45 protein-coding genes (1 of these 45 cut by a window edge) are annotated in these 43,798 nt (G+C 73.1%); 27 read left to right on the forward strand and 18 right to left on the reverse strand.

Going from position 1 to position 43,798, the window contains the following annotated elements:
- The 4 genes in view from AB0B76_RS09360 to AB0B76_RS09375 are tightly spaced (at most 23 nt apart) and all read left to right on the forward strand, a layout consistent with a single transcriptional unit that may run on beyond the window.
- Window positions 1-70: the end of a sugar ABC transporter permease gene (locus tag AB0B76_RS09360; RefSeq protein ID WP_360372024.1), read on the forward strand. The gene continues 818 nt to the left of window position 1, outside the view; 70 of the gene's 888 nt are visible here — the last part of the coding sequence; its start codon lies off the left edge, out of view; the stop codon is at window positions 68-70.
- Window positions 60-884 carry a carbohydrate ABC transporter permease gene (locus AB0B76_RS09365; RefSeq protein ID WP_360372027.1) on the forward strand — a complete coding sequence of 275 codons (825 nt, stop codon included), beginning with the start codon at window positions 60-62 and terminating at the stop codon, window positions 882-884. The genes AB0B76_RS09360 and AB0B76_RS09365 overlap by 11 nt, the downstream gene beginning before the upstream one ends.
- A 7-nt stretch (window positions 885-891) precedes the next feature.
- Entirely contained in the window at window positions 892-1,854 is a 963-nt protein-coding gene (locus AB0B76_RS09370; protein ID WP_360372030.1) for an acetylxylan esterase, read from the forward strand.
- A 23-nt stretch (window positions 1,855-1,877) separates the two neighbouring features.
- Window positions 1,878-2,462, forward strand: coding sequence for a hypothetical protein (locus tag AB0B76_RS09375; protein ID WP_360372033.1), 585 nt, complete (start codon window positions 1,878-1,880; stop codon window positions 2,460-2,462).
- A 58-nt stretch (window positions 2,463-2,520) separates the two neighbouring features.
- Here AB0B76_RS09375 and AB0B76_RS09380 read toward each other — a convergent pair whose 3' ends face one another.
- Complete coding sequence (locus tag AB0B76_RS09380) at window positions 2,521-3,405, reverse strand: hypothetical protein (RefSeq protein ID WP_360372036.1); 885 nt, start codon at window positions 3,403-3,405, stop codon at window positions 2,521-2,523.
- Window positions 3,406-3,554: 149 nt separating this feature from the next.
- Here AB0B76_RS09380 and AB0B76_RS09385 point away from each other — a divergent pair, with 149 nt between their 5' ends.
- Entirely contained in the window at window positions 3,555-5,207 is a 1,653-nt protein-coding gene (locus AB0B76_RS09385) for a beta-1,3-glucanase family protein (protein ID WP_360372039.1), read from the forward strand.
- 161 nt (window positions 5,208-5,368) lie between these two features.
- Here the strand turns inward: AB0B76_RS09385 and AB0B76_RS09390 are convergent, their stop codons facing one another.
- The 5 genes from AB0B76_RS09390 to AB0B76_RS09410 are packed head-to-tail and all read right to left on the reverse strand — an operon-like array spanning window position 5,369 to window position 10,606.
- Complete coding sequence (locus AB0B76_RS09390; RefSeq protein ID WP_360372042.1) at window positions 5,369-6,502, reverse strand: serpin family protein; 1,134 nt, start codon at window positions 6,500-6,502, stop codon at window positions 5,369-5,371.
- A 19-nt stretch (window positions 6,503-6,521) separates the two neighbouring features.
- Entirely contained in the window at window positions 6,522-7,556 is a 1,035-nt protein-coding gene (locus tag AB0B76_RS09395; protein WP_360372045.1) for a LacI family DNA-binding transcriptional regulator, read from the reverse strand.
- 31 nt (window positions 7,557-7,587) lie between these two features.
- Entirely contained in the window at window positions 7,588-8,418 is an 831-nt protein-coding gene (locus AB0B76_RS09400; RefSeq protein WP_360372048.1) for a carbohydrate ABC transporter permease, read from the reverse strand.
- Entirely contained in the window at window positions 8,415-9,308 is an 894-nt protein-coding gene (locus AB0B76_RS09405; RefSeq protein WP_360372051.1) for a sugar ABC transporter permease, read from the reverse strand. The genes AB0B76_RS09400 and AB0B76_RS09405 overlap by 4 nt, the downstream gene beginning before the upstream one ends.
- Window positions 9,305-10,606: an extracellular solute-binding protein gene (locus tag AB0B76_RS09410; RefSeq protein ID WP_360372054.1), complete on the reverse strand. Its 1,302-nt coding sequence runs from the start codon at window positions 10,604-10,606 to the stop codon at window positions 9,305-9,307. The genes AB0B76_RS09405 and AB0B76_RS09410 overlap by 4 nt, the downstream gene beginning before the upstream one ends.
- Window positions 10,607-10,742: 136 nt before the next feature.
- Here AB0B76_RS09410 and AB0B76_RS09415 point away from each other — a divergent pair, with 136 nt between their 5' ends.
- From AB0B76_RS09415 to AB0B76_RS09425, 3 genes are all read left to right on the forward strand, one after another.
- Window positions 10,743-12,686 carry a beta-galactosidase gene (locus AB0B76_RS09415; RefSeq protein WP_360372057.1) on the forward strand — a complete coding sequence of 648 codons (1,944 nt, stop codon included), beginning with the start codon at window positions 10,743-10,745 and terminating at the stop codon, window positions 12,684-12,686.
- Window positions 12,683-13,240, forward strand: a complete 558-nt coding sequence (locus tag AB0B76_RS09420) for a DeoR/GlpR family DNA-binding transcription regulator (protein WP_360372060.1) — start codon at window positions 12,683-12,685, stop codon at window positions 13,238-13,240. Before AB0B76_RS09415 ends, AB0B76_RS09420 begins: the two co-directional genes overlap by 4 nt.
- A gap of 191 nt (window positions 13,241-13,431) precedes the next feature.
- Window positions 13,432-13,608 (forward strand): hypothetical protein, encoded by a 177-nt coding sequence (locus tag AB0B76_RS09425; protein ID WP_360372063.1) that lies wholly within the window; start codon window positions 13,432-13,434, stop codon window positions 13,606-13,608.
- 182 nt (window positions 13,609-13,790) lie between these two features.
- Here the strand turns inward: AB0B76_RS09425 and AB0B76_RS09430 are convergent, their stop codons facing one another.
- Together AB0B76_RS09430 and AB0B76_RS09435 are read right to left on the reverse strand one after the other, a co-directional pair.
- Entirely contained in the window at window positions 13,791-14,876 is a 1,086-nt protein-coding gene (locus tag AB0B76_RS09430; RefSeq protein ID WP_360372723.1) for a glycosyl hydrolase 53 family protein, read from the reverse strand.
- 154 nt (window positions 14,877-15,030) lie between these two features.
- Window positions 15,031-15,882 carry a tetratricopeptide repeat protein gene (locus tag AB0B76_RS09435; protein WP_360372066.1) on the reverse strand — a complete coding sequence of 284 codons (852 nt, stop codon included), beginning with the start codon at window positions 15,880-15,882 and terminating at the stop codon, window positions 15,031-15,033.
- 39 nt (window positions 15,883-15,921) lie between these two features.
- Here AB0B76_RS09435 and ligA point away from each other — a divergent pair, with 39 nt between their 5' ends.
- Window positions 15,922-17,976 carry an NAD-dependent DNA ligase LigA gene (ligA, locus tag AB0B76_RS09440; RefSeq protein WP_360372069.1) on the forward strand — a complete coding sequence of 685 codons (2,055 nt, stop codon included), beginning with the start codon at window positions 15,922-15,924 and terminating at the stop codon, window positions 17,974-17,976.
- Between the two features lie 908 nt (window positions 17,977-18,884).
- A complete protein-coding gene (locus AB0B76_RS09445; RefSeq protein ID WP_360372726.1) occupies window positions 18,885-19,274 on the forward strand; it encodes a VOC family protein in 390 nt (129 codons plus the stop codon).
- Window positions 19,275-19,729: 455 nt separating this feature from the next.
- Here AB0B76_RS09445 and AB0B76_RS09450 read toward each other — a convergent pair whose 3' ends face one another.
- On the reverse strand, window positions 19,730-21,676 hold the full coding sequence (locus AB0B76_RS09450) for a DUF6541 family protein (RefSeq protein WP_360372072.1): 1,947 nt from the start codon (window positions 21,674-21,676) through the stop codon (window positions 19,730-19,732).
- Window positions 21,677-21,860: 184 nt separating this feature from the next.
- Between AB0B76_RS09450 and AB0B76_RS09455 the strand changes: the two genes are divergently transcribed.
- Both AB0B76_RS09455 and AB0B76_RS09460 read left to right on the forward strand, forming a co-directional pair.
- Window positions 21,861-22,520, forward strand: a complete 660-nt coding sequence (locus AB0B76_RS09455) for a methyltransferase (RefSeq protein WP_360372729.1) — start codon at window positions 21,861-21,863, stop codon at window positions 22,518-22,520.
- Window positions 22,521-22,998: 478 nt separating this feature from the next.
- Window positions 22,999-23,748, forward strand: coding sequence for a hypothetical protein (locus AB0B76_RS09460; protein WP_360372075.1), 750 nt, complete (start codon window positions 22,999-23,001; stop codon window positions 23,746-23,748).
- A 281-nt stretch (window positions 23,749-24,029) separates the two neighbouring features.
- Here AB0B76_RS09460 and AB0B76_RS09465 read toward each other — a convergent pair whose 3' ends face one another.
- Window positions 24,030-24,914, reverse strand: a complete 885-nt coding sequence (locus tag AB0B76_RS09465; RefSeq protein WP_360372078.1) for a diacylglycerol kinase family protein — start codon at window positions 24,912-24,914, stop codon at window positions 24,030-24,032.
- 47 nt (window positions 24,915-24,961) lie between these two features.
- On the reverse strand, window positions 24,962-25,993 hold the full coding sequence (locus AB0B76_RS09470; RefSeq protein WP_360372081.1) for an LLM class flavin-dependent oxidoreductase: 1,032 nt from the start codon (window positions 25,991-25,993) through the stop codon (window positions 24,962-24,964).
- Window positions 25,994-26,074: 81 nt separating this feature from the next.
- On the opposite strand from AB0B76_RS09470, the gene AB0B76_RS09475 reads away from it, so the two are divergent.
- The 3 genes from AB0B76_RS09475 (at window position 26,075) to AB0B76_RS09485 (ending at window position 27,832) form a co-directional block, all read left to right on the forward strand.
- A complete protein-coding gene (locus AB0B76_RS09475; protein ID WP_360372084.1) occupies window positions 26,075-26,221 on the forward strand; it encodes a hypothetical protein in 147 nt (48 codons plus the stop codon).
- Window positions 26,222-26,334: 113 nt separating this feature from the next.
- The gene (locus AB0B76_RS09480; RefSeq protein ID WP_360372088.1) at window positions 26,335-27,105 is read left to right on the forward strand and encodes a class I SAM-dependent methyltransferase; all 771 of its coding nucleotides are present in this window, start codon (window positions 26,335-26,337) and stop codon (window positions 27,103-27,105) included.
- A gap of 19 nt (window positions 27,106-27,124) precedes the next feature.
- The gene (locus AB0B76_RS09485) at window positions 27,125-27,832 is read left to right on the forward strand and encodes a DUF6082 family protein (protein WP_360372091.1); all 708 of its coding nucleotides are present in this window, start codon (window positions 27,125-27,127) and stop codon (window positions 27,830-27,832) included.
- Window positions 27,833-27,902: 70 nt separating this feature from the next.
- Here AB0B76_RS09485 and AB0B76_RS09490 read toward each other — a convergent pair whose 3' ends face one another.
- A complete protein-coding gene (locus AB0B76_RS09490) occupies window positions 27,903-28,154 on the reverse strand; it encodes a hypothetical protein (protein ID WP_360372094.1) in 252 nt (83 codons plus the stop codon).
- A 269-nt stretch (window positions 28,155-28,423) separates the two neighbouring features.
- On the opposite strand from AB0B76_RS09490, the gene AB0B76_RS09495 reads away from it, so the two are divergent.
- From AB0B76_RS09495 to AB0B76_RS09505, 3 genes are read left to right on the forward strand one after another with little or no spacing between them, the layout of a single operon-like run.
- Entirely contained in the window at window positions 28,424-29,251 is an 828-nt protein-coding gene (locus AB0B76_RS09495) for a hypothetical protein (protein WP_360372097.1), read from the forward strand.
- Window positions 29,241-31,604 carry an ABC transporter ATP-binding protein gene (locus AB0B76_RS09500; protein ID WP_360372100.1) on the forward strand — a complete coding sequence of 788 codons (2,364 nt, stop codon included), beginning with the start codon at window positions 29,241-29,243 and terminating at the stop codon, window positions 31,602-31,604. The genes AB0B76_RS09495 and AB0B76_RS09500 overlap by 11 nt, the downstream gene beginning before the upstream one ends.
- A complete protein-coding gene (locus AB0B76_RS09505; RefSeq protein ID WP_360372103.1) occupies window positions 31,598-32,599 on the forward strand; it encodes an ABC transporter transmembrane domain-containing protein in 1,002 nt (333 codons plus the stop codon). The genes AB0B76_RS09500 and AB0B76_RS09505 overlap by 7 nt, the downstream gene beginning before the upstream one ends.
- An 88-nt stretch (window positions 32,600-32,687) precedes the next feature.
- On the opposite strand, the gene AB0B76_RS09510 is transcribed toward AB0B76_RS09505, so the two are convergent.
- Window positions 32,688-33,059 (reverse strand): helix-turn-helix domain-containing protein, encoded by a 372-nt coding sequence (locus tag AB0B76_RS09510; protein ID WP_360372106.1) that lies wholly within the window; start codon window positions 33,057-33,059, stop codon window positions 32,688-32,690.
- A 74-nt stretch (window positions 33,060-33,133) separates the two neighbouring features.
- On the opposite strand from AB0B76_RS09510, the gene AB0B76_RS09515 reads away from it, so the two are divergent.
- The 4 genes from AB0B76_RS09515 (at window position 33,134) to AB0B76_RS09530 (ending at window position 37,059) form a co-directional block, all read left to right on the forward strand.
- A complete protein-coding gene (locus tag AB0B76_RS09515) occupies window positions 33,134-33,925 on the forward strand; it encodes an NAD(P)H-binding protein (protein ID WP_360372109.1) in 792 nt (263 codons plus the stop codon).
- Between the two features lie 147 nt (window positions 33,926-34,072).
- The gene (locus AB0B76_RS09520; RefSeq protein WP_360372111.1) at window positions 34,073-34,735 is read left to right on the forward strand and encodes a zinc ribbon domain-containing protein; all 663 of its coding nucleotides are present in this window, start codon (window positions 34,073-34,075) and stop codon (window positions 34,733-34,735) included.
- 1 nt (window position 34,736) lies between these two features.
- Window positions 34,737-36,152 carry a hypothetical protein gene (locus AB0B76_RS09525; RefSeq protein ID WP_360372114.1) on the forward strand — a complete coding sequence of 472 codons (1,416 nt, stop codon included), beginning with the start codon at window positions 34,737-34,739 and terminating at the stop codon, window positions 36,150-36,152.
- Between the two features lie 52 nt (window positions 36,153-36,204).
- Window positions 36,205-37,059 (forward strand): alpha/beta hydrolase, encoded by an 855-nt coding sequence (locus tag AB0B76_RS09530; RefSeq protein WP_360372117.1) that lies wholly within the window; start codon window positions 36,205-36,207, stop codon window positions 37,057-37,059.
- Here the strand turns inward: AB0B76_RS09530 and AB0B76_RS09535 are convergent.
- The 4 genes from AB0B76_RS09535 to AB0B76_RS09550 form a co-directional block, all read right to left on the reverse strand.
- Window positions 37,056-37,445 carry a DUF4240 domain-containing protein gene (locus AB0B76_RS09535; protein ID WP_360372119.1) on the reverse strand — a complete coding sequence of 130 codons (390 nt, stop codon included), beginning with the start codon at window positions 37,443-37,445 and terminating at the stop codon, window positions 37,056-37,058. The two genes, AB0B76_RS09530 and AB0B76_RS09535, sit on opposite strands and share 4 nt — an antisense overlap.
- Before the next feature lie 11 nt (window positions 37,446-37,456).
- The gene (locus tag AB0B76_RS09540) at window positions 37,457-38,062 is read right to left on the reverse strand and encodes a hypothetical protein (protein WP_360372122.1); all 606 of its coding nucleotides are present in this window, start codon (window positions 38,060-38,062) and stop codon (window positions 37,457-37,459) included.
- An 11-nt stretch (window positions 38,063-38,073) separates the two neighbouring features.
- Window positions 38,074-38,475 carry an HIT family protein gene (locus tag AB0B76_RS09545; RefSeq protein ID WP_360372125.1) on the reverse strand — a complete coding sequence of 134 codons (402 nt, stop codon included), beginning with the start codon at window positions 38,473-38,475 and terminating at the stop codon, window positions 38,074-38,076.
- 107 nt (window positions 38,476-38,582) lie between these two features.
- Window positions 38,583-39,020 (reverse strand): hypothetical protein, encoded by a 438-nt coding sequence (locus AB0B76_RS09550; RefSeq protein ID WP_360372128.1) that lies wholly within the window; start codon window positions 39,018-39,020, stop codon window positions 38,583-38,585.
- A gap of 19 nt (window positions 39,021-39,039) precedes the next feature.
- Between AB0B76_RS09550 and AB0B76_RS09555 the strand changes: the two genes are divergently transcribed.
- The 3 genes from AB0B76_RS09555 to AB0B76_RS09565 are packed head-to-tail and all read left to right on the forward strand — an operon-like array spanning window position 39,040 to window position 41,211.
- Window positions 39,040-40,302: an alpha-hydroxy-acid oxidizing protein gene (locus AB0B76_RS09555; RefSeq protein WP_360372131.1), complete on the forward strand. Its 1,263-nt coding sequence runs from the start codon at window positions 39,040-39,042 to the stop codon at window positions 40,300-40,302.
- 15 nt (window positions 40,303-40,317) lie between these two features.
- Complete coding sequence (locus tag AB0B76_RS09560; RefSeq protein ID WP_360372134.1) at window positions 40,318-40,863, forward strand: DUF4232 domain-containing protein; 546 nt, start codon at window positions 40,318-40,320, stop codon at window positions 40,861-40,863.
- 12 nt (window positions 40,864-40,875) lie between these two features.
- A complete protein-coding gene (locus AB0B76_RS09565; RefSeq protein WP_360372137.1) occupies window positions 40,876-41,211 on the forward strand; it encodes a hypothetical protein in 336 nt (111 codons plus the stop codon).
- A 458-nt stretch (window positions 41,212-41,669) separates the two neighbouring features.
- On the opposite strand, the gene AB0B76_RS09570 is transcribed toward AB0B76_RS09565, so the two are convergent.
- A complete protein-coding gene (locus tag AB0B76_RS09570; RefSeq protein WP_360372140.1) occupies window positions 41,670-42,263 on the reverse strand; it encodes a TetR/AcrR family transcriptional regulator in 594 nt (197 codons plus the stop codon).
- 137 nt (window positions 42,264-42,400) lie between these two features.
- Here AB0B76_RS09570 and AB0B76_RS09575 point away from each other — a divergent pair, with 137 nt between their 5' ends.
- Together AB0B76_RS09575 and AB0B76_RS09580 are read left to right on the forward strand one after the other, a co-directional pair.
- Window positions 42,401-43,177: an alpha/beta fold hydrolase gene (locus AB0B76_RS09575; RefSeq protein ID WP_360372143.1), complete on the forward strand. Its 777-nt coding sequence runs from the start codon at window positions 42,401-42,403 to the stop codon at window positions 43,175-43,177.
- The coding region (locus AB0B76_RS09580; RefSeq protein WP_360372146.1) for a YbfB/YjiJ family MFS transporter at window positions 43,174-43,798 on the forward strand (625 nt) is incomplete at its 3' end. The genes AB0B76_RS09575 and AB0B76_RS09580, both read left to right, overlap by 4 nt.

The following is a 43,798-nucleotide window of genomic DNA, read 5'->3' on the forward strand; positions in this document are numbered from 1 at the left end:
CGCCATCGTCCTGGTCCTGACCACCGTGCAGTGGCAAATGCGCAAGCGATGGGTGTTCCATGAGTCGTAAGACTTTTCTTTACGGGCTGCTGTGCGTCCTGGCCATCCCGTTCGTGTTCCCGACGTGGTGGATGGCGACGTCGTCGGTGAAGCCGGTGAGCGAGGTCTTCAAGTTCCCGCCCTCGCTCATCCCGTCCAGCGTCGACTTCTCCGCCTACAAGCAGGTGTTCGAGGCGCAGCCGTTCGCGCAGCAGTACCTCAACAGCATGTACATCGCCGTCGTGTGCACCATCGGCACGCTGGCGGTGTCGTCGCTGGCCGGCTACGCGTTCGCCCGCATCCGCTTCCGCGGCCAGAACGCGCTGTTCCTGTTCGTGCTCACCGGCCTGCTCGTGCCCAGCGAGGTGACGATCGTGCCGCTGTTCCAGATGTTCCAGCGCTGGAACATGATCGACACCCACTGGCCGCTCATCCTCGTGCCCATCTTCGGCGCGCCGAGCGTGCTCGCAACCTTCATCATGCGGCAGTTCTTCATCGCGCTGCCGCCCGAGCTCGAGGAGGCCGGGCGCATCGACGGCCTGGGCCGGTTCGGCCTGTTCCGCCGGGTCGCCCTGCCGCTGTCGCGCCCGGCCCTCGGGGCGGTCGCGATCTTCACCTTCCTGCACAGCTGGAACCTGTATCTTGAACCGATCGTGTTCCTGTCCACCCCCTCGAAGTTCACGCTGCCGCAGGCGCTCACCCAGTTCGTCGACGCCTACGGCGGGCCGGCGTGGAACGTGCAGCTGTCGGCGGCGACGCTGACCGCGATTCCGGTCCTCGTCGTGTTCGTCATCGCCCAGCGCCAGTTCATCGAGGGGCTCGCCCACACGGGACTGAAAGGCTGACGACGCCGTGCCGCTGTCCGACCTCACGCACGAGGAGTGCCTCGCCTACCGCAGCACGGCCGTGGAGCCGGCCGGCTTCGACGAGTTCTGGGCGGGGGTGCACGCCGACACCGGGCCGGCCTCGTTCGAGCCCATCTCGACGAGCCTCAAGACGCTGCGGGTGTACGACGTGAGCTTCCCCGGCTACGAGGGTCAGCCGGTCCGGGGCTGGTTCGTCGTGCCCGCCGGGGCCGGCGGGCCGCTGCCGTGCGTGGTGGAGTTCCCGGGGTACAACGGCGGCCGCGGGCTGCCCGAGGACTGCCTGCTCTACGCCTCGGCCGGCTACGCCCACCTGTTCATCGACGTGCGGGGGCAGGGCAGCGGCTGGCGGCGCGGCGACACCGGCGACGTCGAGCCGGTCGGCTCCGGGCCACAGCACCCGGGGTACATGACGCGGGGCATTCTCGACCCGGCCAAGCACTTCTACCGCCGGGTCATCACCGACGCGGTGCGGGCCGTGCACGCGGCCCGCAGCTTCGAGCTCGTCGACCCGGCCCGGGTCGCGGTCACCGGGATCAGCCAGGGCGGCGGGCTCACCCTCGCCGTCGCCGGGCTCGTCCCGGACCTCGCCGCGGCCGCGGCCGACGTGCCGTTCCTGTGCGACATGCGCCGCGGCGCCGAGCGGGCCGCGACCGGCCCCTACCTGGAGGTCGCCGGCTACCTGAAGGTCCACCGCGACCGCGTCGACACCGTGTTCGACACCCTCGGGCACTTCGACGGCGTCAACTTCGCCAAGCGCGCGACGGCCCCGATCCTGTTCAGCGCCGCGATGATGGACACGACCTGCCCGCCGTCGACGGTCTACGGCGCCTACCACAACTACGCCGGCCCGAAGCAGATCGAGGTGTACCACTTCAACGGCCACGAGGGCGGCGAGACCGTCCAGCACGCGGCCCGGCTGCGCTTCCTCGCCGGGATCCTGCGTCCGTAGATCTTGATGGGTACCATGCCCCGGTGACCAGCGGGGAGAACAACGGTCCGCGGCGCGTGCCCGGGCACATCATCGGCTCCATCATCGCCACCGGCTTCGGCACCGGCTTCATCGCCGGCAACTGCGGCAAGCTCGACGACCCGTGGCCGCAGGTGCTGCGCGTCGGCGCCGCCCTGGCCGCCGCCGCGCTCATCATCGCCGTGCTGCGCCCCCGCGGGGCGGCGCCGGCGGGCGGGCCCCGGCCGGACCGGGCGGGGCGGTTCATGGGCCGCGGGTACTGGATCGTCGTGGCGATCGAGGTGCTCGCGCTCTTCGGCGGCCTGGCCGTCATCAACGCCGTGCTGCACCGCTTCGAGGTCTCCGTGGCGTGGGTCGCGCTCGTGGTCGGCCTGCACTTCTACGGCCTCGGGTACGTCTGGAGCGCCCCGATGTACCACTGGCTCGCCACCGCCATGACGGTCCTCGCGGCGGCCGGGTTCGTCGTCTTCCTGGCCGGCGGCGGGGAGGCGGGCGTCGGGCTCGTCTCCGGCGTCGGCTCGGGCATCGCGCTGTACGGCGCGGTGCTGTGGGGCCTGACCCGGGGACGGTTGCGGGCCGGGCGCCCGTAGCACCCGCCCGCCCCTCGCCGCCGCCGGAGACGGGGACCTTGACCTGTTCAGGTCTCTTTCAGCAGCTCACGTCGATGTCGAGGACGGCGACCGTCCGCGGGCCGGTGAACACGACGGTGCCGACCTCCGGGCCCTCCTCCTGGTTGTCCCAGTCGACGGGGAGGAAGCCGGTGCCGTGCACGGTCCCGGGTTCCGCGCGCTCGAGGAGGACGTCGAGAAGGTCGTGGCACAGGTGGGCCGCGATGTGGTGCTCGGGCAGCGCCGGGTACCCGCCCTCGCCGTTCCAGTCGGCGCCGAGGTCGTTGAGGCCGCCCCGGGCCACGTTGAGCAGGGCGGTGCGGATGTCGCTCGGGGAGTACACCCGGAAATCCGGCGCTTGGTCGTCGGCCTCCTCCCGGGTGCGCGCCCACCAGGCGCCCGGGCCCGCGTCGACGTCGCGGGGGCCGAGGAAGGCGCGGAAGGTCACCGGGTCGTTGTTGTTGAGCCAGAGCTGGTTGCTCAGCAGCGTCATCAGGCTGGGCAGCCGGCTGCCATCGGGCGGCGGCGCCACGGCGGGCGCGGGCGCGATCGTCAGCCGCAGCGTGCGGTCCTTCCAGTCGTGCACGAGCAGGACGAGGTCGTCGGCGGGGACGTGGCGCAGCTGCACGTATTGGCTGCCGAGCTCGCCGGCGAGGTACTCGCGCAGGGCGCGGCCGCGCGCGTCGGGGGCCGGCAGCCACTCGGCGAGCAGGGCGGCCACGTCCGGCACCGGGTCGCCGTCGAGGGCGTCGGCCGCGGCGAAGGAGGCGCGCCAGCCGGGCGCGGCGTCCGGGGACCAGGCGGCGAGCAGCCAGACGGCGGCGAGCACCACCGCCTGGGGGTCGGTCGGCAGGGGCCCGGCGCCGAGCGGGCCGGGCAGCGGATGCGGGTGCCAGGGGTCGGTGTAGCTGGTGAAACGGTCCACGGGGAGATCGAACCACACGGGCCGGGCCTCCATTGACAACAATCTTTACCGATCGATATGGTGAGAGCGCTCTCAAGACGCCATCCCGCCCTCGGTACCGTCGTCGTGAGAGCGCTCTCTCATGCCCGTCCGTAACGGAGGACACCGCCATGCTCCTCAGACGACGACTGCTCGGGCTGCTCGGCACGCTGGCCCTGGCCGGATCGGCCGCGGCCGTCGCGGCCGCGCCGGCCGCCCATGCCGTCGGCCCGAACCTGCTGCCCGTCACCGTCTCCAACACCACCGGCCGCGGCGACGCGGTCTACCTCTACGTGCTCGGCGTGCAGCTCAGCAGCGGCCGCCTCGGCTACGTCAACTCGGCCGGCACGTTCACGGCGTGGAGCGGCGGGCAGATCCCGCCCTCGCCCGCCCCGGACGTCTCGATCGCCGGCCCCGGCAACGGCGGCTCGACCACACTGCAGTTCCCGCGCGGCTTCTCCGGGCGGGTGTACTTCTCCCTGGGCGAGAAGCTGAAGTTCTTCCTGACCCCGGACGGGCTGGTGCAGCCCGCGCCCTGGGCGTCCGGCGACCCGAACCAGAACATCCTGTTCGACTGGAGCGAGTTCACGTACAACGACGCCGGCCTGTGGATCAACAGCTCGCAGGTCGACATGTTCGCGGTGCCGCACGCGGTCACGGTCACCGGCGCGAGCGGCGCCACCCAGCGCACCGGCGACCTGGTCAACGACGGCCGCAACGCGGTCATCAACCAGATCAAGGCGCAGTCGGGCTGGGCCAACACCGTGTACACGCGCTCGGACGGCACGGTGCTGCGCGTGCTGTCGCCGGGCAAGGCGGCCGGGGCCGGGCTGCTCAGCCCCACGCTCATGGACTCGTACATCACGTCGGCCTGGAACGCGTACACGTCCAAGACGCTCACCGTGGTGCCGTTCGCCGACCAGCCGAACACGAAGTACTTCGGCCGTACGTCGGGCAGCACCATGACGTTCACGAACACCTCGGGCGCGGTGGTGACCTCGTTCAACCGTCCCAGCAGCGCCGACGTCTGGGGCTGCGCGGGCAACCTGCCGGCCCCGAACGACCAGGTCGTCGGCCCGATCTCGCGCACGCTGTGCGCGGCGCTGAACCGGGGCACGCTCGGCACGGTCGACACCCAGCCGGACCTCAACGCGGCCGGCTTCTACAAGAACAACCCGACGAACCAGTACGCGCGCATCATCCACGCGAACATGGCCGACGGGCGGGCGTACGCGTTCCCGTTCGACGACGTCGGGCACTTCGAGTCGCTCGTCACCGACTCCGACCCGCGCGCGGCCTCGATCATCCTGAGCCCGTTCGGGGCCGGCGGTGGCGGCGGCGGTCCGATCTCGTCCACCACCTGGTACAGCACGGTGAACAAGACCAGCGGCAAGTGCGTCGACGCCCGCTCGTCGGGCACCGCGAACGGCACCGCGATCCAGCAGTACACCTGCAACAACACCTATGCGCAGCAGTACCTGTTCCAGCCGACGAGCGGCGGCTACGTGCGCGTGAACAACCGCAACAACTCGGCCCAGGTGCTCGACGTCGACGGCGTCTCCACCGCGGACGGGGCGGTCGTACACCTGTGGGCGTACGGGGGCGGCACCAACCAGCAGTGGCTGCCGGTCTCCGAGGGCGGCGGGTACTACCACTTCGTCAGCCGCAACAGCGGCAAGTGCCTGGACGTGCCGAGCGCCTCGACGGCGGACAGCGTGCAGTTGCAGCAGTGGACGTGCAACGGCACGGGCGCCCAGTCGTTCCGGCTGACCGCCCAGTCCTGACGATCGGAGGATGAGCCCCGGGCCGGAACGGTCCCGGGGCTCATCCCTGCAACGGCTCGGGTCGGGCGACCGTGCCGTTCCCAGGTATGAGGCCGGGCTGGGAATGTCCCGGGCATCCTGGGATCCGCCCAAGTCGTGGAACGGCTCAGTCGTGGAACGGCTCAGTCCTGGAACCGCTCGGGCTCGGTGACCCAGCCGGCCACGAGGACCAGGCCGGTCGCACGGTGCACGGCGACGAACCCGAACGGCCGGTCGAACACGACGCTGACGACCTGCCGGCGGTGGGTGCGCTCGGGGAAGAAGGCCCCGGCGAGGCGCAAGGCGAACGCGGTGACCGCGGAGGCCTCGAACCCGGTGGCCCCGAACTCGGCGACCGCGTCCTGCCGGGCCTGCGACACGGCCAGCGGCACGGGGCTGACCCCGGGAAAGTGCCCGGTGCTGGAGTCGGTGGCGGCGCGCAGCCCGAAGACGCCGGCCCGCTCGAGCAGGTCGTGCGACCCGCCGACCCGGAACCGCACGGTGCTCACGTCCAGCTCCGGCACGTCATCGGTGGCGTCCACCTCGCGCACGGCAACCCCGGGCGCAGCCCGCGCAGGGTCGAAGGCGGCCGCGTCCGTCGTTGTGAGCGCGTTGATCGCCGCCGGTAGTACCGCCGCCGGCGGTTGGTCCGTCTCGCCCAGGGCCAGCACGACGTCCACGTCCTCGGCGCCCGCGACGGTCAGCAGCGTGACCGCTCCCGCCGGGGTGTCCGCGACCCGCAGCGCGCGCAGCGCCCCGGCCCCGCGCGTGCGGCGGTTCAGGCCGGCCAGGGCGCGCCCGGCCCAGGGGCCGGACCCGGGCCGCTGCACGCCGTCGTCGAACGGCTCGGCCCAGGCCGTACGGACCGACAGCGCGCTGGCCAGCACCATGAGGGTGTCCTCGCCGACCCGGACGGGCAGGGCCGGGACCGCGCCGGCGGTCTGCTCCGCGGCCCACGCGTCGAGCAGCGGCTGGTCGGCCGCGGGGTCGCCGGTGAGCGCGCCGCGCCGGGCGGGTGGGACGGCGGCGGTGAACTCGGGGGTCAGCGGCACCTCGGCGCGCGACCAGACCGCGGTCGCCATCCGGGTGGTGGGCGAGTCCGGCAGGCCCAGCGGCTCGGGCGCGACGGCCAGGAGCTCCTCGCCGGCCGGACCGGCGGCGAAGGGGGCGAGCAGCGCCAGGAGCACGTACACGCCGGCGCCGGACAGCACGGTGCCGTTGTCGTCCACTGTGGACGCCCAGCGGGCGGTGAGGGCGTTGGCGTTCGCGGTCGTCATGCCCGCAGCCTACGGCGGCTCACGCCGACTCGCGCACCACCAGCTCGGTCGGGATGATCACCGCGGCCGGGCTGTCGCCCTCGACCTGGCTCAGCAGCAGGCGCACCATCTCGGCGCCGATGCGCGGGTACGACTGGCGGATCGTGGTCAGCGGCGGCTGCGTGTTCGTCGCGATCTGGCTGTCGTCGAACCCGCCGACGGCCACGTCGGCCGGGACCCGCAGGCCCGCCCGGTGCAGCGCGTTCAGCGCGCCCGCGGCCATCAGGTCGGAGGCCACGAACACGGCGTCGAGGTCGGGGTTGTCGGCGATCAGCCGCAGCATGGCCGCCTCGCCGCCGGCGCGGGTGTAGTCGCCGTGCGCGATGAGCCCGGGGGCCTCCGTGCTGTCCAGGGCCAGGGCCTCGCGGTAGCCGGCCAGCCGCTCCACGCCGCCGGAGGTGTCCAGCGGGCCGGTGATGGTCGCGATGCGGCGGCGGCCGGTCGAGCGCAGGTACGTCACCATCTGCCGGGCCCCGTCGCGGTCGTCGGCGGCCACGTAGGCGGCCTGGCGCTCGTAGCCCAGCGGCTTGCCGCAGACCACGACGGGCAGGCCGCGGGCGAGCAGCTCGGGGATGAGCGGGTTGCCGCTGTGCGTGGAGACGAGCAGCGCGCCGTCGACGTGGCCTCCGGTGAGGTACCGCCCAAGGCGCTTGCGGTCTTCGAGGCTGCTCGCCAGGGTCAGCAGCAGGGTGATGTCGTGCTTGGCCAGGGCCTGGGTGCAGCTGTGCAGCAGCACGTTGAAGTTCGGGTCCTCGAAGAGGCGCTCCTGCGGCTCGGACAGGATGAACGCCACCGACTGGGAGCGCTGGGTCACCAGGCTCCGCGCGTGCTGGTTGACGACGTAGCCGGTCTTGCGCACGGCGCGCTCGACCGCCTCCTGGGCGGCGTCGCTGACGTCGCGGCCGCCGTTGAGGACCCGGGACACCGTGCCCCGGCTCACCCCGGCCGCCGCCGCCACGTCGTTGATCGTGGGGCGGCGGGCGGGGCGACGTCGGGTCTCGCGAGGTTCTGGCACGCCGCCATTCTGCAACACCGGCGCGGCCCGCTCAGCCCTTCACGGCGCCGGACAGCAGGTCAACGCGCCAGTACCGTTGCAAAGTGAGAAATAGCAGGACCAACGGCGTGATGGACAGTAGTGCGCCGGTCACTACGAGCGTGTACAGCACCGGTGTGGTGTTGCCCTGCTTCAACATGGTGTATAGGCCGACCGTGACCGGGAACCGGTCGTCGGACGTCAGCATGATGAACGGCAGCAGGAAGTTGTTCCAGATGGCCACGAACTGGAAGAGGAACACGGTCACCAGCCCGGGGACCATGGACGGCACGGCGACGCTGGCGAAGATGCGCAGGTCCCCGGCCCCGTCGGTGCGGGCCGCCTCGACCAGCGAGTCCGGCACGGCCGCGGCGGCGTAGATGCGCGCGAGGTAGATGCCGTACGGGCTGAGGATGCTCGGCAGCAGCACGGACCAGTACGTGTCGGTCAGGTGCAGGCTCGCCAGCAGCAGGTACTGCGGGATCGCCAGCACCACCGCGGGCACCAGCACCCCGGCGAGCAGCACGTTGAAGACCGTGTCACGGCCCGGGAACCGGTACTTCGCGAGCGTGTACCCGCTGATCGCCGACACGGCCGTCGACAGCAGCGCCCCCACTCCGGCGTAGAGCGCCGTGTTGAGGATCCACTGCCAATAGATGCCGCCCTGGTACCGCGAAAGGTCGCCGATGTTGTCCAGCAGCGCGGTGCCGGGGGCGAGCGTGAACGTGCGGAACAGCTCGCCGTTGGTCTTCGTCGACGCGGTCACCACCCACACGATCGGCAGCAGGCAGTACAGCGCGCCCAGCACCAGCACGAACGAGGGCAGTACCGCGAACCGCCTCATGACTCCGCCCCGAAGGCCCGGCGCTGCACGAGGCGCAGGAAGCCGAACGACAGCACGAGCGTGGCCGCGGCGACGACGACCGAGGCGGCCGCGGCGGTGTGGATGTCGTCGCGCGCGAACGCGTCCTGGTAGATCTTCATGAGCGGGGTCCAGTTCGACGGGAGCGCGTTGGTCAGCGGGCGCAGGGTGGTCGGCTCGCTGTACACCTGCACGGTCGCGATGAGCGAGAACACCGACGTCATGATCAGCGCCGGGGTCAGCATCGGGATCTTGATCTTCCGGGCGATCTGCCACTCGGTGGCGCCGTCGATGCGGGCCGCCTCGTAGAGCTCGGTCGGCACGGCCCGCAGCGCCGTGAACAGCACGATCATGTTGAACCCGGTGCCGCCCCACAGCGCGATGTTGGCGACGGAGAAGTAGATGCTGGTCGGGCCGAGCAGGTCGACGGGGTGCTGGCCGGCCCGGGTGAGCAGGTACTGGCCCGGGCCGACCGACGGCAGGTACATGAAGCCCCACATCAGGCTCGCGATCACCGCCGGCACCGCGTACGGCATGAAGATCGCCACCCGCGAGAACCGCCGGGCCCGGGCCCGGGGCAGGTCCAGGAGCAGCGCGAAGAGCAGGGCCAGGCCGAGCATCGTCGGCACGAGCAGGCAGCCGTAGATGAGGACCCGCACGGCACTGTGCCAGAACTCCCCGTCGGCGAATACGGCGCGGTAGTTGGCGAGCCCGGCCCATGACTCCACCCGGGCGGCCGCGCCGAGGCCCAGGCCCCTCACCTGGACCCGGCGCAGCGAGAGGTACCCCGTGTAGCCGATCGGCACCACCATGAACAGCACGAACAGCACGATGGCGGGCGACAGGAACGCGTACGGGACCCGGTGTCTCATCCGACCTTGAAGCCGTTCTTCTTCAGGTCGTCCACGGTGGACTGCTGCATCGCCGTGAGCGCTCCCGGGAACGGCGTCTTGTCGGTGATGGCCTTGCCGAAGGCGTCCTTGTAGGTGGCGTACGTGACGTTCACGTTCGGCCCCCAGGTGACCCCGGCGGCCGTGCCGGCGATGGTCTGCGCGAGCGTGTAGAACTCGGGCTGGTTGCTGAAGAACGCCGGCGGCTTGGCCAGCGCGCCGCCCGACTGCGCGGCGGTGGCGGCGGGGTAGATGCCGCCCTCGGTGATGAGCCCGGTGACCGCGGCGGTGTCGGTGTTGAGCCAGATCGCGAACTCGGCCGCCTCCTTCTGGTGCTTGCTCTTGGCCGCGACCGCGGTCGAGGAGCCGCCCCAGCTGCCGGTCTTGTGCTCGCCGGCGCTCCACTGCGGCAGCTCGGCGATGGCCCACTTGCCCGCCGTGTCGGGAGCGTTCCCGGACAGCACGCCGGGGCCCCAGACGGCGCTGGGCCAGGCGATGAGCGTGCCGTCGTTGAGCGCCTTGTTCCACTCGGGGGTGTACATCGGCTGCTTGTCGATGTCACCGGAGGCGACCAGGCCGCCCCAGAAGTCGGCGACCTTCTTGGTGGCCGAGTCGTCGACGTGGACGCTCCAGGTGTCGCCGGAGATGCCGAACCACTTCGCGCCGGCCTGCTGGGCGAGGCCGGCGAACCAGCCCGGGTCGCCGGAGGAGAACGTGGTGAGGTACCGCTTCGGGTCCTTCTGCCGCACCTGCTTCGCGGTCTGCGCGAACTCGTCCCAGGTGGTCGGCACCTTGAGCCCGAGCTGGGCGAAGACGTCCTGGCGGTAGTAGAGCATCATCGGGCCCGAGTCCTGCGGGATCGCGTAGACGGCGTCCGTGCCCAGCGTGATCGTGCTCCACACGCCCGGGGCGAACTTCGACTTGGCGTCGCCGGTGTACTTCGAGATGTCGCCGGCCGCGCTGTTGCTCACGAGGGTCGGCAGGGCCTGGTACTCGGCCTGGAAGAGGTCCGGCGGGTTGCCGGCCTTGTTGGCGGTGAGGACCTTGGTGACCTCCTCGTCGCCCTGCGCCTGCTTGCTGACGGTCACATGGATGTCGGGGTGGGCCGTGTTCCACTGGTTCACGACCTTGTCGATGCCCGGTACCCAGGACCAGAAGGTCAGCTCGACCTTGCCGCCGGATGCCGATGAGTCGTCGTCCGAGCCGGAGCAGCCGGCCGCGGCGAGCAGCAGCGAACCGGCCGCCGCGGTCGCGAGAAGAGCGCGCGTCGTGCGCTTCATGAGGGTCTCCAACAGTGGGGGTGTATGACTGGGAGCGTTCACAGTTTTGGCCCGGCAAAGCACGGTGTCAAGGGATCGGTTCTGCGCTAGAGTGCGTCTTCGGAGTCTGGGAACGTTCACGGTCAGGAGCACGGCTATGGGGGATTGGCGGCTGGACGGCCTCGCCTACGGCGGGGACTACGCCCCCGAGCAGTGGCCCGAGGAGGTATGGGCCGAGGACGTCGCCCTCATGCGCGAGGCCGGCGTCAACCTGGTCAGCGTCGGCATCTTCAGCTGGGCGCTGCTCGAGCCGGCGCCGGGGGAGTACACCTTCGGCTGGCTCGACCGGGTCCTCGACCTGCTCCACGACGCCGGCATCCGCGTCGACCTCGGCACGCCGACCGCCGCCCCGCCACCCTGGTTCGCCAAGCGCCACCCCGGCGCCCGGCTCGTCGACCGGGCCGGGCACACGCTCGGCCAGGGCGGGCGGCAGAGCTTCTGCCCGAGCTCGCCGCAGTACGCCGCGGCCGCCGCCGGCATCGCCGAGCAGCTCGGCCGCCGCTACGGCGACCACCCGGCCCTCGTGCTGTGGCACGTGCACAACGAGTTCGCCGGGGTCAACGCGCACTGCTACTGCGACACCTGCGCCGAGGCGTTCCGGGTCTGGCTGCGCGAGCGCCACGGCGACCTGGGCACGCTCAACGCCGCCTGGGGCACCGCCTTCTGGGGCCAGCGCTACGGCGAGTGGGACGAGATCGAGCCGCCGCGGCTCGCCCCCACCGCCGTCAACCCGGCCCAGCAGCTGGACTACCTGCGCTTCTGCTCCGACACCCACCTGGCCAACTACCGGCGCGAGCGCGACATGCTGCGCTCGCACTCGGCGGCGGTACCGATCACGACCAACTTCATGATCGCCAACTGCAAGTGGGTCGACTACTGGAAGTGGGCCGGCGAGGTCGACATCGTGGCCAACGACCACTACCTCGCCTCCGAGCGCCACGACCGCCACGTCGAGCTCGCGATGTGCGCCGACCTCACCCGCAGCCTCGCCGGGGGCGCGCCCTGGCTGCTCATGGAGCACTCCACGAGCGCGGTGAACTGGCAGCCGCGCAACATCGCCAAACGCCCCGGCGAGCTGGCCCGCAACAGCCTCGCCCACGTGGCCCGCGGCGCCGACGGCGTCATGTTCTTCCAGTGGCGGGCCTCGCGCTTCGGGGCCGAGAAGTTCCACTCGGCGATGCTGCCGCAGGCCGGCACCGGCACCCGGATCTGGCGCGAGGTCACCGAGCTGGGCACCCGGCTGGCCGGCCTCGGCGGGCTGCGCGGCACCCGGGTCGCGGCCGACGTCGCGGTGGTCTGGGACTGGGAGGCGTGGTGGGCGCTGGAGCTGGAGTGGCGCCCGTCGGTCGACGTGACGTTCCGGGAACGGGTCGAGGCGTACTACGCCCGGCTGTGGGAGGCGCACCTCACCGCCGACTTCGTGCACCCGGAGGCGGACCTCGGGCGCTACCCGCTCGTCGTGGTGCCGTCGCTGTACCTCACCACCGCCGCGGCCGCCAAGAACCTCGACGCGTACGTGTCGGGCGGCGGCACGCTCGTGGTGTCGTACTTCTCCGGCGTGGTGGACGCCAACGACACCGTGCCCGACGGGCCGTACCCGGGCTCGCTGCGCGAAGTGCTCGGCGTGACGGTGGAGGAGTTCCTGCCGCTGCGCGCGGGCGAACGGGTGCTGCTCTCCGACGGCTCGGCCGCGGATGTCTGGGCGGAGGACGTACAACTGGCGGGGGCTTCTCCGGTTCTTTCCTATGTGGACGGACCGGCGCCGGGCGGCCCGGCGGTCACCCGGCACGAGCGGGGCGCCGGCGTCGCGTGGTACGTCTCGACCCGCCTTGCCGACGCCGACCTCGGCCGGCTGCTGGAGCGGGTGTACGCCGACGCGGGGCTGGGCGCGCGGCCCGCGGTACCGTCCACAGTGGAGCTGGTACACCGGCCGCCCCATCTGTTCGCCATCAACCACGGCGCCGAGGCGGCCGAGGTCCGCGGGGTGGCCGTGCCCGCCGGGGAGGTGGCGGTGATTCGTGTGGAGGGGGCCGGACCGTGATCATCGAGATGCGCCGGGCCGAGATCCTGGCCGCGGCCCGGCAGCGCGGCGGGGTCGGGCTGCGCGAGCTGAGCCGGCGCTTCCACGTCTCCATCCCCACCATCCGCCGCGACCTGTCCGCCCTCGCCGAGCGCGGCCTGCTGCGGCGGGTGCACGGCGGTGCGGTACCCCTGACGCCCGTCCCGGTCCCGGACCCCGCACTGGGCGATGTCCGGGCCGCGGCCGCCCTGGTCGAGCCGGGCATGGCGATCGGGATCTCCGGGCGGCGCCTCGGGCCGCGGCTGGCCGCCCTCGTCGCCGACGTGCCCGCGCTGACCCTGGTGACGCCGATGCTCGCGGTGGCCCGGGCGGTGCGGGGTGACACCGTCACCCTGCTGCTGGTCGGCGGCGTGCGGACCCCGACGGGCAGCCACGCCGGGCCGCTCGCCGAGCAGACGCTGCGGGGGCTGCACCTCGACATCGCGTTCGTGGAGCCGGGCACGGCCGGCGACGAGCTCGCCGCCGCGACCGACCGGGCCATGCTGCGCCGGGCTCGTCGGCGAATCAGCCTGTAACCGCCGTTTCTTCCCCATATGATGGGGTTCATGCCGTCCGAAGTCCGCGCCGCCTACGAGGAGATGCTCGCCACGCAGGTCGTGCCGCGGCTGCGCGCGCTGGGCTTCGACGAGGCGCTGCCCCGTGAGCTGCCCGAGGACGGGATCGTCGCGGTCGGGTTCGTCGGCGAGGGGGCCACGTTCCCGGGCAGGTGTCCTTCGCGATCGAGGTGCGGGCCGCGACCGGGCGCCGGGTGGCGTACGCGCGCGAGACCGGCGCCGGCGAGCTCACCCAGCTCTGGGGCCGGGTCGCGCCGCCGGCCGGCTTCGGCTTCCACAGCGGCAGCGACGACTGGAACCTGCGCACGGCCGGGGATGCGCCCGGCTAGGGCACGAAGATCGCACGGCTGCTCGAGCTGAACGGGGCCTTGGAGCGGGCGTTCGCGGCCGGGGACGCCGTTGCCGCGTTCGTACCTCGGGCCGGACGACCCGTACGTGCAGTGGCTGCGGGCCGGCGCCGCACACGCCGGCCCGTCGTGAAACTTCCGCGCTGCGCGTTGCTTTTTTTGTGCTACGCCTTCCAGCTCACGTTCGGGTTGATGTGCCCGGTCCAGTCGAACAGGGTCATGTTGTCCCACTGGTCGCCGGTGCCGTTCATGTTCGCCGGGTCCCAGCCGTTGCCCTGGATGGCGTACCAGGTCGGCTCCCAGTAGAAGACCCCGACCGCGCCGGCCGAGCGGGCCGTGTTCTGCACGGCGGTGAACTCCGCGCCCTGGCCCTGCCACGTGGCCGGGTAGCCGGAGCACGGGGCCGAGCCGCCGATCGCGTTCGGCTCGGAGTCGGCGTTGGCGGCCGTGAACGGGTACGCGGTCTCGGCCAGGATGACCGGCTTGCCGTACCGGGTCCGCACGTCGTTGATGACCGAGGACAGGTTCGCCAGGGTGCCGTGCCACATGCAGTAGTACGACAGCCCGGTGATGTCCCAGGTCACGCCCTTGGCCCGGATGCCGTCGTAGAACCAGCGCGCGTGGGCGTCGCTGTCGGCGTCCGCGGTGTGGATGATGACGTTCGTGGCGCTGTTGCAGGCCTTCGTCGCGTTGTACCCGGACTTGAGCAGCAGGCTCAGGTTCGTGAAGTCGTTGTTGACGACCTTGCCGTCGTTCCACAGCATGCCGACGTTGATCTCGTTGCCGATCTGCACGCTGTCGGGCGTGGTCCCCTGGGCCTTGAGCGCGTTGCACACGGACAGCGTGTAGTTGTACACGTCGGTCTGCAGCGCCGAGATGTTGTGCGACGCCCAGGCGGCCGGCTTGTACTGCTTGCCCGGGTCCGCCCACGTGTCCGAGTAGTGGAAGTCGATCATCACCTGCAGGCCCTTGGCCTTCGCGGCCTTCGCCTGGATCAGCACCTTGGCGAGGTTGTTGTAGCCGCTCGGCGGGCTGTTCCAGACGCGCAGGCGCACGTAGTTGACCCCGACGCCCTTGAGGATGTCGAGCGGGTCGGCGGCGGTGCCGGACGCGTTGTAGTACTTCGCGCCGAGGTCGAGGCTGCGCTGCAGCGACGACACGTCGGCGCCGCGCATGCTGATGGTGGCCGCGGCGGCGGGGGCGGCGTTGCTGACGGCGATGGCGGCGCCGAGTGCCACGGCGGCGACGATGGCGGTTCTTCGCACGGGCTCTCCTTTGCTGGGGTGCTCCTGTGAGCGCTCCCAGTCTTCGGAGGCCTTCTCCGCGGTGTCAACCCAATGACAGATGTTGATTGATTGTGGGACCGTTCACGGCCGGTCGCCCTTGGTGGTTCCATGTTTTCGATCATGGTCTTTGTAAGCCGAGCTGAGCCAGCCACTCGTCGACCGGGTGGCCGAGGTCGTCGGCGCGGTCCAGCCACTCCGCGGCGCGCTCCTCGTCCCCCTGGACGTCGCTGCCCATGAGGTACATGACGCCGAGCGTGGCCGCGGCCCGCCCGTTGCCGGCCCGCGCCGCGCGCTCGTAGTAGATGACGGCGAGCCGCGGGTCGTGGACCGCGCCGTTGCCGGTCGCGTGGGCGGCGCCGAGGTTGTACAGCGCCCGCGGCTGACCCAGCTCCGCGGCCCAGTGCAGCCAGCGGGCCGCCTCGGCGTTGTCACGCTCCACGCCGGCGCCGGTGGAGAACAGGACGTACAGCTCGAAGGCCGCATCCGCGTCGCCCTGCTCCGCGGCGCGCAGGTGGTGCTCGACCGCCGCGCCGGGGTTGCCCAGCCACTGCTCCAGCAGGCCGTACTGGTACCCGGCGGCCGGATGCTCCCGGGCGTGCGGGCGCAGCCAGGCGCGGGCCGCCTCCTTGGCCGGCGCCGAGGCCTCCCGGGCGCACTGGGCGAACAGCAGCGCGCCCTCGCGGTCGCCGAGCGCGGCGGCCTCGGCGAAGCAGCGCAGCGCCCGGCCCCGCGCGTGCTCGGCCGGGTCGTCGAACGGCAGCCAGTCCGACCACGGTGCGGCCGGCAGCCGGTCGCCGTCGGGGCCCAGGTAGCACATGCCCAGCTCCCGCCACGCCCGCGCGCTGCCGGCCCGGCCCGCGGCGCCCAGGCCCTCCACGACCGTGCCGGCCGCCGACTCGGGCAGGATGCCGATCATCATGTCGGCCCGGTTGATGCGCCGGGCCAGCTCGACGTACTCATCCTCGTCCACGCTCCCGATTTTGTCGTACCCCACCAGTACGCTGCGGGCATGGCCGAGGCATTCCACACCGTTCCCGACTACCGCACCGCGATCGAGCGGGTCAGGGCGGCCGCCGCGGCCTATTACAGCGGCCCCGACCTGGACATGGACGACGCGGACTACGACGCGCTCATGCACCGCGTCGCGGCGACCGAGACGGCGCACCCGGAGTGGAAGTCCGAGGACTCCCCGACGGAGGTCGTGGCGGCCGGCGCGGGCGTGGTCGGCGACGTGGTGCACACCGAGCCGATGCTCAGCCTCGACAACGTCTTCGACGAGGAGACGCTGCGGCGGTGGGCGGCCCGCCTCGACAAGCTGCTCGGGCGCCCGGCCGCCGGCTACACCGTCGAGCCGAAGATCGACGGGCTGGCGATCGCCGCCCGCTACGAGGCCGGGCGGCTCGTGCAGGTGGCGACCCGCGGCGACGGGCGGGCCGGGGAGGACGTCACCGGGCAGGCCCGGCGGGCCGCGGGTCTGCCGGAGACGCTCGCCGAGCCGGTGACGATCGAGGTGCGCGGCGAGGTGTTCATGACCGAGGCCGACTTCGAGATCGCCAACGCCATGCGCACCGGCACCGGGGAGCCGCCGTTCGCCCACCCGCGCAGCGCCGCCGCCGGCACCCTGCGCGCCCAGGACCGCACCTACGACGCGCCGATGTCGTTCCTGGCCTACGGCGTGCGCGGGCTCGGCGACGGGCCGCACTCGGCGGCCATGGCGGAGCTCAACCGGCTCGGCATCGCCTCCACCGCCGGCACGCCGGTCTGCGCGACCATCGACGAGATCCTGGTTGCGGTCAAGGAGCTGAACGAGAACCGGGCCGCGCTCGGCTACGGCATCGACGGCGCCGTGATCAAGGCCGACCAGCCGGCCGACCGCGACCTCGCCGGGTCGTCGAGCCGGGCGCCGCGGTGGGGAATCGCGTACAAGTTCCCGCCCGACACCCGCACCACCCGGCTCAAGGCGATCGAGGTGCAGATCGGGCGGACCGGCGTCATCACGCCCGTCGCGGTGCTCGAGCCGGTGCAGATCAGCGGCGTCATCGTCACCTCGGCGACCCTGCACAACTTCGACGACCTCGTGCGGCGCAACGTCCGCCCCGGCGACACGGTCTTCGTCCGCCGCGCCGGCGACGTCATCCCCGAGATCACCGGGGCCAAGCTCGACGAGCGCCCCGCCGACTCGGTCCCGTTCGAGCCCCCGGCGACGTGCCCGCGCTGCGGCGGCGAGATCGACCGCACCCAGAAGCGCTGGCGCTGCACCACGGGCCGCGCGTGCGGCGCGCGCGAGGCCCTGTCCTACTACGCCAGCCGCGACTGCCTCGACATCGAGGGCCTCGGCGGCAAGATCATCGACATGCTCATCGCCGCCGGCCGCGTCACCGACCCCGCCGACCTCTACGACCTAGACGTGCCGACGCTCCTGACGTTCGACCGCATGGGCGAGGTCTCGGCGGGCAAGCTCGTCGCCGCCATCCAGGCCTCCCGGTCCCAGCCCCTGGGTCGCGTGCTCACCGGACTCGGCGTGCGCATGACGGGCCGCTCCATGTCCCGCCGCCTGGCCGCGCACTTCGGCACCATGGACGCGCTGCTCGCCGCCTCGCCGCTCGACCTGCAGGAGGTGGAGGCGGTCGGCCCGGAGCGCGCGGTGACGATCGCCGCGGAGCTGGCCGAGCTGCGCCCGGTCATCGAGCGCCTGGCCGCGCGCGGCGTCAACATGGCCGAGCCCAACTTCCGCCCCCGCCCCGCCGCCTCGCCCTCCTTCCCATCCGACTCCGACTCAGCTCTCACCAAGTCTGAGCCCGGCGTCCGGTTGCCGCTGCAGAAGGAGGACGGCACCCCGATGACGGTCGTGGTGACCGGCTCGGTGCCCGGCTTGACGCGCAACGAGGGCAACGAGGCCGTCGAACGCCTGGGCGGTCGCTCCTCGGGCTCGGTGTCGAAGAAGACGGACCTGGTGGTCGTCGGCGAGGGCGCGGGCTCGAAGGCGGCCAAGGCCGAGGGCCTGGGCGTGGAGATCATGCCGGCCGAGACCTTCGCCGAACTCCTGCGTACGTCGGGCCTCTGACCCCTCCGCCACCCGTCGTCGGAGCCTTCGCCGCTGAGACCTCCGCCCGCGTCGAGGGGCGCGGTGCTCTGGCGCGGCTGTGCCTCAGCGCGCCGCGTCGTGGCGCGCGGTGCCCTGGCCTCCCGTGCCTTGGCGCGCGGTGCTCCGGCCTCTGTGCCTTGGCGCGCGGTGCTCCGGCCTCCGTGTCGCGTCGCGCCGTGTTCTAGCCTCCGTGCCCTGGCGCGCCATGTGCCGGCGTGCCGAGCTCTGCTCTCCCGTGCCGTGCTCTGTCTCCCGTGCCGTGCTCTGGTCTCCCGTGCCGTGCTCTGGTCTCCCGCTGCCGCGCCCGCGCCCGTGCCCGCGCCCGTGCCGTGCCGTGCCGCGCCCGTGCCGGGCCGCACCCGTGCCGGGCCGCACCCGTGCCGGGCCGCGCCCGTGCCGGGCCGTGCCGTGTCCGTGCCGTGCCCGTGCCGGGCCGTGCCGTGCCCGTGCCGTGCCGTGTCCGTGCCGTGCCCGTGCCGGGCCGTGCCGTGCCCGTGCCGTGCCGTGCCGGGCTGGGCCCGTGCCCGTGCCGGGCTGGGCCGGGCCCGTGCCGTGCCGTGCCGGGCCCGTGCCGTGCCGTGCCGTGCCGGGCCGGGCCCGCGCCGCGCCGTGCCGTGCCGTGCCGGGCCCGCGCCGTGCCGTGCCGGGCCGGGCCCGCGCCGTGCCGTGCCGGGCTGGGCCCGCGCCCGTGCCGTGCCTGTGCCGTGCGTCGCGGCGCGCTCCCGCGCCTCGGCACCCCGTCATCTCGCGCTCCGGCCTAATAGTGCGGTCACGCTGGCCATGGTTTTGCACCTCCCCTTCTCGCACGATCGGGCCGTGACCTCGTCGGTTGTCGCCCGCTCACAATCTCTCTACACTGTAGAGAGATTTCATCACGGGAGGTGCCAGTGCGGGTTAGTTCGTCTGCGGTGTCGTTCAACGTCGGTGATGCGGCGGCGTCTAGTGCGTTCCTCCGGGAGCACTTCGGCTTTCGGGAGGAGATGGCGGCCGATGGGTTCGCGTCGCTGACCCGGGACGACGTCGGGCTCAACGTCATCTTCCTGCGGTGCGGGCTGCCGACGCTGCCGGAGGAGCAGCGTGATGTGCGGGCCGCCGGGGTCATTCTCGCGTTCGTCGTCGACGACCTCGAAGGGGAGTTGGAGCGGCTGGAGCGGGCCGGTGTTGCGATCACGATGCCGCTGACCGTGGAGGAGTGGGGCGAGCGGGCCTTTCAGGTGCGGGACCCCAACGGCGTCATCGTTCAGCTCGTCGACTGGAACGGTGCGCCGGTCACCTGAGAGAGCCGTTCCGCCCTGTGCGTCCCAGGGCCGTGGGCGACAAAAGTGTGTGCGCCCGGGTCATGGGCGGACGAAGGTCTGTCCCTGAGTCCCGGGCGGACGGAGGTCTGTGTCCCTGGCCCTGGGCGGGCGGGGGTCTGTGTCCCTGAGCCGTGGGGGCTAGCGCCTGGGCCGTGGGGGCTAGCGCCTGGGCCGTGGGGGCTAGCGCCTGGGCCGTGGGGGCTAGCGCCTGGGCTGTGGGGAGATAACGGTCCCTGAGCCGTAGAGGATGGCCTGTGCCTGGGTCGTGGGAGATAACGCCTGGGCTGTGGGAGATAACGCCTGGGCCGTGGGCGGTGGAGGCTGGGCCGTCGGCGGAGGTCTGTGCGTCTCGGGCCTGAACGGAAGACTGTGCCGGGAAACTAGCGCGCCGCCGTCGAATCCCTGTGCGGGGTCGGCGGCGGCACGGTCGTCTTTCAGTGGGTAACTTTCCAGACCCAGACGTCGACCATGTGCTTCCCGGGGCCGAAGAACTGGTCCGCGGTCTGGTGTACCGCCTCGCTGTTGTTGTGCTGGTCCGGCAGCACCAGGTAGTCCGCCTGCCAGTAGGCCAGGTCGGCCTTTGCCTGGGCGAGCTGGTCCGGGGCGATATGCGGCACCGTGCCGTCGTTCGCCGCCGTGTTCAGGATCTGCATCGTCGGGCGGGTGTGCGGGCCGAACATGGCGGCCTTCTTCGGGTCGTTGTCGTCCGGGACCAGGAAGTAGCCGCCCGCGATGCGGAAGTCCAAGCCCGCGCCCTCGGTGGACCAGCGCATCACGTCCAGGCCCTCGAACCAGCCCATCGGGATGCCCACGACGATCGAGTTCTCCGGGATCTCCGCGCGCCAGGCATTGGTGCTGAAGAACGCGGGGATCGGGGAGCGCGGGGCGGCCGGCTGCGGGGTGGGTACGAGGGGTACCAGGGCGATGATCAGGGCCACCGCCCACAGCCAGCGGGCCGCCGGGGTCGTCTCCTCGAGCTCGGGACGCCTGTCCGTCTTGACGGCCACCGCGCCTTCGGACTTTTCCGGCATCGCCGACGACTCGGCGGCGAGCACGCCGCGCGGGTCGGGCCGGTCGGGGGCGGGGGAGTCGTCGGGGTCGGGTCCGGAGGGCTCGGCGGGGGGTTGGGGGCTTCCGGCGGTACCGCCAAAGGGGGTTGAACCGGCGACGGCGGGTGCCGGGAGGCCGACGACATAGCGGTCGATCAGGAGCGCGAGCATCACGCCCAGCAGCGGGGCGATCACCAGGCCCAGTCGCGTCGGCACGACGGAGTCGAAGAGCGGCAGCTCGTGGACCCACTTCCAGGGGCCGTGCCAGGAGGTGTCGGCGCCGTCGTACTTGATCACCGTGCCCAGTGACAGCAGGGCGAACACGAGCGCCGTGATGAACAGCGCGCGGGCGGCCCGCTGTCGCCACAGGGCCACGGTTCCGGCCAGTACCAGGCCCAGCAGCGGCCAGCCGAAGAACGTGTTCTCCTCGGTCGCGCCGCCCATCTTCTCGATCACCGACAGATCATCGGGCGCGAGGATGGAGCGGCGGCTGAACTCCTTGAACGAGGCGAGGTCGCTGGAGAAGCCGTGCACGAAGTCGGGCAGGCCGTGGTACGCCTGCGGGCCGAAGAACTGGTGGTAGAGCGGCACGGCGAGCAGTACGCCGGCGGCCACCGCGCCCACCAGCAGGGCCGGCAGCGCCGTGCGGACCGTCGGGAGGTACTCGCGCGGGTGCAGGTACGCCAGGAGGAAGATGAACATGGCGACCGCGGTGAGGAAGAGGATCTCCTCGTTGATGAAGCACTGGTAGAGCACCACGGCGCCCAGGACCAGGCCGCGGCGCACCGCGGGGCCGGGCTCGCGCAGGCGCAGGACGTTCCAGACGATGAAGGGGATCAGGAACTGCCCGGCGATGTTGGGGTGTCCGGTGCTCTGCGAGATCATCGAGGGGGCGAAGCCGCAGAAAAGCCCACCGACGTACGCGGCGGCCCGCGATGTGACAACATGCCGGGAAAGAATGTAATACCAAGCGGCCGCGGTGCCGGCGAGGGCGATGGTGTCGATGAGCACAAACGTGACGCCGGCGCCGAACAGTAACGTGATCGGTGCCAGCGGTAGTGCCAGGCCGAGAACGGAAGTGTTCGCCATGAGATTGACACCCACAGGCGCATTCAGCTGATCGGTGAAGAACGGGTTGTCACCGTGAGTGAAGAGGCGTGCCGCATGCGTCAGCACCCACTCGAAGAAGATCTGGTCCTGGTTGTTGTCGGCAAACATCCGGCCCTGTGGATCGGCCCACAGGTGCTGGAGCACCAGCACGGCGCCCACGACATAAGTGAGCAGCGCAACCGCCGTGACCCGGACCTCGCGGGTCTTCTCCCCGAATTTCACGGTGACACCATAGTTGCCGTCCGAAGTGCGGCGTAGGGGCTGGCGGGGGACTATCAACGCCGATACACTACGCCAGTTCTGCCAGACATGATCAGTATTCACGTAGGGGTGCAGAGTGCCGAATCCGGACGCGGCAATCCTCGGAGACCAGGCCATCCAGTCGGAGGTGCTCGAGGGCCTGGCGATGGCGAAGAACCACCGCAAGTGGTTCGTGGCGTTCGCGACGCCGTTCCTGGGCGATCATCCGATCGAGGTCTCCGCCGGTCTTGGTGACTACGCCGCGGAGTGGCTCGAGCACACCTCGAAGATGACGCTCACCGAGGCCGAGCACAGCCGCATCGTCGCTCTCAAGGAGCGTTTCGCCGACAATCCCGGCGTCAGCGTGCGCGAGCTGTTGCTGCCGAGCGACGTGAGCGCGGACCACAGCGCCGCGATCTCGTACAACGTGCTCGAGCACATCGACGACGACATCGGCGGGCTGCGCACCATGCGCTCGCTGGTCCGCCCGGGCGGCTACGTGATCAACGTGGTCCCGGCGTTCCCGTTCGCGATGGGCCCGGCCGACATCGCCACCGGGCACGTGCGTCGTTACACCAAGAAGACGATGCGCGCGGCCATGGACGCGGCCAACCTCGAGATCGTCAAGCTGCACTACGCCAACTCGCTGGGCCTCATCGGGTACTACGTGTCGACCTGCCTCCTCAAGCAGATGCCCGGCCCCGGCCCGATGGTCAAGTTCTACGACACCACGGTCGCCCCGCTGACCCGGCTCATGGAGCGCGGCTTCCGCCCGCCCTTCGGCCAGTCGGTGATCGCGATCGGCCGCCGCCCGCTCGAGGGCTGACGGCCGCGGCCCCGGACCGGGGCGCTCATCTCCTGCCCCAGGGCGTGCGAAGCCCTGGGGCATGCGCCGCGCGGTGGTCTGCCACCCGCGGCGTTTGTCGTTTCCGGCTCTCTCGCCCCAGGGCGTGCAAAGCCTTGGGGTATGCGCCGCGCGGTGGTCTGCCACCCGCGGCGTTTGTCGTTTCCGGCCGATTTGTGATGCGTCCGGTTCACCCGGAAAATCCCCCTTCGCGCCGCCCTCTGCGTGGGCCCGGACTCGCCTTGCGTGGCCGCCTTTCCCGCCGCTGATTTCGAGCCGGCTTACAGCACATTCGGCTCCGTCATACAAAATCATGAAATGTCCGAAATGTCGTGGCGCGCAGCGCCCGACATTTCGCTCAAACCCACGAACCGAACGGCTCGAGAAATCGGCCTGAACGGTGGCAATCCAAAAGGCGGCGAAAACGGAAAGGCGAACCGGAAGCGGTACCGTCGGGCCCGTGCCCACCCGCCTGCGCCGGCTCGTGCTGCCCGTGTTCTGCGCCGCAATCGGGCTGCTCGCGTTCTGGCTGGGAACGGTCGAGGGGTACGGCTTCGTGCGCTGGACCGGCCTGGTCGTGATCGGCCTGTCGGCCCTCGGCGCGGTCTTCGTGCTCATCGAGGACCGGCTCCCGGGCGCGCACGGCGCCGGAGTCACCGCCGCCGACCTGCGCCCGCTCGCCGCCACCCGCGCCGAGCTCGCGGCCCGGCTCGGCTGGGAGGTGCGCAACAGCGACGCGCGCCTGCTGGACTGGGCCCGTACCGGCCTGCTGGCCGACGGCGGCGAGCGCCGGGCCAACCACGTGCTGACCGGCGTGCGGCACGGGCTGCGGTTCGCGGTGTTCGAGTACGTCCGCCGCCGCCCCGGCGACGACGGCCCCGTCGGCACCACCGTGTGGATGGTGCTGCTGCCCGAACCGGTCCCGCCCTTCGAGCTCTGGCGCGATCCGCCGCACGCCGACCGGGCCGCCTACCGGCCCCTCGCCCCCGGCTGGTCATTCCGGGCCCCTCATCCCGCGGTGGTACCACCCGTGCTCACCCGAACCGCACTGGCCCGTCTGGAGGAGGGCGGCCTGGTCCACCTGCAGGCGGAGGGCCCGACGCTGATCACCCACCGCCCCGGGTTCGCCTCGGCCGGCGGCGCCCAGTTCATCGTCGTGCGGGACGTCGAGCGCCTGCTGGCCGTCGCCCAGGCGCTGCCGGCCGCATGAACCGTGCGCGCACGGGCGGTGTGAGCCTGCGCCGTGCGCGCACGGGTGGCGTGAGCGTGCGCCGTGCGCGCACACGGGCGGTGTAGGCGTGCGCTGTGCGCGCACGGGCGGTGTGAAACCGTGCGCCGTGCGCGCACGGGCCGTGTGAGCGTGCGCCGTGCGCGCACACGGGCGGTGTAGGCGTGCGCCGTGCGCGCACACGGGCGGTGTAGGCGTGCGCCGTGCGCGCACGGGCGGTTGAAACCGTGCGCCGTGCGCACACGGGTGGCGTGAATCCGCGCTCACACGGGCGGTGCGACGAAGCGCCACGCGGCCGGGACGACGCGCCAGGAGTACTCGGTGAACGGGCCCGTCAGCTCCCCATCGGCGTTGACGTGGAACGCGTCGCCGGTGATGTGCACCTCACGGGCCCTCACGTGCAGCACGTCGTCGCGGGACGGGTGGTCGCCGCGGCGCAGGGCCAGGGCGTACCCGGCCCGGGCGAGCGGACCGACGGCGAACGACACCGTGAGGTCGGCGAGCCCGTCGGCCGGGTCGGCGTCCGGGCCCAGGCGCCCGGTACCCCCGGCGATCGTCGGGGCATTGGACAACCCGGCCATGAGCACCCGGTGCCGGCCCCGGGCCACGACCCGCCCGTCGGCGCGGACCCGCAGCCGCCAGCCCTTCGCCGTGAACCCGGCCAGCACCGCGCCGATCGGGAACGCGGCGACGCGCAGCCGGCGCTTGAGCGGCAGCGCCCGCCGGGCCGCCTCCGCCCCGGCGCCCACGTGGACCGCGTTGACCACGACGCCGTCGCGGCCGGAGACGATCAGGTCCATCGGCCGCGGCGTGCCGGCGAGCGCCACCCGGGCCGCCGCCGCCGGATCGTCGACGGGGATCCCGGTACCGCGGGCGAAGTCGTTGCCCGTGCCCAGCGGAATGAGCGCCACCTCGCACCCCGCGGCCTCGCCCCGGCGCCACAGCACGCTGAGCGCGGTGTGCAGCGACCCGTCACCGCCGACGACGACGAGCCGCCGTCCGTCCCGGCGGCCGAGAACCCGCTCCATGTCGTCGTCGGCCCGGCAGGTGGCCAGCTCGACGTCGGCGCCGCCGCGCAGCACGTCGAGCACGGCGCCGACGGTGTCGGCCCCGGTACGCCCGGCGCGTTCGTTCGTCACGACCAGCACGCGGCCCACGATAAGGCCGCGGCCCGGCCCGCGCTCGTCGGCGACGCTCAGGGCGCCGGGGTCCAGCCGAGGGCCGGGCCCAGCCGCGTCGCGATGTCGGTCAGGATCTGCACGTAGTCCTCGTGCGCGAACGTGAACGGCAGGGCGAAGGCGACCTCGTCGATCTCGCGGAAGGCCGCGTGGGCGTGCAGGCGCTCCGCGATCTCCGCGGACGAGCCGACCAGGTCCGGGGCGAACATCAGGCGCGCCGGGCCCTGCGGTGCGGCCGTGCGCGGCGTGCGTTTGGCGGCGTACTCGAGGTACCTCTCCCGCTGCTCCGGCGTCGCGCTGTCGGTAGGGATGACGACGAGGCCCTGCGACACCCGGGCCCGGGCGCCGTCCGGGTGGGCCGCGCGGAACGCCCGGACGTGGGCGAGCTGGATCGCGGCGAAGTCGGGCGCCGGGTCGTCGGGGTCCTCGGCCTTCACGACACTGCTGGTGAGCAGGTTCATGCCGTGCTCGCCGGCCCACTGGGCCGAGCGCAGACTGCCGCCGCCGTACCACATCCGCGCGCGCAGACCCGGCGAGTGCGGCTCCACGCGGCGCGAGAACACCTCGAAGCCCTCGGTGCCGTCGAAGTCGCTGGCCGGCTCGCCCGCGACGAAGGACAGGAGGCGCTCGACCCGCGCGTACGTGAAGTCCTCGGCGTCGGCGGTGTCGGGATAGAGCGCGGCCCGGACGTGCTCGTACTGCATCGGCGGCCCGACGCTGATCCCGGGGTTGAGCCGGCCACCGGACAGCAGGTCGACGGTGCCCAGGTCCTCGGCCAGCCGCAACGGATTCTCCCAGCCCAGCGGCGTGACCGCCGTGCCCAGCTCGATCCGCGCCGTGCGCTGCGCGGCCGCGGCGAGCACGGTCAAGGGCGAGCTGATGCCGTACTGCAGGTGCCGGTGCCGCAGCCAGGCGCTGTCGAAGCCGAGGCGCTCCCCGAGCGCGATGACCTCGAGTGTGGACTCGTGTCCGGCCGCCGGGTCGGCGGGGTCGAACAGACCGATGGTGAGAAAGCCCAGCTTGTGCAGGGGCTGGCCGGCTGCCGGCATCGCGTGCTCCTCGAGTGTTTCATGTGGACGGTGCGAGGGGTATGCATCGGTCGTCCCGAACCCCCATCCCCGGAGGCTGTCATGTCGGCTCAGGCCGTGCTCTACCTCATCGCCATCATCCTGCTCGTCGTCGCCGCGCTGCCGGTTCCGGTGCGTGGCGTGAATCTCGCGTGTCTCGCCGGCGCCTGCGCGCTGCTGGCGTACGCCTGGCCGACCCTGACGGCCTGATCGGCGTCCCGGGTGCGGGGTAGGCTGCCGGCCGTGCGACTCACGGTCATGGGCAACGCCGGCGCCTACCCCGGCCCGGCGGCCGGCCGCGTCCTCGGGCCGGGCGGTGCGGCGTGAGCCCGTCGCCCCGCGAGCACGCGGTCGCGCAGTACGCCGCCACCGACGGCCGGCTCGCGGCCCGGATCGCGCTGCACCAGGGGTACAGCACGAATCCGCAGGCCTGGTTCGCGTGGCTCGCCGAACGCCTGCCCCGGGCCGGCGACGTCCTCGAGGCCGGCGCGGGTACGGGCGCGCTGTGGGAGCACGCCGGCACCGAAGACCCGGCGACGCTGACGCTCACCGACTTCTCCGCCGCCATGTGCGCGCGGCTGCGCCGGTTTCCGGCCGCCCGGGTGGTGCGGGCCGACGTGACGCGGCTGCCCTTCGCCGCCGGGAGCTTCGACGTGGTCGTGGCCAACCACATGCTGTACCACCTCGACGACCCCGGCGCCGGCCTGCGCGAGCTCGCCCGGGTCCTGCGCCCCGGCGGCCGGCTCGCCGCGTCGACCAACGGGCCCGGCCACCTCGCGGAGCTCGACGCCCTCGGCCCCGCCGTCGGCCGCCCCGAGACCCGGGTGGGTACGCGGCTCAGCGCCTTCGACGCCGAGTCGGGCCCGCCGCTCGTCGCGCGCCACTTCGCCGGGGTCGCGGTCGAGCCCTACCCGTGCGACCTGAGGGTGCCCGAGCCCGAGCCGATCCTGGCGTACCTCGACAGCCTGGCCGACACCCCGCTCACCGCGCCGGAGCGGGCGGCGGCCACGGCGCTGGTGCGGGCCCGCATCGCCGCGGAGGGCGCCTTCACCGTCGCCAAGCGGACCGTGCTCATCACCGCAACCCGGCCGTAAATCCGCGATACTCGTCTATGTGGCCAAGGAGCCGGGGTCGCCGTCGCTGCGCAGGTGGGTGCTGCTCGGCCTGCTCGCTCTCGGCGCCGGGATGGTGCTGCTGACCCTGCTGGTGGCGGGGGTCGCCGCCGTCGCGCTCGTCGACCGGCTCGAGGGGCCCGAGGTCTGGAACCGCTGGTCCGAGATCGGCGACTCGTTCGGCGTGCTCAACGGCGTGGTGTCGGGCCTGGCCTTCGCGGCGCTCATGGCCACGCTGTGGTTCCAGTCGCGGGAGCTGTCGCTGCAGCGCTTCGAGCTGCGCATGCAGCGCGACGCGATCCGGCAGTCCGGCGAGGAGCTGCGCCGCACCGCCGACGCCGGGATGCGGAACCTGCACTTCGAGCTGCTCAAGATGAGCATTCAAGACGCCGCGCTCGCCGATGTCTGGCCCGATCCGGTCCCGACGAGTGACGAGACGCGCCGCCGGCAGCTGCTGTATGCGAACCTGGTGTTTCAGCACCTGGCGTTGTCCATGACCCTCGCCGAACACACCGACGACGAGGCCCGCGAGGCCCTTCGTTACATCTTCGAGAGTGAGCTCATGCGCGAGTACTGGCTGCTTGCCGCGCCGGCGCGGCGCAAGACGCAGGTCTCCGGCTCCGGCCCGTCGCGCATGAGCCGGCTCGCCGACGAGGTGCTGGCCGAGTTCTCCGCGACGCGACCCGGGGCCGAGCAGCAGCCGGGCTGAACCCGGCCGCGGCCCGGCCCCGGGCCTCAGGCGGCCCGGCCCCGGGCCTCAGGCGGCCCGGCCCCGGGCCTCAGGCGGCCGGGATGTCGGGCCCGGCGAACACCAGCGTCGACCTGGTGATGACCACGATCCGCTCGTACGGCGCGAGACCCGCGTCCGCGGGCAGCAGTTTCCTCAGCTCCTCGGTGCGGTCGGTACCGATCACCGCGAAGTCGCCGTCGCTGAGTTCGAAGATGTCCGGGCAGGTCGTCTCCGTGACGCTGCCGCGCCGCCCGGGGGGCAGGCCGATCCGTTTGACGATCGAGGGTGTCTTGGTCTCCATGGCTGCTGCGAGCTCCTGTTTGCGGTTGGGAAGGGCCCGGTCGTGCGGCCGGACGTGATCTTCTAGGTGATCGCGCGGCCCGGATCCCACGGCCGGGCGGCACATCCGTACCTGTGACTCACGTCACACAGGGCGCCCGTGGGTTGGGTGCGGACCGGCGACCTACGAGTTCGCAGGTCACCAAAACGACCCACGCTGAGGCCGATCCCACGACGATCCAGACCTCGCCGAATCTATTGACTTTTATTGATTGCCGAGGGCGTCAATCCATGGAGTCATCCGAAGGCAGTTTCGAGGATGTCGCGAACCCGCTGGGATCGGAGCCGAGGGGGCACCGCCACTGGGACGCGGCTTCCGGGCCGAGGGTCGGGCACGCCGGTGACCACATCGAACTGGAGGACATACCCGCGCTGGTGCAGGCCGGCGCCGAGAAGGGGGAGGTGCTGTGGCGTCGACTCGAGAACGACCGCTTCCAAGGCATCTGGTACGACATGACCGAGATCGCGCTGGCGGACTACCTGGCGCCCACGGTGTCGGGCGTGGTCGCCACCGGCCGGATCGCCGTCCTATGCCGCGAGCGGGGCCGCCCGCTCAAGGGGTTCAGCGCCGTCCGGCTCGGCCGTGACGGCATCCGGGATCTCGTGTCCTCGACGATCGCGCACGGACTCGTGCGTTTCCGCGTGCTGGCGCTGGCGGGCTCGGGCTGGAGCTGTCAACGCAACGCCGCCATGACGACGTACGCCTTCGAGCTGTGCGTCGGCGAGTTCCCGAACATCTACAACGCCTGGGACCGGGCCCGAGCGCGCGAGCCGGGGCCGGTCGTGTCCCTGGACGCCGTGCGCGACACGCCGTACACGGACGCCGCCGAGGAGCGGCCCGGCGAAGTCATCCAGCGCCTGCTCCCCGACACCAGCGACGAACTGGCCGAGATCGTGGACCTCCGCTACGGGCAGGGCCTCGATCTGGGTCAGATCGCCACCAGAACCGAACGATCGCCACGCGCGATCGAGGGCTTGCTCTACCGCCTCAAGGGGCGGCTGAAGGAAATCCTTCCCGACCGTGGAGCCCGACCGCAAAAGAGGAACCATGAGCAATAACCACAGTCCCGACACCTCACAGGACGGGCGGGCGGCCGACGCGCCGCCCGCCCCGGACCCCGACGCCCGGGCGCTGCGCCTGGCGGGCCCGAGCACGGTGGCGACCGTCGCGGTCGCCGCCGCGCACGGGCGGTCCGGTGACCCGTACCACCTCGCCTACCTGGCCGCGCTGCGCCGCCTGGCCGGCCGGTCCCGCCGGGACCAGCGCGCGGGGGTGGAACAGATGATCGTGCTGCTCGGCCACGCCGGCCACGCCGGCGCCGCCCGGGCGGCGCTCGACGAGTTCATCGCGGGGTCGCTGACGCGGGCGGGCGACACGTCGACGGTGGGGCTCGCCCGCGCGCTCACCGCGCTCGAGGAGCCGGTGGAGCGGGGGCCCGAGCCCCCGCCCGGCCCCGCCGAACCCCGCCGCGCGACGCTGCGCCGGCTGTGGGCCATGGTCGGCATCCTGCGCCGCGGGGTGCGCCAGGAGCGGGCGATGTTCGCGGTCGCGGTCGCCGGCAGCCTGCTGTACTCGACCCTGACCGTCGGGATGGCGTATGCGCTGTACCGCTGGTACCTGACCGCCGGCGCCGGTCCGGTCGGCTCCTGGTCGCTGGCCCTGTCCGGCGTCGCCGTCGCCGCGCTGCTGGTCGGCCGGGCCGTCGGGCAGTTCGCCCAGCGGCTCGGCGCGCGGGTGGTGCAGATCCGGCTGCGGGCGCGGTACCAGCGGCTCGTCGCCGACGACTACGTCGACCTGTCGATGCGGTGGCACCGCCGCCACCCGGCCGGCGCGCGGATCGGCACGGCCCGCTCCGACACCGAGAACGCGTGGCGGCCCGTCGCCGCGCTGCCGGTCGCGGCCGGCGGCGCGGTCATCGTCGCCGCGACCCTGGCCGCCCTGGTCCGGCTCGATCCGCGGGTCGCGGGGGTCGGCGTCGTGCTGCTGGTCGCGCTGCTCGGCGCGAACCTCGCCTACCTGCTCGTCGTCAACCCGTACGTCGCCCGGGCCAAGGCGATGCGGGCCGAGGTCTTCGCGCTCAGCGGCGGCCTCGGCCAGTCCTCGCGGCGCCGGGAGCGCTTCGAGCGGGCGTCGGCCCGGCTGCGCGGCGCCGTGCTCCGGGTCCGCACCGTCCGCTCGGTGTTCGACCCGCTCATCGCCGCGCTGCCCGCCTTCGCCGGCCTGGCCGTCGTCGGCATCCTGGCCCTCGACGGCCGGACGGGCGCCGACGGGCGCCTGCTGGCCTCGCTGTTCCTGTTCACCGTGATCGCCTCGCCGGTGCGCAGCGCCGGCGCCCTGCTGGCCGAGCTGGCCGGCGGTGCGCCGGCGGTCCAGCGCCTGGAGCACGTCCTGTCGGCGGGCGAGCGCATGACCTACGGGGCGGGGTCCGCCCGCCCGTCCGCGCTCCCGGCGCCGCGGACGTCACCGGGCCTGATCTCCGGCGGCCGGCGGGCCGGGGCGCCGGCCGCGATGTCGTTCGAGTCGGTGACGGTCGCCGAGGACGAGCTCCGGCCGATCCTGCGCGACGTGACGCTCGAGCTCGGCCGCGGCCGGCTGATCGCGGTCGTCGGCGCGTCCGGCGCCGGCCGGTCGGCGTTCGCGATGCTCGCTGCGCGGCGGTTCGACCCCGACCTGGGCACCGTCCGCCTCGGCGGCACCGACCTGCGCTCACTGCGCCCGGAGGTGCTCGACGAGGCGATCGCGTTCGTGCCCGCCGCGCCGCACCTGTACGACGGCACCGTGCGCAGCACCGTCGCGCTCGGCCGCGAGCGGGTGAGCGACCAGGAGGTGTGGCGGGCGCTGCGGGCGGTGAAGGAGGACCGGTTCGTGGCGCGGCTGGCCACCGGGATCGACAGTCCCGTGCGCGCCGGCGGCGTCCGGTTCTCCCGGCGGCAGTACCGCCGGCTGCTCGTGGCGGGTGCGCTCGCCGGACGCCCGCAGCTGCTGGTGCTCGACGCCGACGGCGACGAGTTCGACGCCGGGCTGCTCGGGTCGATCCGGCGGTACCACGACGCCACGATCCTCGTCGTCACCGAGCAGGCCCAGGCGATCCGCTCGGCCGACGAGGTCGTCTACATCGACGCGGACGGGTCGATCGTCGCCCAGCCGCACATGACGCTCATGCGGACCAACCTGGCGTACCGGCGGCTGTTCCGCGGCTACCCGGGCCCGTCGGGGCCGCCCCGCAGGCCGGGCGACGGGCCGCGCCGCTCGACCGACGCGCTGTCCGCGCCGCCGAACCGCGCGTACGTGCGGCAGGGGCCGATCGAGTTCCTCGCCGCCGCGGCCGGCACCGCCTCGAGCGTCGTGCTCGCCGGGCCCCGCCCCGCCGGCCCGGCGGGCGATCCGGCGCGGAAGGTGGAGACGTGCTGACCCGGGCCCGGCGCCGCCCGCGGGGCGTGTGGTCGGCGGTGCCGCTGGGGGCCGGCCTGCTGCTCACCTGCGTGCTCGCGCTGGTCACGGTGGTCGGCCGGTTCGTCGTGCCGGTCGTCCTGCAGCAGGTGCTCGACGGCGGCCGGCTGGTGCCCCGCATGTCGGGCGCCCCCGCCGTGTGGTGGACCGTCGGCGTCGGCGCGCTCGTCGTCGCCGGGTCGGTCGGCGCCGCGTTCCTGCTGCACAGCCGGATGGCCCGGCGCAGCGAGATCCTGCTCGACGTCATGCGGCGGCGCGCGTTCCGGGTGAAGGCGCCCGACCCGGAGTCCCGGGACCGCACGGTCGCCGAGGCGGTCGACCACGTCGAGCACGTCAGCCAGTTCGTGCGCTGGTCCGGCCCGGCGCACCTGACCAACGGCGCGGCCCTGGCCGTCGCGGCCGCGGTGATGTTCGTGTACTCCTGGGCGCTGGCCGCGGCCGTCGTGCTCGCCTTCGTGCTGCTCGTGGTCACCCAGCGCCGGTTCGCCCGGCGGCAGGCGCGGTTGCGCAGGTCGCTGCAGGAGCTGGGGGAGCGCGTGCAGGCGCGGATCGTCGAGCTGGTGAGCCGGGCCGAGGACGGCTCGATCCGGGCGCTGCGGCTGCGCGCCGCCGCGGACCTCACCGCCGTGTCCCGGGACCGGGACCGGGAGGAGCTGCGGTCGGCCCGGCTCGACGCGGCGGGCTCGGCCTCGGCCGAGCTCGCCGTGGCCGCCGCCGTCGTGCTCACGGTCGTCGGCGGCGCGGTGCTCGGCCGCATGGGCGACATCTCGGAGGGCCGTCTCGCGGCGTTCGTCCTGGTGCTGATGACCGCGGTGGCACCGGCCCAGGCGGTCGTGGCCGGCCTGGTCGAGGAGCAGCGGGCCGCGATCGGCTGGCGGCGCGTCCTCGGCGCGATCCGGCAGCGCTCCTGGGCGCCGGTGGCGATCCTGGCCCGCCCGGCCCGCCGTCGGCTCTAGCGCGACCGGCCCGCGGCCCCGCCGGATCGGCGGCGGGGCCGCGGGTGTGTGCGAGCCGCCGGGCCGGCGTCGTGGGCGTGGGCGAGGTTCACCGCTTGACGGCGTCGTAGGAGACCCGGGCCGCCCCGACGGTCGGCAGGTGCTCCGCCGCCCACGTGCTCAGCTGCGCGAACAGCGGTCCCAGGCTCCGCCCGAGCGGGCTGATCTCGTACTCGACCCGCGGCGGGATCTCCGGTGTGTAGGTGCGGATGACCAGCCCGTCCCGTTCCAGCTGGCGCAGCCGCTGCGTGAGCACCTTCGCGGTGACGCCGCCGATGCGGCGTTCGAGCTCGCTGAAGCGCTGGCGGCCGTGCTCCTGCAGCGACCACAGGATCGGCGTCGTCCAGCGGCTGAACACGATGTCGACCACCGGCGCGATCGGGCAGGCCTGCTCCGGCGGGGTTTCGCTATCCCAGTTCATAGCCACTTTCCTCTAGGTACCTACTACCTTAATGATGCTAGCTTTCCGGAAGCCACCAGGAAAGGGAGCACATCATGATCGTGGTCATCGGGGCGACCGGAAACGTCGGACGTCCACTCCTCGCCGCCCTGCCGGACGCCCGGCCGGTGTCGCGCCGCACGGGCGCCGACCTCGCCGACCCGGCGAGCCTGCGCCCGGCGTTCGCCGGAGCCGAGGCGCTGTTCCTCATGGTCCCGGGGGCCGGCGGGCACCTCGACACGCCGGCCATCCTCGGCGAGGCGAGCGCGGCCGGCATCAAGCGGATCGTCCTGCTGTCCTCGCAGGCCGCCGGCACGCGGCCCGGCTGGCCGTCGCACGCCCCGCTGCGCACCCTCGAAGACCGGGTGAAGGACGCGGTCCCGAGCTGGACCGTGCTGCGGCCCGGCGGCTTCGCCAGCAACGCGTTCGGCTGGGCCGAGTCGGTCCGGGCGGGGCGCACGGTCGCGGCGCCGTACGCCGACGTCGCCCTGCCCATCGTCGACCCGGACGACATCGCCGCGGTCGCGGCCGCCGCGCTGCTCGACGAGCGGCACGCGGGCCGCACGTACGTGCTCACCGGCCCGGAGGCGACCACCCCGCGGCAGCGGGCCCAGGCGATCGGCGAGGCGATCGGCGCGCCGGTCGAGTTCGTCGAGCAGTCCCCCGAGGAGGCCCGGGCGCAGTTGCTCGGGTTCATGCCCGAGGTGGTCGCCGACGGTACCCTCGCCATCCTCGGCACCCCGGAACCGCAGGAGCGGGCGGTCAGCCCCGACGTCGAGCGGGTGCTGGGGCGCCCGGCGGGGACGTTCGCGGCGTGGGCCCGCCGAAACGCCGCCGCCTTCCGGTAGGCAACCGTGCAGTGGTACGTGATGGTTGTGCAGGTCAGAGGCCGATCAGGCGATGTCGTATGACCGACTTGCCGATCATGTGTCCGGCGGGCAACGGGTACAAAAAAGGAGGAACGCCGGTTGCTCTCGAATAGGGGTCTGTAGCCGATGGCTGGCATGGTGCCGTTCACCAACAACTACTCGGACCACTCGACCCGCGAGGGGTACCAGTTCGAGTTCAACTGCATGCGGTGCGGGAACGGGTACTCCTCCTCGTTCCAGCACTCCGTCACCGGCTTCGGCGGCCGCCTGCTGCGCATCGGCGGCGACCTGCTCGGCGGCGACATCGGCAACAAGGCCGCGCAGGTCGGCTGGGACGCGGAGTGGATGCGCGACGGCGTGCGCGGCTCGACCCGCGACAAGGCCCTGGCCAAGGCGGCCGAGGAGATGCAGTCGCACTTCACCCAGTGCCACCGCTGCGGCCAGTGGGTGTGCCAGCAGGTCTGCTGGAACCACGAGCGCGGCCTGTGCACCAGCTGCGCCCCGCGCCTCGACCAGGAGATCGCCGGCATGCAGGCGTCGGCCCAGGTCAACCAGCTGCACGAGCAGATCAACCAGGTCAACTGGACGCAGGGCGTCAACTACCGCGACCAGGCGGTGGGCCGGTGCCCGTCGTGCATGAACGAGACCGGTGGCGGCAAGTTCTGCCAGCATTGCGGCACCCCGCTCGCGGCCGCCCCGGCCCAGCAGAAGCGCTTCTGCGGCAACTGCGGGACACCGGCGACGCCGGGCGCGATGTTCTGCGCCGAGTGCGGCACGTCGACGGCCTGACGTGCAGTACCGGCTCATCGCCGACGGCGGTGCCCTGCTCGACGAGGGCGGCGGCACCGCCGAGATGGCCGGCGGGGCACTGGTCGTGACCCCCGAGCGGGGCGCCGTGCTGCGCGTCGCGCCCGGGGACGTGGTGGAGATCCAGGAGCCGCAGCCGTACGTCGTGCTGCTCACGCTCTCCGACGGCGCCCGGCTCGAGCTGAGCCGCATCGGCGTGATGCGCACCCAGCTGCTCGCCGAGCTGTCCGAGGCGCGGGTCGCCGACACCGAGCGGGTGCTGCTCCTCGACGGCGTCGGCAAGGCCGAGGCGTTCCCCGGGTGGGCCGACGGCTCCCCGGCCGAGCTGCGCCTCTACGACGACGCGCTCGTGGTCGTCCCCGCCGCCGGGCTCGCCGAGAAGATCCCGTACGCGTTCGTCAAGGGCGTCTCGACCGACAGCAGCGGGTACACCATAAATTTGCAGGTTCCGGGCCGGCCGCCGATCGTCGTCGGGCGGCTCGCCCGGCGCACCAGCGAGTTCCTCGACCTGCTGCGCGCCCGCACCGCCGCCGCATCCGGGCGCACCAGCCACTTCCTCGCCGCGCTGCTGCCCGGCCTCGGCCCGGTCGCGCTGCGCGCGGTCGCGGCGCTGCTGCGCGACGGGCTGGCCGCGCCGCGCGCCGGGCTCGAGGCGGTCGAGCCGACCGTGTTCCCCGCGCTGCTGGCCGCGGCCACCCGGCCCGACCGGGTCGCCGCGGCCGGGCACCTGCTGGGTCTGGGCCCGTCGTGGCTGGGCTTCAAACAGACGGTGTCGGTACAGCGGGAAGGCTCCGGCGCCGGCCCGTGGCACGACTCCGCTCGGCCGCCGGTGCTCGACCACGACGGCCGGGCCGGGGACTTCGGCGCGGGCCTGCCCGGGATGCTCGCCGCGGGCCTGATGTCGGGCTTCGACGGCCCGTTCGACTCCTACGGCCCGGGCCTCGCCTACGGGCTGCTCGGCACGGCGGGCGGCTTCCAGAGCCCGTCGGCCGGCGGCCCCCACCTGCCCCGCGCGGTCTTCCCGCACCAGCCGGTCACCCCCGCGTACACCGACTACGCGGCCCTGACGGACGCGGCCGACCCCGCGGTGCTCGCGTTCCTGCTGGTCCTGACCCCGTCCGGGCACCTGGTGTACGAGGTGCTCAACGCCGCCGACCACGCCACCTACGTGTTCACCTGCCGCGACGCCGACCAGGCGGCCCAGCTCAACCGGGCCCTGGACCTGCTCGGCTTCCGCGTCGAGGGCATCTACGCCGACGCGACCTCGGCCGGCTCCCGGTACCGCAAGGCGGCCGAGCGCCTGCCCGCGCTGCGGGTGCTGCGGGAGCGCTTCGCCGGGCGGGCCATTCATGACGACGGATGGAAACTGGCGATTTCACGGATCCCGGGCCCGGCCTGAGCCGCACACACTGACGCGCATCGCAGTATTCCCCACCTCCCGGGAGACAACGGTGCGAAACACCCCCGCCATCCGGCTCGCGCTGCGGGTCGGACTGCTCCTCACCCTCATGGGCTCGGCCGTCGCCACGGTCGCGTCCCCGGCGCTCGCCGACGAGATCGGCCAGGCGCCGACCTCGTCGAACATCACCGGCGACGGCAGCTTCGCCACCACCTCGGCGAGCATCTCCAGCACGGTCAGCGGCTTCGGCGGCGGCCGCGTGTACTACCCGACCGCCGCGGGCCAGTACCCCGTCATCGCGATCTCGCCCGGGTTCACCGCCACCTGGTCGAGCCTGGCCTGGATCGGGCCCCGCCTGTCCTCGTGGGGTTTCGTGGTGGTCGGGATCGAGACCAACTCGCTGTACGACCAGCCGGCCAGCCGCGGCAACCAGCTCCTCGCCGCGCTCAACTGGGCGGTCAGCTCCTCGCCGACGGCGGTGCGCTCGCACGTCGACGGCAGCCGCCGCGGCGTGGCCGGGCACTCCATGGGCGGCGGCGGCACCCTCGAGGCCCTCGCCGCCGATACGACGGGCCTGGTGAAGGCCGGCGTGCCGCTCGCGCCCTGGGACTCGGACAAGACCTGGAACAACGTGAGCGAGCCGGTGCTCATCGTCGGCGGCCAGTCCGACACCATCGCCCCGCCGTCGAGCCACGCGATCCCGTTCTACAACACCCTCGCGGGGCCGAAGACGTACGTCGAGCTGACCGGCGCGAGCCACTTCTTCCCGCAGACCAGCAACGCGACCGTCTCGCGGGCTCTGGTCTCGTGGCTGAAGCGGTGGGTCAGCCAGGACGCCCGCTTCACCCCGTTCACGTGCGGCTTCTCGGGCGCGGCGGTGTCGGGCTTCCGTACCAACGCCTGCTAGCCCTGGTTCGCCTCGGCCCAGTGGATGTTCCCGCGCTCGTGCACCTCGCCGATGCGCGGGAACATCCGTCCGATCCGGGGCAGCCGCCGGGCCACCTCGCGCGGGTCGTCGAAGTCCCAGGCCGCGCCGGCCGGCTCCGCCACCGGGGCCGGCGGCGTGCGCTGCGGCCACTCCCCGGCCGCCCAGTCGCCGGTCTCGCGCCCGGCGAGGCGCCGGATCTCGGGCACGTCGGCGAGCGCGTCCGGCTCGGCCCGGACCCGCGCGGCGGTGTCGGGGTCGAGGGCGACGACGATCCAGTGCTCGAAGGCCCGGAAGCCCGCGCCGGAACAGCGTCCGTCCATGATCTGGTAGGCCGCGCCCCAGAGGTCGGCCGTGTCGGCGTCCACGGGCGCGGAGCCTAGGGTTCCCGGGTGTCCGGCACATCGACGGTGGTGGTGATCCGGGCCAACGACGGGTGGCGGGGCGTCGACCCGAACCCGAAGCGCACCGGCGGCTCGACGTCCGTCAGCGCCCCGAGGTCGCGCCCGTCCCACGCGGCGGTGGCGGCGACTATCGGGTGGAGGTCCTGCGCGCCGTACCATTCCCGCCGCCCGTCGCCCGCACTGCCGCACGTGCGCACGCCCCGCAGCGCCAGCCGCGCCGGCCGGTCCAGGAGCCGCACCCAGCTCGGGTGCCGGGCGATCGGCGGCGGTACCGCGCGCAGCAGCCACCCCAGCCCGCTGCGCCGGCCCACGGTGAAGCGCAGCTCGAGTGGCCCGGCGGTGACCGCCCACGACCGCTCGACACGCACAGGCCCGAGCCGGACCTCGTCGAACGCGTACGTGGCGGCGACGAACCGGGCCAGCTCCGCGTGCGGCGCGAGGAGCACCCGATGCCCGTCGGGGCGCTCGACCATCACGTCACTGACGGGCCCGAAGGGCGAGCGCGGCCAGTGCCCGACCACGAGCCGCGTCCCGCTGCCCGTCCCCAACCCGGCGATCCACCCGTCGAACGTCAGCCGCACACGAACCTTCTCTAAAGCTCGGCCAGCGCGGCCCGGATCCGGTCCGCGGCCTCGTCCAGCGCGGCCGGGTCCGGGTTCTGATCGACCCGCCCGAAGTCGAAGTCGTCCATGCCCCACGTCGGGAAGACGTGGAAATGCAGATGTGGTACCTCGAAGCCGGCGACGACGAGCCCGACGCGCGGGGCGTCCCAGACGCGCTGGACCGCGCGGCCGATCGTCTGCGCGACCGCGGTGCACCTGGCCAACAGGGCCGGGTCGGCGTTCGTCCACTGGTCGACCTCCTGGCGCGGCACGACAAGCGTGTGGCCGGGGCGCAGCGGGGCGATGCTCAGGAACGCGGCGACGTCGTCGTCCTGCCACACGAAACGGCCGGGAAGCTCACCGGCGAGAATCTTCGAGAAGACGCTGCTCATGGACCTTCACTTTAGGCGGCGCGGCCCGGCACGTGGCGCGCGGACCTTGACCTCACGTGGCGCCGCGCAGCACGCGGCGCGCGGACTTTGCCCTCACGCGACGCTGCTCAGGCGCTGCCCAGCACGCGGCGCAGAGCCACCACGATCTCCGCCGGGGTGAAGCGTTGCCGGGCCAGGATCTCCGCGCGGCGCAGGGCCACGGCCAGGGCCGCCGGGGGAGCGGCGCGGACGACGGCGATCAGCCAGGCCTCCAGCAGGGTCGCGTCGGCCGGGAGCTCGAGGTCCTCGTCCGCAATCGGCGGTGGTGGGGCGCCGACCGGCGGCAGGGCGGCCGCGGCCGAGGCGTATCGGGCCGGTGGCACGCCCACCCGGTACGGGTGCACGCACGTCGGGGTGCCCGTGGCCGCGTGCACGCGGTAGCCGCGGCCGCTGTCGTACGGGACGGCCGGGCCGGGGCGGTCGGTGACGTCGAAGGAGCCCAGGGGCAGAGACTGGCCGGGGCAGGCCACGCAGGTGGCGTCGCGCAGGTCGTCCGGGCTCACCATTTGAAGGTACCGTCCGCGCATGAGCATCGGGCGCGCGCGGCAGGGCATCGTGTATCGGCAAGGGTCCCTCGGGCGCAGGCCCTCCGTGCCCACCGACGCCGCCCGGCTCGAGTCCCTCGCCCGGCGGCGGATGTCCGCGCGGGCCTGGGCCTACGTGGCCGGCGGGGCCGGGGAGGGCGCCACGATGCGGCACAACCGGGCGGCGTTCGAGCGGTGGCGGGTGGTACCGCGCATGCTGCACGGCATCACCGAGCGCGACCTGCGCACCGAGGTCGCCGGCACGCCCCTGGCCGCGCCACTGCTGCTCGCGCCCGTCGGGGCCGGGGCGCTGGTGCGGCGCGACTCCGACGTGCTCATCGCGCAGGGGGCGGCGGCCGCGGGGGTGCCGTACATCTTCTCGAACCAGGGCTGCAGCCCCATGGAGCGCACCGCGCGGGCGATGGGGGAGACGCCGTTCTGGTACCAGCTCTACTGGTCCACCGACGAGCGGCTGGTCGACTCGCTCATCGGGCGGGCCGAGGACTGCGGGGCGAAGGCGCTCGTCGTCACGCTCGACACGACGATGCTCGGGTGGCGGCCGCAGGACCTCAACCTCGGCTCGTTGCCGTTCGCGCGCGGGCAGGGCATCGCGCAGTACACCTCCGACCCCCGCTTCATGGAGATCGTCCGCGAACGCGCGGCCCGGCCGCCCGGGAAGGCACAGGTCACCCTCGGGGCCCTGCGCACGCTGCTGTCGATCGCGCGCGAGCACCCCGGCGGGACGTGGGCCAACCTGCGCTCGCGGGAGCCCCGCGCGGCGGTGGAGACGTTCCTCGACATCTACTCCAACCCGGGGCTGAGCTGGGCCCACCTGGAGACGCTGCGCGGCCGGACCCGGCTGCCGATCCTGCTCAAGGGCGTCCTGCACCCCGCCGACGCCCGGCGCGCGCTCGATGCCGGCGTGGACGGGATCGTCGTGTCCAACCACGGCGGCCGCCAGGTCGACCACACCGTGGCCGCGCTCGACGCCCTGGTCGCGATCCGCGCCGCGGTCGGCGATGAGCCCACGCTGCTGTTCGACAGCGGCATCCGTACCGGCGCCGACGTCTTCGTCGCCCTGGCCCTCGGCGCCGACGCGTGCCTGCTCGGGCGCCCGCACCTCTACGGCCTCGCGCTCGCGGGCGCCGACGGCGTGCGGCAGGTGATCGAGAACGTGCTGGCGGAGCTGGACCTGACGATGGGCCTGACCGGCGTGGCGAACCTCGCGGAACTGACCCCGGAAGCGCTGCAACCCGCGCCCTGAGGGCAGGATCGACGCATGAGAATCACGGGGGTACTGCTGCTCGCCCTGCTGCTCACCGCCTGTGCCCGGCCCGGTACGCAGCCGCGCAACACGCTGCCGACGCCCGGCGTGTCACCGTCCGTCGGCGCGTCGCCGTCCCTGGAGGAGGCGGCCGCCTGCCCCGAGGGCGGCGTGAAGATCACGGCCGACCGCGGCGACGCGGCCATGGGCTACCGCGAGATGGGCCTGCACCTCATCAACTGCGGCGACCGCCCGGTCACGGTGAACGGCCAGCCCGAGGTCGTCGTGCTCGGCAAGGACCGCGACGTGCAGGACATCGCGATCGTGCCCGGCGTGCGCCACAACGAGCCGGCCCAGCCGTTGACCCTGGCGCCCGGGCAGAGCACGACGGCAGTGCTGGCCTGGCGCAACACGTACGACGACATCAGAAAACCCCCGGTGAGCGGCGTGTACCTGTCCGTGGCCCCGGCCCCGGGCGGCCCGCGCCAGATCGTGCAGCCGCCCGTGCCGCTCGATCTCGGCTCCACGGGTCGCCTCGAGGTGAGCGTGTGGCTAAAGTGACGGACTGTGCGGATGTCGTACACGCACTACGAGCACGTAGATGACGTCATGACGCTGACGCTGGCGGAGGGGCCGGGCGAGAGCGGCACGATGCTGCGCTTCAGGCGCGGCACCTGGGAGGCCGAGCCGCACGAGGTGTCCAACGGCGACCGCGCGTGCGTGGAGTCGGCGGTGCGCGGGTGGCGCATGACGGGGGAGCGGCTGGAGATCGAGCTGCACGACGTACCGGCGGCGCAGCTGGGGGTCGGGCCGGACCTGGACCTCACCGTGGACGCGGCGCCGCCCCGGGTGTCGCGGGTGCACCGGGCCCTTGCCGACATCCTGCTGGACGTGCCCGAGCGCCGCTGAACGCGTGCGCCGCCGCTTTGTGCGCGTGTGCGCGCTCTGCTCTGTTCGTGCGCTGCTCCCGTGCGTGCGTGCGCCGTTGCTCTGCACGTGCGCTGCTGGATTCGTGCGCCGTTGCTCTGCACGTGCGCTGCTGGATGTGTGAGTGTCGTTGCTCTGTGCGTGCGCCGCTTTGTGCGCGCGTGCGTGCGCTGTGTGTGCACTGGTCAGTGTGAGCCTGCTGCCGCTCTGCGCGTGCGCGGCTGAATGCGCGCGCCGGTCATGCAAGCGCCGCTCAACGTGTGCGCCGCCGCTCTGTGCGTGCGCGGCTGAATGTGAGCGCCGGTCATGCAAGCGCCGCTGCTCTGCGCGTGCGCTGCTGAATGCGGGCGTCGGCCAGTGCGTGCGCCGCTGCTCTTGTGCGTGCGCCGCAGTTCTGTGCGTGCGCCGGTCAGTGCGAGCGCCGCTGAGCGGGAGCGCCGTTAGGAGGGCGCGATGCGTGCGGATGACAGCAGGACGCGCGCGGCCTGGCGGGCGGATTCGGCGGCGGCCGGTTCGCCGTGGTGGTCGGCGACCGCGGTGGCCCCCGCGACCAGCATGAGCAGCTGCCGCCCGGTCTCGGGCGGGTTCGCCGCGCCCGCGTCGATGGCGATGCCGGTCAGGAGCTGCAGGCGCCGGTCCAGGTGCCGGGCGGCCACGGCGCGCGCCGGGTCCTCGTGGCGCTGGGCGGCCGCGTTGAGGATCGCGCAGCCGCGGAAGTCGGGCTCCTCGTACCAGCGGCCGAGCGCGGTGAACACCGCGTCGAGCCGGGCGAACGGGTCGTCACCGGCGGCCAGCGCGGCCTCCGCCAACCATGCGCTGACCCGGTCGCTGCGCTGCTCCAGCACGGCGCGGACCAGGCCCTCCTTGGAGCCGAAGTGCCGGTACAACGTCTCCTTCGACGCCCCGACCGCCGCACACAGCTCCGCGACCCCGATGCCGTCGAGCCCGCGCTCGTAGAACAGCCGGGTCGCCGCGGCGAGCAGGGCCGCGCGCGTCTGCGCCGGATCGAGCTGCGCGCCTTTCGCAACGGGCATGCAGAGATGGTACCGCCCGGTTCGATCACCTGCTACGGTGACGCCAGATCGAACCGATCGGTTCCATCACGCGATTGGGGACGCCAGTGGACCACCTCTTCGATGACCCTCCACCCCGCCCGGGACCGCCCGCGGCGATGGCCACCCCGGCCCTGCCCAGCGGCGACGCCCTGCTCCCGGCGGTGTTACTGACCCCGGCAGGCGAGGGCCCGCACCCGCTCGTGGTGGTCCTCAACGGCTTCCCGGGCAACGAGCGCAACGCGGACCTGGCCCAGGCGCTGCGCCGTCTCGGTTACGCGACGCTGAGCTTCCACTACCGCGGGTCATGGGGCACGCCCGGCACCTGGTCATGGGCGGGCGTCCAGGCCGACGTCGCCAACGTCCTGTCACTGATCCGCGACGGTGCGCTCGCAGGCTTCGCCGTCGACCCGACCCGTGTCGCGTTGGTGGGGCACAGCCTCGGCGGTTTCACGGCCCTCCGTGCGGCGGCCGCCGACCCCGGCATCCGGGCCGTGGCCGTGCTAGCGCCCTTCGATCTCGGCGCGGCCGGTGACCTGGCCGCGGGCGACACCGCGCGGCACGCGGCCTACGTGCGGGACTTCGACGGCGAGCTGCTGCCGTTGCGCGGTACCAGCGGCGCCGCCCTCGTCGACGAGATGGTCGCGGCGGCCGCGGACTGGCGCCTGAGTGCCCTCGCCGAGCGCCTCGCGGACCGGCCGGTGCTGCTCGTAGGCGGTGACCGCGACGCCGTGGCCGATCCGGATGTGCATTTCCGTCCATTACTGCGGTCGTACGCCACGAATCCTGCACTCGAGCATGCCCTCCTCGACACCGATCACGCGCTGTCCGACCGGCGGGTGGCCATGATCCGCCTCGTGGCCGGGTTCCTGGGCCGTGTGCTGCCGGTCGGATGAGCGGGCCGATGCGCCGCCTCGCGCTGGGCAGCGCCACCGCGATCGGGCTCGGCCGTTTCGCGTACGGTCTCGTGCTCCCCGCGATGGCCGGCAACCTCGGCTGGTCGTTCGGCACGGCGGCGACGCTCGCCGTGGCCAACGGGGTCGGGTACCTCGCCGGGGCGCTGGCCACGCCGGGGGCCGAACGCCGCTGGGGCCCGCGGGCCGTGTTCCGGGCCGGGATGGTGTTGTGCACGGTGTCGCTGGCCGCGACCGCCGTCACGGGGGATGAGTACGCGGTGGTGTTGTCCGCCCGTGCGGTGACCGGGTTCGCGGGGGCGCTCGTGTTCGTGTCCGGGGCGGTGCTGGCCCCGGGGCGCGGGTTCTTCGCCGGGGCCGGGCTGGGGGTCGCGGCGGCCGGGGCGGTGTTGCCGCCGCTGCTCGCGGGGGATGTGGGGCGCTGGCCCCTCGCCTGGCTGTACCTGGCCGTTGTGGCCGCCGTGTGCACGGCCGGGTCGTGGCGTATGGCCGAGGGGAGCCGGCCGAAAGAACCGGAGATGAGTGCGCCGCCCGTGCCGCCCGGACCGTCCGTACCGCGGGTGCGGTCTGGACCGTTCGTGCCGTCTGGACCGCTCGTGCCGT

Source organism: Dactylosporangium sp. NPDC049140, from assembly GCF_040648435.1.

Bases quoted from the DNA above. Each gene is read 5' to 3' on its own strand.
- AB0B76_RS09365 (WP_360372027.1), top strand. From the start codon at position 60: ATGAGTCGTAAGACTTTTCTTTACGGGCTGCTGTGCGTCCTGGCCATC.
- AB0B76_RS09385 (WP_360372039.1), top strand. From the start codon at position 3,555: ATGCTCCTCAGACGACGACTGCTCGGGCTGCTCGGCACGCTGGCCCTG.
- AB0B76_RS09390 (WP_360372042.1), bottom strand. From the start codon at position 6,502: ATGACGACCGCGAACGCCAACGCCCTCACCGCCCGCTGGGCGTCCACA.
- AB0B76_RS09400 (WP_360372048.1), bottom strand. From the start codon at position 8,418: ATGAGGCGGTTCGCGGTACTGCCCTCGTTCGTGCTGGTGCTGGGCGCG.
- AB0B76_RS09405 (WP_360372051.1), bottom strand. From the start codon at position 9,308: ATGAGACACCGGGTCCCGTACGCGTTCCTGTCGCCCGCCATCGTGCTG.
- AB0B76_RS09410 (WP_360372054.1), bottom strand. From the start codon at position 10,606: ATGAAGCGCACGACGCGCGCTCTTCTCGCGACCGCGGCGGCCGGTTCG.
- AB0B76_RS09415 (WP_360372057.1), top strand. From the start codon at position 10,743: ATGGGGGATTGGCGGCTGGACGGCCTCGCCTACGGCGGGGACTACGCC.
- ligA (WP_360372069.1), top strand. From the start codon at position 15,922: ATGGCCGAGGCATTCCACACCGTTCCCGACTACCGCACCGCGATCGAG.
- AB0B76_RS09455 (WP_360372729.1), top strand. From the start codon at position 21,861: ATGGCGAAGAACCACCGCAAGTGGTTCGTGGCGTTCGCGACGCCGTTC.
- AB0B76_RS09470 (WP_360372081.1), bottom strand. From the start codon at position 25,993: ATGCCGGCAGCCGGCCAGCCCCTGCACAAGCTGGGCTTTCTCACCATC.
- AB0B76_RS09475 (WP_360372084.1), top strand. From the start codon at position 26,075: ATGTCGGCTCAGGCCGTGCTCTACCTCATCGCCATCATCCTGCTCGTC.
- AB0B76_RS09490 (WP_360372094.1), bottom strand. From the start codon at position 28,154: ATGGAGACCAAGACACCCTCGATCGTCAAACGGATCGGCCTGCCCCCC.
- AB0B76_RS09495 (WP_360372097.1), top strand. From the start codon at position 28,424: ATGGAGTCATCCGAAGGCAGTTTCGAGGATGTCGCGAACCCGCTGGGA.
- AB0B76_RS09500 (WP_360372100.1), top strand. From the start codon at position 29,241: ATGAGCAATAACCACAGTCCCGACACCTCACAGGACGGGCGGGCGGCC.
- AB0B76_RS09510 (WP_360372106.1), bottom strand. From the start codon at position 33,059: ATGAACTGGGATAGCGAAACCCCGCCGGAGCAGGCCTGCCCGATCGCG.
- AB0B76_RS09515 (WP_360372109.1), top strand. From the start codon at position 33,134: ATGATCGTGGTCATCGGGGCGACCGGAAACGTCGGACGTCCACTCCTC.
- AB0B76_RS09520 (WP_360372111.1), top strand. From the start codon at position 34,073: ATGGCTGGCATGGTGCCGTTCACCAACAACTACTCGGACCACTCGACC.
- AB0B76_RS09545 (WP_360372125.1), bottom strand. From the start codon at position 38,475: ATGAGCAGCGTCTTCTCGAAGATTCTCGCCGGTGAGCTTCCCGGCCGT.
- AB0B76_RS09550 (WP_360372128.1), bottom strand. From the start codon at position 39,020: ATGGTGAGCCCGGACGACCTGCGCGACGCCACCTGCGTGGCCTGCCCC.
- AB0B76_RS09555 (WP_360372131.1), top strand. From the start codon at position 39,040: ATGAGCATCGGGCGCGCGCGGCAGGGCATCGTGTATCGGCAAGGGTCC.
- AB0B76_RS09560 (WP_360372134.1), top strand. From the start codon at position 40,318: ATGAGAATCACGGGGGTACTGCTGCTCGCCCTGCTGCTCACCGCCTGT.
- AB0B76_RS09565 (WP_360372137.1), top strand. From the start codon at position 40,876: ATGTCGTACACGCACTACGAGCACGTAGATGACGTCATGACGCTGACG.
- AB0B76_RS09570 (WP_360372140.1), bottom strand. From the start codon at position 42,263: ATGCCCGTTGCGAAAGGCGCGCAGCTCGATCCGGCGCAGACGCGCGCG.
- AB0B76_RS09575 (WP_360372143.1), top strand. From the start codon at position 42,401: ATGGCCACCCCGGCCCTGCCCAGCGGCGACGCCCTGCTCCCGGCGGTG.